This window comes from Mangrovibacter sp. MFB070 (assembly GCF_000705335.1).
In the GTDB taxonomy this organism is placed as follows: domain Bacteria; phylum Pseudomonadota; class Gammaproteobacteria; order Enterobacterales; family Enterobacteriaceae; genus Mangrovibacter; species Mangrovibacter plantisponsor.
The window spans coordinates 230,686-288,356 of the sequence record NZ_JJMI01000019.1; the positions used below are offsets into that span (position 1 = coordinate 230,686).

The window sequence follows — 57,671 nt, forward strand, 5'->3', positions numbered from 1 at the left end:
CAGGTTATGCTACTATCTGGTGGTATGTTCCCGGCCTTTTTCGCCTGAAAAGGCGCAGTCAAATTCAGCTTTGAGATGGTGTTATGTCTTCCAGAACGCTTACCCCGGATGTTATCGGTCTTGATCAATTTAATGATGACCCGCTTTCTGCTCTGAAGCAGGCGGAAAATGGCGCTATTGCTGTTTTCCATAACAACCGCCCGGCATTCTATGCACTGACACCGGAAAGGCTTGCTGCACTGCTGGCTATTGAAGCGGCGCAACAGCAACCCGTTCCCCAGGCAGATGTTGCCCTGGATGACTCACTTTTCAGTGATGCCCCTTTGCCCGCAGGCCCGGTTCCCCTGGGGAAATTTGCCATGTATTCAGGCTGGGCTCCGGATGCCGATTTTCTCCGCCAGGCTGCATTGTGGGGCATTATGTTAGCCACACCTGTGGCAGCAGAAGAGCTGGCAGCATTCACGTCATACTGGCAGGCAGAAGGCAAAGTTTTCCACCATATTCAGTGGCAACAAAAGCTGGCGCGTCATCTGCAAATCAGCCGCCAGGCAAACGGCGGCCCGGCAAGGCGGGATATTTCGCAAATATCACGTCCGGATGAAAGCATTCCTGACGGTTTTCGGGGGTAATAATGGTAAAAAAAGCAACCGACCTGCTCTCCCGTGTCAGGCGCCATATTCCTGATGGTATCAGACCGGCGTTTACAACGCCGGAAGAGTGGCACCAGTGGCAACTTGAACAAGGCCGCCAGCGCTCTCAGGCACTCGCCCGGGAAAACCAGGCGATGAAAATGCAACGCACATTCAAACGTTCAGGTATTCGCGAGCTGCATATTAATTGCTCGTTTGATAATTATCTTGTTGAGTGTGAAGGGCAGGCTCTGGCACTGGCGCGTGCACGTAAGTATGCCGATGAATTCGAAGGTAATATCGCCAGTTTTGTCTTTTCTGGCAAACCCGGCACCGGGAAAAACCACCTGGCCGCAGCAATTTGCAACGCCTTGTTATTGCACGGTAAATCTGTACTGATTATTACCGTGGCAGATATTATGTCGGCGATGAAAGGCACCTTCAGTGAAGGAGCTGAAACCACAGAAGAACGCCTGATTGAAGACCTGAGCAGAGTGGACTTACTGGTCATTGATGAAATTGGTGTCCAGACAGAATCCCGTTACGAGAAAGTGATTATTAACCAGATTGTTGACCGTCGTTCCTCTTCCAAGCGGCCAACCGGTATGTTGACCAATCTGAATATTAACGAGATGAACCAGCTATTGGGCGAACGCGTGATGGATCGTATGCGCCTGGGTAACAGCCTGTGGGTTATTTTCAATTGGGACAGCCACCGCAGCCGGGTTACCGGAAAAGAGTACTAAAATCCGAATTATTGGGCAGGCAGCAGCACTGCCCGAAATCAGGTTTATACTGAGGCCACAATTATTGGCTTCCCTGGTGGATTTTCTTATGAGCGTTAAGCAACCTGTACTTCTTTCTCTTGCACTGGCTTTCGGGCTGGTATCGGCCACAGCCAGCGCAGTAAACCTGCAACAACTCTCCAGTTCAGCAGAGCAATTAATGGGCAGCAGCTCTGGCAGTACGAGCGCTAACAGCACATCTTCACTAACCAGCCTGCTGGGCAGCAGCAATTCTCTGAGTGCGGGGAATATGAATAATGCGGCGGGGGTACTCCAGTATTGCATGAAACAAAAACTGGTGAATGCAACTTCTGCAGATAACGTAAAAAATCAGTTACTTAATAAACTGGGGCTGGAAAACCAGAGCAGCAGCACCTCACAGGATTACCAACAAGGGTTAGCAGGCCTGCTGAACAGCAAAGAAGGCCAACAAATCAACCTGGATTCATTGGGCAATTCAGAACTGGGCAAAAAGGTGAAAACCAAAGCCTGTGATTTGGTACTCAAACAGGGTGCCAGCTTCATATCTTAACTAACTGTAAAATAAAGAAAAAGCGCAGAATCTGCGCTTTTTTTGTTGCCAAAAGGCAACGTTTTGTTCAGCTGTCAGCGCCGTTTTACACGATGGCGCACACGATCCGTGTCCAGCGTACGTTTACTGATCTCACGATAATGTTTGAAAAAACAAAACATTACGAAAGCCAATAGCCCCGCAAGACTAATAATATATAACCACATAAAAGTATCCACGATTGCTGTGCGGAATGAAGGGCAAATATCCCCAAGAAATTTGCAGTAATGTAGCATGGACATCTTTCAGATTATCCTGAGGATAATCTGAAAATCATTATATTTTAACATGATATATTGCTAAAGAAGATCAGACAAAACCGCACAAATCCGGATTAATCACTAAAAAACCAGGCGTTTTAGCGGATAAAACCAGAATAAAGCGCCATGCCACAATAAACTTTCTTAGGTAAATCACTAAGGGAAGTCCGAAGTTTCGCAGTTTGATGACACCCCCACATACGCACTGAAAAAACCTCTTACAGCAGCACATTTTTGTTGCAGAAAAATTGCACGGAGTATTAACTCAGGCTAGATTAGTCTGCCCGGGAGTGTCGCTCGCCTGAGGAGTACCCGGGTATTCAGATGAGGATCACGTAGTGTCAGAAGTTATCTCGTTTTTTCTGTTTATCACATCTATCGCTATTTATGCGTGGAAGGCAGGCCGCCACACATGGTGGTTTATCTGCACGCTTGTGGTACTCATTGTCTTTGTTGTGCTGAATATCGTTCTTTATGCCAGTAATTATTTTACTGGCGAAGGGATCAACGATGCGGTGCTGTACACCCTCACCAGTAGCCTCACAGGCGCAGGCATTCACAAATATATCCTGCCGGGAATCGGGCTTGCTGGGCTCCTGGCGGGCATCTTTTTCGGGTTATCCTGGTTGTTACGCCGCCGTAAACACGCGCCGCACCACCGCGGTTACAGCCTGCTGGCGTTAATACTGGCACTGGCCTCCGTTGATGCCAGCCCGGCCTTTCACCAACTGTCTGAACTGGTGAAATCACAATCCCGCCAGGGGGATCCAGATTTTGACGTTTACTATAAAGAACCTAACAAAACGATTCCGTCCCCTCATCTGAATTTGGTGTACATCTATGGGGAAAGCCTTGAGCGCACTTACTTCGATAACGAGGCATTCCCCGGCCTGACGCCTGAACTCGGCGCACTCAAACAGGATGCCATTGATTTCAGTAAAACCGGCCAGCTACCGGGCATGGACTACACCATCGCAGGTATGGTGGCATCACAATGTGGGATTCCTCTTTTTGCGCCATTTGAAGGCAATTCATCGGCCTCGATGTCCACATTCTTCCCCCAGAACGTGTGCCTTGGCGATATTCTGAAAAATTCCGGCTATGAAAACTACTTCATGCAGGGTGCCAACCTGCGCTTTGCCGGGAAAGATGTATTCCTTAAATCTCACGGTTTCGATCACCTCTACGGCTCTGAAGAGCTCAAGCAGAGAGTCAGCGATCCGGCATATAAAAATGACTGGGGTTACTACGACGACACCGTACTGGATGAAGTGTGGAAGCAGTTTGTCACGCTCTCCAGCCAAAATAAACGCTTCTCCCTGTTTACTCTGACAGTGGATACTCACCATCCCGATGGGTTTATTTCCCGTTCCTGTACACGTCGCAGCTATAAAATGGACGGTAAAACCAACCAGTCGTTCAGCGCTGTCACCTGTAGCCAACAGCATGTCGCTGCGTTAATTGAAAAGATAAAGGCATCCCCCTGGTTTAAGAACACCATAATCGTGGTGTCTTCAGACCACCTGGCAATGAAAAATACCGCCTGGCCTTATCTCAATAAACAAGACAGGGAAGATCTGTTTTTCATTATTCGCGGTGACCAACCCACGCAACAACTGGTTTCCGTGAAACGCAACCCTATGGATAACGGTGCAACCGTGCTGGATATTCTCGGGGGTGATAACTATCTGGGTCTGGGGCGCAGTAGCCTGTCCGGGCAGTCGCTCTCGTCGCTCTTTTTGAATATGAAAGACAAAATTCTCGCCTGGAAACCAGACGTGATTCGCCTGTGGAATTTCCCAACGCATATCGACACCTTCAATATTGATAAAGGCAAGAACACGATCAGTTTCTCCGGCAGTACCTTCCGCCTGCCATTACTGTTACGTGTATCCGACAAAAAAATCGAACCGTTGCCAGAGAGTGAATATTCTGCGCCATTGCGCTACCAACTGGCCGATTTCGCTCCCCGGGATAACTTTATTTGGGTTGATACCTGCTACAAAATGGCGCGCCTGTGGTCGCCTGAACTCGCGCTTTCCAGCGACTTGTGCGTGGCGCAAGGGCAACTGGGGGGGAAACAACAGGTTCAGGCAGTCAGTACCCAGGCCTGGCAAGGCAAGGCTCATTTCCCTGACACTGTCATTGATATGGCCCGTTACCAGCAAAATATCGATAAGCTGAAAATTGTCGATAACGACATCCGCTACAAAGCCGACAGTTTCATTTTCAATGTGGCAGGTGCGCCAGATGAAGTGAAAAGCTTCACCGGAATTTCCCGCCCGGAATCATGGGGTCGCTGGTCTAATGCCAATATCTCCCCTGAAGTGAAAATTGAATATACCCGGCCCTTGCCAGCGCACTTTGACGTGGTGATTAAGGCCAAAGCGTATGGGCCAAATATCAACCAGCCAATTCCAGTACGGGTGGGTAACCAGGAACAAGTTCTGACTGTCGGTGATACACCGGTCACTACAACATTACGCTTTGATAACCCAGGCAACAGTAGCACGCTGACCATTACACCGCCTGCGCCACAAGAATCTAATATGGACAATATTCTGGGGCACTCGCCGCGTAAATTAGGGGTTGGGCTGATAAGCGTGGAAATTGTGCCGGTTTCCGCGCCACCGTTATCCTGAATACGCTGCTGAACAAGGACCCTGTGACCTTTTAAGCCTGGTGAAAAAGAAGGGAAAGCGCAATTTCCCTTCTTTTTAGTTAGCAGCCAGCATGTTACGGCCCACAAACCTGGTTACGCCCGGCAGATTTCGCCTGATACAGGTTAGTATCTGCCTGTTGTACCCAGTCATCCATGGAAGCGTACTCTGGCCGCCAGGGCGCCACACCGATACTCACGGTAAACGAGAGCGAAACCGCTTCCCAGTTAAAGGTGTAATCTGCAATTGCAGCACGTAGCCGCTCCATTGCCAGGCAGGCGTCCCGCGTTGTCACATCCCGCAGCAATACAATAAACTCTTCACCACCCAACCTGGCCACCAGGTCCGTACCCCGGGTGTGCGTCTCCAGTAAACGAGCTAATTCCTGCAATAAAGCATCGCCCGCCAGGTGGCCATACTTATCATTTATCCGCTTGAAGAAGTCCACATCGACCAGAGCAAGGCAATGCCTGGACATCCCTTGTGAAGGTAAGTTGAGATCAGGCAAAGCATGTAAGGATTCAAAAAAAGCGTTACGGTTCGGCAACCGGGTCAGCCCGTCGTGAGTGGCGTTGAAACGTAACCGGGCTTCCATTTCCGAACGCTTATCTTCAAGGCTGCGAGCCCGGATGAGCGTTCCCAGGGTGGTTACTATCGGTTCCAGTTGTGCAATCAGCTCATCATCCATCCCTTGCGGGCGGTTAGCCAGCGCGATCATGCCGACAGGTTTCTGATTAAATACAATGGGAATACCCAGGAAATTATGCAAAGGCGGGTGCCCGGCAGGAAAACGGCGTTTCCCCGGGAATGCAGGCACATCATTCACACACATAATTTTATTGTGCGTAATGACCTGCCCAAATATGTTATCCAGCCGGTGAAAAATCAGCGCGTTATTCGCCTGCATCTGCTCATCAAACCACCGGGTAACGGAATCATCCCACGAGATATTCGAAATGGCCGGAATATGCAAAGACAACACACCTTCGGTATCCTGCACAATTCCAATAAAACCAAATTCACACTGGGTCATATCCAGTAATGGCGTGAACACATGGTCACAGGCTGAACCCAGGTCATGATCATGCAAAAAGCGGTTCTGTGCATCCAGTAAAATATCCAGTAATGCACGTTGCTGAACCATTTTTCTCTCATTCGCAACATATTCAGTGATATCGTGTGCATACTTCACTATCCGGCACAGGCGCCCTTCGGAATCAAAAATAGGGTTATAGTTAGCCTGAATCCATAACGGCTGGCCGTTCTTACGAATCCTTTTAAACCGCCCTTTCCAGCACTCTCCGCGGCGTAACGCTTTCCAGAAACGCTGGTAGCCGTTAGCTGACACTTCATCTTTGGCACACAAAAAAGCATGATGACGGCCAACTAACTCGCGTTCGCTGTACCCGGTCATTGCCAGATAATTGTCATTGGCACACAAAATAAAACCGTTCTTATCAAACTCAATCACGCCCTGAGCACTGTCCAGCGCCTGCAGGCGGGCATGGTATTCCACATACATCAGTTTTTCCTGAGTGATGTCCATTGCCATCATCAGAATACTTTGCAACTCATTATCTTTATTGAGTACAGGTGAATAAGATGCATGCAGCCACACGACACAATCATCATGATGGCAACGTTTAAATTCTCCACAGGTAATATTTCCGGCCAGCACGTCCTGCCAGAAAACAGTACCACGGCCATGACTTAATACAAATTGCGAATGGTTAATATTCACCAGTTCATCGGCATGAGAAAACCCCATTAAAAGAGCAAACTGCTGATTCGCTGAAATAACATTACCAGACAAATCAAACTCAGCCATTGCCCAGCCGCCATCAAGTAATAGCTGTCTGGATTCCCCAAGGGAAACAATATGTTGTTCAGAATTAGTGTGCTGTGTTGTCATCATCGTTCTGCCTGAAAGCATCACTTAAGCCAAATAAAAGGGTATGAAAGCTCATTACCCATAACTGAGTTATTTTTTCTTACCGGCGCTTTTAATTGAGTATGGTTTAAAATTGTATTCGCGCCACTTCAACGGAGTCATAAAAAAAACAATCCCGCATCCCTGAAATAGCCGGGACTTTACGTTTTTTTTCTCCAAAGGCCAGATGAACTGTGCACACATATACACCAGCAATGTGAAAGAATAAGAGGATAACTGCTATGCTGTTTTTATCCTTGAGCCATGAGAACACTATCATGACAACAACGATTGCAATGCTACGTGAAACCCGTCCTTTACTGGATGACCTGGCTGCAATGAAAGAAACGGTTTGGTGCAACCCGGACATAACCTCTGCCGCAGAAGGCCTGCACTATAGCGGGCTTACCCGCAGGGATGTACAGGGTGCAGAGCAACGCCTGGCGCGTTTTGCCCCCTGCCTGAAACAGTTATTCCCGCAAACAGCTGCCGCCGACGGCATGATTGAATCTGAGCTGGTTGCCATTTCGGCTCTCAAGGCCACTCTGGACCAGAAATATGGTCATACCGTTCCTGGCAGGGTGATGCTAAAAAAGGACAGCCACCTGCCTATTGCCGGGTCGGTAAAAGCACGGGGAGGCATTTATGAAGTGCTCACGTGGGCTGAACATTTAGCGTTTCGTACCGGGTTACTCAACCCCCATGACGACTACAGCAAACTGGACAGCGATGTGGCTCGCCAGTGCTTTAGTGATTACGAAATTGCTGTCGGCTCCACAGGAAACCTCGGGTTATCTATTGGCCTGATGGGTAAAAAACTGGGGTTTCGCGTCACCGTGCATATGTCTGCTGATGCAAAAGCATGGAAAAAAAACCTGCTGCGGGAATGTGGTGCCAGTGTTATTGAATACCAGGATGATTACAGTGTGGCGGTCAGCCATGGCCGGGAAGCGGCCAAAAACCACGAACATACACTGTTTGTTGATGATGAACATTCACGCACCCTGTTCCTGGGTTACGCTGTAGCTGGCGAGCGCCTCAAAAAACAGTGTGATGAACAGGGTATAATTGTCGACCATGACCACCCGCTATTTGTCTACCTGCCGTGTGGTGTGGGTGGCGCACCGGGTGGAATCAGCTTTGGGCTGAAACTGGCGTTTGGTGATAACGTGCACTGTTTTTTTGCTGAACCAACGCACTCCCCCTGCATGTTCCTTGGTGTATATAGTGGCCTGCATGACCAGATTAGTGTTCAGGATATCGGCCTTGATAACCATACCGTTGCGGATGGCCTTGCTGTTGGCCGCGCATCTGGTTTTGTGGGCAAAACCATGGCACGCCTGATATCCGGTTATTACACCCAGTCTGACGAAACGTTGCTTGCCTTACTGGGTGATGTCTGGCGCGATGAAAATATTTTTCTCGAACCTTCAGCTGCAGCAAGCGTTTCTGGCCCATGGGTGACCGCGGCTGAAAGCGCAAAATCTTTCAGCGCGCAACAACTGGCTGGAGCCACCCATATTCTGTGGGCAACGGGTGGCGGTATGGTTCCGCAAACAGAGCGGGAAGCATTGTTGTCCTCTGCCTCCCAATAATTCTGCCCCCCCGAAAAAACAGAAAAGGCGCTGGTAAAAAGCGCCTTTAGCTGTTCAGTTAAACTCAGGAACCCGAGAAAAGTCAGCGCCGTTTACCCCTGTACGTTGAGCCAGCGTAGTGATCACCAGATTGTGGTCATCCAGTTGTGGTGCGCCTGAAACCGTCACGGTTCCTGTCATTCCGCATCCCGTTACAATCAGCGGATAGGCACCGCCAAATGCAGCATAATCACGCATATCCAAACCATAACGCTCTTCCAGGGTTGTTTGGCGGGCATTCAACATCAACCCGGCAGCCCATGAACTTATTGAAAGGAAAGCAACGGTATTACGCTTACGCCGCACCCAGTCGACATTCTCGGCAGTAGCACCAGGCATCAACGCACTAAAGATTACCGTCTGATTCAGGCAAATCTCAATAGCAAGATGGTAACCCAGATCTTGAGCATTTTGATATAATGCCTGCCCTAACTGCCAAGCATCAAGATAATCAAATTTGTTGAAACAGAGCTGTTTTCTATGCTGTTCACATAATGCGATATGTTCTTCCAGAGTCATATTTCACCTGCTATGCCTGAGACGTTTTTTTATTACCAGACAGAGCAGTATCTTCATGATTATCTAAATCACAGTGCCCTGGTAGTAAAAATGTAATCGACCCAGCAATTATTAATGATCCTGCCAGGGCATAAATCGCGATATTCTGTCCATACAAATAGATCATCACACCGACTAAATATGGCCCACAAAACCCACCCAGATTACCTAATCCATTAATAACACCACGTGCAGTCCCCGCAACCTCCGGCGTCGCAATTCTTCCAGGAATAGACCAAAATGGACTGGTTGCAGCTTTAAGGAAAAATCCACAAATGACCAGGGAAATATAGGCAGCGACAACATAATCACGCAAAACTACCGAGGCAATTAAAGCCGCAGCAAAGCAATATAGTGAATAACGAACCCACAAGCGACGTTTACCACTGCGATCACTGAAGAAAGAAACCAGATAAATACCCGCAAGAGTGGCAACAAAAGGAAGGATAGCCAGCACACCAACCCCCGCCATACTGGCACCCGTCAGATTTTTTAAAATAGTGGGTAACCAAAGTGTATATCCATAATCACCCGTCTGATAAAAAAAGTTCAGAATAACTAATTTCATCAAAGAGGGGTTGCGGAACACATCTCTCAGTGGAGCCTTACTGACTGGTGCCAGCAATGACCGGGCATCTCTCTCAGCAGACAGCGTTTTAATCAGATAGTCTCGTTCTTTTTCCGGTAACCAGCGAGCATCTTCTGGGCGGTCGCTAATGAAATAACACCAGATAAGTAATACAACTGCTGAGAGCATTCCTTCGATAAAGAATAACCAGCGCCAGTCAAGTGCAGAGATAATAGCCCCAGAAACAGGGGCGGTTAACATGCCGCCAAGAGGAGCAAACATCATGACAAATGCATTCGCCCGACCGGTCTCTTTTTCAGGGAACCAATTCGTTATCATCGTCAGAACGACAGGCAACATTCCACCTTCAGAAATACCAAGCAGGAATCGTAAAGCCAGCATCTGGTATTCATGGGTAACAAACCCCGTAGCAATGGAAATAACAGCCCATGCGAGTAGTGACCAAAAAATAAAACGCTTTCCACTGCCATTAACCGCTATATACCCACCTGGAATCTGTAGAAACAAATACCCTATAAAAAATATACCACTGGCCACACCAGCCATCTGACTTGTTATACCAAGGTCAGACTCCATCCCACCGGGTAGTGCAAAGCTAATATTCACCCGATCCATAAAAGAAATAATACAGGCAGTAAGAATGGGCACAACAATACGCAACCAGCGTGTACCTGGTATTTTATTATTCATGATTAATGACACCTATGCAGAATTGATTACAAGTAGATTATGCATTTATCTCAATCAATCTTATTTGGTAACGGAACCTGATTAAACCAGGCAGAAACATTATCAAAAACGATATCACTCATTTTTTTCCTGGTTTCAAAAGTTGCACTGGCAACATGTGGCTGTAAGATAACATTCTCTAGCGCTATTAGCTCATCAGGAACATGAGGCTCATCGGCATATACGTCTAATCCGGCACCGGCAATTTTTCCTTCCTGTAACGCGGCAATGAGATCATTTTCATTAACTAATATTCCTCTGGCAATATTAATAAGCCAGGCATGGTCAGGCATCACATTAAAAACACTGGCATCAATCATACCCTGATTTTCCTTGCTTCCAGAGGCTGCCAGCACCAGGAAATCACTCTCATGCGCCAGCGTATGCACATCCGGACACCACTGGTAATCAAGCTTATGGTTAGGTTGACGGTCCGTATACAATATCTCCATATCAAAACCACTTGCCCGCCGGGCAATAGCCTGGCCAATATTGCCCATACCAAGGATCCCAATACGTTTTCCGCTCACCTGAGTGGCAAGGCCTGGAGCATTACTGAGCCAGCGACCTTCACAAACAAAGGTATGCCCTTGCACCAGCTTTCTGGCCCCGGCTAATAGCAATCCCATTGCCAGATCAGCGACATCATTAGTCAGCACACCAGAAGTCACCGTTACAGCTATCTCGTGGGAACGTGTCATGGATAAATCAACCGCATCAGTTCCAACACCAAAAATTGCTATCAGACCAAGTTCAGGCAACATCTCAATGATGCTATTGCTGACACCGACGTCACCCCGCGTAACAACAGTCTGAATTTGTGAGCCAAACTCCTGCAAAAAGGCGGCCGGATTGGTTTGTTCATACAGACGATATACCTGGAATGATTCAGTAAGCCGGTTAAGCAACTCATCCATGACGGGTGCAACCAATAATACTGAGCGGGGAAGTGATGTATTCATATTTTCACCTGTTTGAAATGTATTTGATGACCAATACCTATTATCAAACGGGTTTATCAGAGTAATTTTTGCGATCTGTATCACGCTAAGTCATGTTAGAAAACGCTGTTACGGATGGCGTGATTACCTAAGCAAATAACCTTATTAACTCTTCATAAAACAAAACCTGGTAACCAAAAAAATAACAATTTCCTAACCAAACTATACTTCATTCAGATTGTCTCCCCCATCGACAAACGATAATGGAGGTCAACCTTCTCAATCGTTTTTATTCCGTTGATTTTTTTTATTAAAATCTCTGTTGCCACTTTTCCCATTTCAAAACGTGGGGTAAGCACACTCGCCAGTCTTGGGGATACTATCTGGCCTATCTCCAGGCCATGAAACCCTGCAATTGCCATATCCTGAGGAACCCTGATACCACAAGCTATGCACTCCTGTAACACACCAACAGCAAGGTCATCATTGGTACACAGAATACCGTCCATATCGAGATACATTTGACGTGCAAGTGTCATCATGCCAGTGCCAATCGAAACGGATGACATTTTATTCGGGGCAATACGGCCAACAGACAACCCAACATTTTCCATTGCTTTACAATATCCAGCATACCTTTGCTCATCACGAATGTCAGACATTGAACCAAAATAGATAATATGCTTTTTACCACTTGCTAACAGCATATTTGTCATATCGAAACCTGAGCGAAAATTGTCAAATCCCACATTAATACGATCAGTGTTATCAGATAGCCCCATCAGTTCTGCAACCGGGATTTTCGCTGCTTTCAGGTATTTCTCTGCACGTAATGTGTGTACCGTCTCAGTCAAAATCAGTCCTTTTACATTAAATGCCAGAACTGTAGCAATCTGCTCTTCTTCTCTTTTACTATCATAGTCGTAATTTACAACCAGCGTTTGGTAACCCTGAGCCGTAGTCACCGATTCAATTCCTGATAACACATCAGCAAAGATCTGATTATTAAAAGAGGGTATTAGTACACCAATGCGTGGGGCTATATTGCTATTCATTGCCGGATTATCCGGGTCTGTCTGATAACCTACTTCATCAATCACACTTGCTATACGTTCTGCCGTTTCAGGGCTGACTTTGTCTGGTGTACGCAGATAACGACTCACCGTCATTTTAGTTACACCGGACAGTGAAGCAATATCATCCAGAGTAATACGTTGTGCTTTCATGGTTTCGCCCATCATAACAACTTTCAATCAAGCCATTATGCCCTTCCGCTGACACTGGCACAACGCTGCACCACGAGTCTTCCCACGGTGGAATGCACTGAAATTTTGTGTTGCTTCACACAAGATGTAACGCCGGTTCGTAACACTACGCCGAGTGATGTAGATCACAGTTTCTGGCCCGATAAAACCGTGAGATAGAGCCAGTGACATTAGGTAATTTTCATCCTGGGCACGCTGCCAGAAATCTTAAGGGTACAGTGTGCAAAAGATGAAATCGACTCGCATACATCCACTATGCACAATATTGAACAGGAAATCGCAATGAGTGATCTTTTTGACTTACATAAAAAACGTATTTTAATTACCGGCTCAGGGCAAGGAATCGGATATGTAATGGCTCAAGGCCTTGCGCAATATGGTGCAGAAATCATTATTAATGACATTTCAGCCGAGCGTGCTGAGCAGGCTGTTATGAAACTGCGCGATGAAGGAGCTGTCGTTCATAGTGCCGTATTTAATGTGACTGATCCCAACGCTGTTACTCAGGCAATTGACAATATTGAAAATGATATTGGGCCTATTGATGTCTTATTTAATAATGCCGGAATTCAGCGTCGTCATCCTTTTACTGAGTTTCCGGTACAAGAATGGAATGATGTTATTTCTGTCAATCAAACCTCTGTATTCCTCGTATCGCAAGCCGTAGCACGGCACATGGTCGCCCGGGGAAAAGGGAAGATTGTGAATATATGCTCAATGCAAAGTGAACTGGGCCGTGACACTATTACACCTTATGCTGCGGCAAAAGGTGCGGTTAAAATGTTAACTCGCGGGATGTGTGTTGAACTGGCACGGCATAATATCCAGGTGAATGGTATTGCACCTGGATATTTCAAAACAGCAATGACTCAGGCTCTGGTCGATGACAAAGAGTTCACTGACTGGTTGTGTAAGCGAACCCCTGCAGCACGCTGGGGTAACCCAGAAGAACTCATTGGTGCAGCGGTATTCTTATCATCACAAGCATCCAACTTTGTGAATGGGCACTTGTTGTTCGTTGATGGCGGCATGCTGGTAGCAGTTTAATAATGGAGCCAATATAATGGATGGTCTTTGCATTATTCTGATGGGTGTATCTGGTACAGGGAAATCGACTATCGGGCAAACGCTGGCACAAGAGATGAAGGCTAAGTTTATTGATGGCGATGACCTTCACCCACGGGAAAATATTATTAAAATGGCATCAGGGAAACCACTTAATGATACTGACCGTACTCCCTGGCTTGCACGTATTTCAGATGTCATATTTAGCCTTGAACAAAAAAATGAAACGGCTGTCATGGTGTGTTCTGCGCTGAAAAAAAGCTATCGCGATATATTACGAACAGGAAATAATAACCTTAGATTTGTCTGGCTACATGGTGACTATGAATGTGTTCTCAACCGGATGCGGTCCAGGAAAGGGCATTTCATGCCTGAAGCTCTACTACAAAGCCAGTTTGCCACCCTGGAAAGTCCAGGAGTAAACGAACCAGATGTACAGCCGGTAGAGATATCACCACCTGTCGATATCATCGTCAAACAAATAATATCTTACTCTGGCCAGGCACATTCAGCGCATATGGGAGCAATGTAATCATGATCATTGATACGTTTACTGATGCAATAAGAAACCCTCTGTACCCAAAGGTAATTTGCCAAACATTACAGGAAATTAAAAATAAAAAGCCCCATGGATTAGCACCAGGAAAATATATAGTTCAGGGTGATGATATTTTCTTTTCTGTTATCGAGGGTGAAACACGCCCACTCAACGAGCAACAACCAGAATTTCATCGCCAGTACATTGATATTCACATTGTACTGAGTGGCAAGGAAATTATTGGCGCAGGTGTAAAAGGTTTACCTCTGGAGTTGAGTGATCCATTTAATGAAGAACATGACCTCGGCTTTTGCCAAAAAATTGCCAGTGAGACACTCATTCACTTACAAGAAGAAGAGTTAGCTATTATCTTTCCTTACGAGTTACATCGCCCTATGTGTACACATGAGCAAACATCCTCTTTACGAAAAATAGTAGTCAAAATTAATCAGGCTCTGCTTCAGCCATAAAAAATGGCGCCAGCGCGGCGCCATTTTAAGGATAAAACCGTTACTCTTTAACTGTATTTTCCAGGAAGAAACGGCCTAACGGGTTCTGGTAGAAACCCTTAATATTCTTACGGCTGACATTACGGTACGGGCTGTAATACAGATCGATCCAGTTCACGTCGGCTTTGGCCATTTTTTGCAGATCAATGTACATCTGCTCACGTTTTTTCGGGTCCATTTCCAGGCGAGCCGCAGCAACCAGCGCTTTCACTTTCTCATTGTGGTAGCGGGTCATGTAGTTCATGTTAGCGTCATGGCCTAACACAAATGTGGTTTTTTGGTCCGGGTCGAGAATATCGTTGGTCCAGTACATTACAGAAATATCGTAATCACCGGCCACCAGCATATCCCAGCTTTGGCTTGGATCCACTTTCTGTAAGTTAACTTTCACCCCGGCCTTCGCCAGTTGCTGTTGCAGCAGAATAGCAATTTGTTCATCCACTTCATCGCCCGCATTCACCACATAATTCAGTGACAAATCCGAAGCGCCGGCCGCTTTCAGCATCGCTTTGGCTTTTTCCGGATCATAAGGGCGGCGCAGGTTATCGCTGTAGTGGTACAGCGCACCGGCAGGAATATAGGAGTTTGCCACCTGCCCGTAACCAAAGGTCACTGTTTTAACAATCGCGTCTTTATCAATGGCAAAATCCAGTGCCTGGCGCACCGCCACTTTGCCAAGCGCACCATGTGAATGGTTGATCAACAAGTGGTCTTCACGGGTGGAAGGGTCCAGTTCAACAGTCAGATTATTATCTTTTTGCAAGGAAGCAATGCGCGAGAACGGTACGGTGAGCGCTGCATCCAGCTCGCCAGCCTGCACTTTCAGCATACGAGTATTATCATCCGGAATAGTCAGCCACTCGACCCCATCCAGGCTGACATCTTTCGCCTGCCAGAACAGTGGGTTTTTCTCCAGAACCACTTTCTCGCCACGCACCCACTCTTTCACACGAAACGCACCAGAGCCGACAGGTTTTTCAGCAAACTCATCTTCCCCTTCCGCTTTCAGTGCTTTTTCTGAAATAACAGAGGCATTCGGCAATGCCAGTTGAGACAAGAACGGTGCCGCAGGCGCTTTCAGGGTAATCACCAGCGTGCGGTCATCCGGGGTTTCCACTTTGGCGATATTACTGTAGGAATCGCGCCACAGTGACCCTTCGTTATCACGAATACGTAACAGGCTGAAAGCCGCATCGTGAGAGGTCAGTGGTGAACCATCAGAAAATTTGGTATCACGGATTTTGAACGTATACACCTTACCATCGGGTGAAATAGTCCAGCTTTCCGCCACACCGGGTTCCAGTTTGGTGCCAGTTTTATCTACCCGGATAAGTGGGTCGAACACATTGGAAAACACCCAGTTATCCGCGTTCTGCGCCGATTTAATCGGGTCGAACGTTGTACTGTCTTCACGGCGGCCAATGGTTAAGATACCGGCAGCCTGCGCCAGTTCACTCACGGCGCTCAACGCCAACAATAACCCTGCTGCTGCCAATTTAACGTGCTTGCGCTTCATTCAACACTCCCCCAGTCAACGGAAATACAGTCTCTTCGCCTGCGTGGGCTAACACGCAGGTCCAGCTATGGTCGGCAACATGCCGGGTCTGTGGTGGTGCGCCAGTGCAACATTGTGCCTGGGCATATGGACAACGCGGATGAAACGCACACCCGGCCGGAATAGCTATCGGGCTGGGAGGCTCGCCACCCAGAGGTTGGGCAGGGAGCGGTTTATCCGGGTCGATTTCGGGAATCGCGGCTACCAGAGCAGCGGTATACGGGTGGCGCGGGTGGGAGAACACCGTCTCAGACGGCCCCTGTTCAACAATGCGCCCCAAATACATCACCGCCACGCGGTCACATAAGTGGCGCACAATGGCCAGGTCATGGGCGATAAACAGAATCGCCAGCCCCATTTTCTCGCGTAAGCTCATCAGCAAATTAATGATTTGCCCCTGAATAGAAACATCCAGCGCCGCCACACATTCATCTGCCACAATTAAGCGTGGTTCAATCGCCAGCGCCCGGGCAATACCTGCCCGCTGGCATTGCCCGCCACTGAGCTGGCCGGGTTTGGATGCCGCCTGCATGGGGCTTAAGCCCACCAGCGTCAGCAGTTCATCCACCCGCCCGGCAATATTCTCCGTAGGGACTTTGCGATGCACCCGCAGCACTTCGGCAATACTTTCGCCAATAGTCTGGCGCGGGTTCAGGGATGAGAACGGGTCCTGAAAAATCATGGCGGTTTGCTGGCGCAGGCGAGCTACGTCGCTGCGCAACCCATGGGTAATACGCATACCATCAAACCGAACTTCACCGCTTGCCGGGCGTTCCAGTTGCAGCAGAGCACGGCCAAGGGTGCTTTTGCCACTACCAGACTCCCCCACCAACCCCAGCGTTTCTCCTGGTGAAATTGCCAGGCTTACCTGATTAACCGCGTGAACAACGCGCCGTGCACGGCCCCAGCCGCCTCCGGCCGGAAAAGTTACGCTCAGGTTTTCCGCTTCCAAAAGCGGCCAGCTTTCCTGTTTCGCCATTATCCCTCCCGCTCTGTTAATGGTTGAAAGGGGTGAAAACAGGCCGCGGCATGAGACAGGCTGTTCTGTGTATAGTGCAGTGCGGGTTGTTGCTGGCGACAGGCTTCACTGGCTGCATGGCAACGCGGGTGAAACCGGCACCCTTCAGGAAAATGGTTTGCCACTGGTGGCTGGCCGGGAATGGTTTTCAAATGCCCGGCACTGCCTTCACTTTGTGGCTGGCAATCAATCAGCCCCTGAGTGTATGGGTGAGCCGCGTGGTGGAGCACTTCGCGTTTTCCACCTGATTCACACAGCCGCCCGCCATACATTACCGCGATACGGTCACAGGTTTGCGCCACCACACCAAGGTCGTGGGTAATCATGATCACCGCCACACCCAGCTCACTGCGCAAGTCACTCAGCAAACGCAGGATCTGCATCTGCACAGTGACATCCAGCGCAGTCGTCGGCTCATCGGCAATTAACAGGCGTGGTTCTGCCGCCAGTGCAACAGCTATCATTGCCCGTTGCCGCATCCCCCCAGAGAATTCATGTGGGTAATTTTTTGCCCGGCTTTGTGGGTCAGGGATCCCCACCTGGCGCAAGAAATCCAGAGCATCGGCCCGCGCCTGCCTGCGGCTGGCGCCAAAGTGCAGGCGGCGGCTTTCGGCAATTTGCTCACCTACCGTCATCACCGGGTTAAGGTGGCTGGACGGGTTTTGGAAAATCATACCGATTTCCCGCCCGCGAACACCGGCCATCTGCGCCTCACTCAGGGGAACAAGATCACGCCCGGCAAGATTGATACTTCCCCCACTAATGCGCAGCCCCTGCCCTGGTAATAAGCGCATCAGCGCACGGCAGGTCACCGTTTTACCCGACCCACTTTCCCCAACCAGGCCTAACATTTCCCCTTCGGCCAGGCGAAAACTGATGCCATCCACCAGCGTCACCTGGTTTGCGGTTGTCACGGTCAGTTGTGAGACATCCAGTAATGTCATACGCGTTCTCCTAACCGGTCACCCAGCCCATCAGCCAGCAGGCTGAACCCCATTGCCAGCAGTACAATTGCCAGCCCGGGGAATGTGGTTATCCACCAGGCGGTGGTAATAAAGCTCTGCCCTTCTGCCACCATCACGCCCCATTCAGCAGTTGGTGGCTGAACACCTAAGCCGAGGTAGCTCACCGCCGCGCCATTCAGCAGAACCAGGACACAGTCAGACATGGAGAACACCAGTGCGCCCGTCAGCGCGTTGGGCAATAAGTGGCGAAACAGAATACGGGTGTGGCTGTACCCCAGGCTGCGCGCGGCGAGAATAAAATCACGCTGTTTCAGGGTTAACACCTGCGCCCTCACCAGGCGGGCATAAGACACCCAGCCCACCATTGCCATCGCGATATAAAAACTGCCAAGCCCTGGCCCCAGAATGGCGATGATTGCCAGCATCAGAACCAGGAAAGGAAAAGCCAGGACAATATCAATGACACGCATAACGACTGCATCCACAACGCCGCCCAGGTAACCAGAAAGCGCTCCCAGCACCGTTCCCAGCGAGAACGGGAAAATCACCCCCAGCAGGCAGATTTGCAGATCCACGCGCGCGCCCCACACTACGCGGGAAAAAATATCGCGCCCGAAGTTATCAGTACCAAACAAATGAGCGCCACCAGGAGGGAGCAGGCTCACCGACGGGTCCTGATTGATGGGGTCGAAAGGTGCCAGCCATGGTGCAAGAATTGCGGCCAGCAACCACAAGCCGATAATGCAGCCACCAGCCACCAGCGCGTGCTGGCGCGGAATAAAACGCCGCCGCCACTGCGCCACACTTGCAGGCAAAGTCAGGTTCATAGTTTCACCCTCGGATCCAGTGCGACTGTGAGCACATCGGCCAACAAATTGACGGTGACAGTTGCCAGTGCAAAAACAATCACCACGCCCTGAACCACCATGTAGTCCCGGCTGAAAATCGCTTTGATAAGTAACTGCCCCATTCCGGGTATGGCAAACACACTTTCTATCACTACCGTGCTGCCAATCAGCCAGCCAATGTTAACGGCCAGCAGGTTGATGGTTGGCACCAGTGAGTTCGGTAACACATGCCGCCAGAAGATACGCGATTCCTGCTGGCCCCGCGCCCGGGCAGCCACCACATAATCACTGCTCATCTCCATCAGCAGGCTGGCGCGCAGATTGCGAATCAACACCGCTGATAACGCCAGCGCAACCGTAAAACACGGCAAAGCCATGTGGTGCAGGCGTTCGGTCAGTTCATCGCCATAACCAGAAACCGGGAACCAGCCCAGCGTCACGCTGAACACAATGATCATCATGATCCCCAGCCAGAAAGCGGGAAAGCCCAGCCCGGCGGTGGTAAACAGGCGAATGCACTGATCCCACACACCTCCCCGATGGCGTGCAGCCATAGCGGCCAGAGGAACGGTAATAACAATTGCCAGCAGGACACTTCCTGCCACCAGCCAGACGGTTGGCTCCAGCCGGGAACCTATCAACTTCAGGGTATCCACCCGGTAAACGATGGATTTGCCCAGCTCGCCATGAAGCAGGTTGCGCAAGAAATAGAGATACTGCACCCACAAGGGTTCATCGAGGCCAAACTGAGCGCGAATACGGGCCAGTGCTGCGGGAGTACTGCGCACACCAAGTAAAATGCGTGCCGGGTCACCCGGGATGGCGCGTACCATGGCAAACGTAATAATGCTTATTCCCAGCAAAACTGGCAGCAGTTGCAGGGGGCGAAACAGCAGAAACCGGTAACGGTGCATCAGTCACCTCCGCTGCTACGCTGGCGCTCAAGAAAATCCAGCAGGACCGGGTAATAGGCCTGGGGCTCTTCATAAAACGGCATATGGCTACTATTGGGGAATACATGAAGTTCCGCCTGGGGCAGACCCTGCTTCATTTTCATCGCACAGGCAGGTGTCAGTTCATCATGCTGTCCGGTGGTAATCAGGCAGGGAACCTTAATCATGTGCAAATCAGCACTGCGGTCCCAGTCTTTTAAATTACCGGTATAGAGAAACTCATTCGGCCCCTGCATTGTCTCGTAAGGCCCCATATTCCAGTCGTCCAGCGAGCGTTTTACTGGTGCAGGCCAGACATCAAGCCGGCAAACATGGCGGTAGTTCAGCAAGGTGACGGCAGCCTGGTATTGCGGGTGACTCAGCCAGCCCAGGGCTTCATAGCGTTGCATCATCGCAACCGTTTCTGGCCCCAGAGCCTCGCGCAGACGGTTGAGCTCTTGCACCAAATGGGGCATATCCGCCACTGTATTTTCGAGGATCAGGCTACGAATTGCACCAGGGTGGTGCAATGCCACTTCAATCGCCAGCCAGCCGCCCCATGAATGCCCCAACAAATGCACTTTTCCAAGATTCAGCGCACGGCGTACTGTTTCAACTTCCTGAACATAGCGCTCCATTGTCCAGAAGCGCGGGTCCTGCGGGCGGTCGGATTTACCTGTCCCCAACTGGTCAAAAGCCACCACCCGGTAGCCCTGCTGTTTCAGGCAGGAGTGCGCTTCACGCAAGTAATCACAGGGCAACCCAGGGCCGCCATTCAGGCAAAGTACTACGTCGTCACCCTCGCCAAACTCCCAGGCAACCACGTTGTAGCCATTAACCGTAATATCATGGCGTTTATCTGGCTGAATTTCGCTCCACATTTTTCCCTCCGGTGCCCGTCATTCAATTCGCGGGTGTTTTTCTTACGCTAACGGCTTCGCCCGCCACTGAACAGTTAGCAAAAATACTAGTTTTGCCTGCAATGCCAGTACAAAAAACATGCAACTCATGGCACTGTATTTGCATATAAAGCGTTACAGACTGAAAAGGTTTTGCACAAACCATGCCGCTCACGGCACAGACAGGAAATGGAGGGGAACATGCAACCAGCTATTCAGCACCCTGGCACATCATTTCCCAATGGACTGGATGATGCGTTCACTACACTTTTTGACCAGACACAAACGCTGGGCTTTGATGCTGTTATTTACGACTACACCCCCGTCCCCCGTTCACTGGAAGGGGAATTGATCACGCCATCATTGTTGCGGATGCACAACGTACCGGACGATATGCGCCAGCGCTGGTGCGACCAGGGCTATTACCAGGTTGACCCGGTACAACACTGCGCACTGGAAAGCTGCGCGCCTTTTGTGTGGTCTTATCAACGCCCGGATTACACCTCTCTGCGTGGGCGGTTGAGCGACCAGCATAAACCGGTGACCCATTACATGCGTGACCACGATATGCCTTGCGGCGCCACCGTACCGCTGCACTTGCCTCATGGTGGTTTTGTCACCCTGACCGGGATCCTGACCGCCCCCCATCAGGAACGGGATGTCATGGACAGCCTGGCGCAACTGACCTTTATCGCCCACCGTTTCCAGGAAAGCGCATTCCCGTTATTCGATGCATCCATGCTGACCTGCCGCCATGTCAAACTCAGTAACCGTGAGCGCGAATGCCTGGCCTGGTCCGCAGAAGGGCTGACAGCCAAAGAAATTGCCCGCAAGTTACACCGCTCAGTCGCCACCGTAACATTGCACCTGAACACCGCGGCGAAGAAGTTGGGAGCCAGTAACCGGGTTCAGGCAGTGGTGCGCGCACTGCACTACCGTTTACTGGACAGTTAAGAACTAGCATTTTTACTAGTATTCACTGCATACAACTGCGTTCTACCCTGAGCAAACATTCACATCACAGGGTAAACAGCAGCCATGTATACCATCCAAGAGGGCTATGCTCCGTTTCGGGAATACCAGACCTGGTTTCGTATTTGCGGCAGTCTCCACACGGGGCGAACGCCTCTGGTGGTCGCCCATGGTGGCCCGGGTTGTACCCACGACTATGTTGATGCTTTTCGTGATATCGCCCGCACCGGGCGGCCTGTTATTCACTACGATCAACTCGGCAATGGCAACTCCACACACCTGCCCGATATGCCCACAGATTTCTGGACCCCGGCACTCTTCCTGGAAGAACTGGATAACCTGCTAGAGCATTTAGGTATTGAACAGGACTACGCGCTTCTTGGGCAATCCTGGGGAGGAATGCTGGCAGCCGAGCATGCAGTACGCCGGCCTGCCGGGCTGAAAGCACTGGTCATCGCCAATTCACCGGCATCCATGGCACTCTGGTTGTCGGCGGCGGCCAAACTGCGTTCTGAATTACCACCAGAGGTTCAGGCCACCCTGCTGGAACACGAAACCGCAGGTACACTGAACAGCGAAGCCTATAAAGCCGCCAGCCAGGTATTTTACCAGCGCCATGTTTGCCGCCTTGATCCCTGGCCGGTGGAAGTACGCCGTACTTTTGACGCAATGGATGAAGACCCAACGGTTTATCATGCCATGAACGGACCAACAGAATTTCACGTTATCGGCACCATGAAAGACTGGACGATTATCGACCGGCTAAGCGCCATTACCGTCCCCACTTTATTGATCTCTGGCCGTTACGACGAAGCCGCTCCCGAAGTGGTGCAGCCCTTTGCCGACAATATTGCTGGTGCTCAGTGGGTTATTTTTGAAGATTCAAGCCACATGCCTCATGTCGAAGAGCGTGAGCAGTGTATGAAAACCGTCAGTAACTTTTTAACCGCCAATTTGTAATTTTTAGCGCCAACACCACTCCCCTGCGGTTTCATTGAACAGGATGAAACCGCTACCTGCCAAAATCTGCCTGGCTTTCCCTGCGTTCAGGTTGATATAGCGCAGTTTTTTTCGAGCAGTTCTCCTGCAAAATTAAAATGCGACTCATAATTAATACACTAATCATTTGGCATACTTACCAGGTCACTGGAGGAGAGCATCATGCTCAGGCAATTCAATGCATTACTGGACAAACCCGATACTGGCAAGCTCCTGTTACGCCTGGCTATCGGTTGTATGATGTTGTTTCATGGTATTCACAAAGTGATGGACGGTATTGGGCCAATTATCAGCATTGTGGAAAGCCACGGTATGCCGGGCTTTGTCGCCTGGGGTGTTTACCTGGGGGAAGTTGTTGCGCCAGTGCTGTTGATAATCGGCCTGCTGGTTCGCCCGGCAGCGCTGGTGATGTGTTTTACCATGTTATTCGCCTGGCTGACTACCAACCCCGGGCTGATTTTCACCACCACCAAAGTGGGCGCATGGGGGCTTGAAGAGATTGCGTTATTCTTTTTTGGCGGTATCACCATTGCGTTATTGGGGTGTGGCCGGTTCAGCCTGGTGAGCAACCCGGCATTACGTTAATCTGTTGTGCCACCGCCGGGTAAACCAGCGGTGGCAGGCAACCAGACCAGGTTATTCGTTAATACGCGGGTGCTGCTGAACCAGTTTGCTCCGTTTTGCCTGGAGTTCAGCAATTTCCGCATCAATGTCCTCAATTTTCTGCTCAATGTTATCGTGGTGCTCTTTGAGGATCTCTTTTGCTTCCTGAATATCCGATGCCGCAGGCGTTGCGCCTTTTAGCGGTAAATTCGCGGTTTCTTTCATCGCCAACCCGGTAATCAGCCCAATCACAGCTATCACCATCAGATACCATGCTGGCATCATCAGGTTACCAGAGGTTTCCACCAGCCAGGCGGCAAGTGTGGGAGTCAGCCCGGCGATTAACACCGAGATATTAAAAGCGCTGGCAAGCGCGCTGTAACGAATATGCGTGGGAAACATTGCGGGGAGAGAAGAAGCCATCACGCCAGTAAACGCATTGAGTATCACGGCCAGAATCAGCAACCCGGCAAAAATTAACCCAATCACATCACTGTTAATTAATTTAAACGCAGGGATCGCCAGAACTAATAAAGCAACACTGCCGCAAATCACAAATGGACGGCGCCCAAAACGGTCGCTGAGTAGCCCCATTACTGGTTGCACAAACAACATCCCAATCATGATGGCGATAATAATCAGCACACCGTGGTCTTCCGAATAATGCAGGTTGTGGGACAAATAGCTCGGCATATAGGTGAGCAACATGTAATAGGTGACATTAGTTGCAATAACTAACCCAACACACGCCAGCAGGCTGCGCCAGTGCTGTGTGGCGATTTCTTTAAACGAAATCTTCGGCCCTTCCTGCAAACCCTGGCGGTCGCCCTGCTCCAGTTTATCAACATGTTGCTGAAAGGCCGGGGTTTCCTCCAGGGCATTTCTCAGGTACAACCCAATAATGCCAAGCGGTAACGCCAGGAAAAATGGCAGGCGCCATCCCCAGACCATAAAATTATCCTGGCCAACAATTGCGGAAATCAGCACCACCAACCCGGCACCCAGCACAAACCCGGCAATTGACCCAAAATCCAGCCAGCTCCCCATAAAACCGCGCCGCCGGTCAGGTGAATATTCGGCAACAAATATGGAAGCCCCGGTGTATTCCCCGCCAACTGAAAAGCCCTGAGCCATTTTGCACACTAACAGCAGCACAGGAGCCCAAATACCAATCGTTTCATAACCCGGAATTAAGCCAATCCCGAAAGTACTGAGCGACATAATCACAATCGTAATTGAGAGAATTCTCTGGCGACCATATTTATCGCCCAGCATCCCGAAGAACAGCCCACCTAAAGGGCGAATTAAGAATGGAACAGAGAACGTCGCTAACGCCGCTATCATCTGTACACCGGGGCTGGCATCCGGGAAAAAGACTTTCCCCAACGCATAAGCAACAAAGCCATAAACACCAAAATCAAACCATTCCATAGCATTTCCTAAAGAGGCTGCGGTAATGGCTTTACGTAATTTAGCATCATCAATAATAGTGACATCGCTCAGGGCGATTGGCTTAATTTTTTTCCTTGCTCGAATCATTTGTATCCTCTTTTTTTTATTAACTATTTTCCTTTTACAGGCAGGCTTACAGAACCCTGTATTCGGGAGTGATTTCACACAACTCCCTTACATCACACGTTCAGGTGAATGATTACAGAATAGCAGATTCAGGGCATTACATTTGTCTACATAGTAAGCATACAAAATAACCACCCTGAGAAATAAACATATAACTAATTGAATTAATAATAAAAAATAAGAATAACCCTGAACATGTCTGATTTTTCAAACATACACCAGAAACCGTCTTAAACCCCTTGTTAAAATAAGGTATTTATTCCAGTAAAAAACACATATACCAGACGAAACGAAACATACTATTTTGGAGAGCAAAAAGTTGGCAGGTATTTAACCGGGCTTATCAGGAATACAATAAATACCAGACAAGCCACATATTGATGGCTACTATTGCGCAGACTGTTACCCATTCAGCCTGGTGGCCCGGGGCTACAATCTTCTGTTGTGGCATTCGCCTTCCCCTGCGCCCGGAGTGAATACATTAAGGATAGTGCTATGTTCCCCGTTTTGCCTCCCCGTATTGCCCGGCACACAACCGCTATTTGCGGGTTATTTTTTATTGTGTTAGCCGGACTGACCCCAGGCCTGGCACATGCCGCCTCGTTTGACTGCAGTAAAGCGCAAAGCGCTGTTGAACAGGCTATTTGCGCCAATACCGACCTTAGCGCACTGGATACCCAGATTGCCGGGGCGTACAGCGACAGTCTTCAGTACCTGCCAGAAAACCAGATACCCGCACTACGCCAGGAACAACGCAACTGGCTCGCCCAGCGTAACCATTGCGCTTCCCCAGACCTGACAGCCTGCCTGACACAGCAGATGAATACCCGCAGCCGGGCTTTACTTAAGCTGGCATTACAAGGGCAAAGTGAACTGGGTGAAGTTATTCAGCAAATACCCGCCAACCCTGAACTGGCGGCTCAACGCCTGCGCACCTGGCATAACCCACTGGCTGCCGCATGGCTGGTCTGGTTGCATCAGTTTGCGCCAGAGAGCGGGGTAAGCGAAAAAGAGGCGCAGCGCGCTCATGACATCGCCGCTAACAGCCTGAAAGATGACAGTTTTTCCTGGTCTGTTTTGACTGATGTAGAAAAAGACCCCAAACAGAGCAACAGCAGTAAAACATTGTTGCTGTTGCGCATGGTTATTGAGCGCCTGGACAGAAGCAGCCCGGTATTAATGAACTCACACTGCTTTATTTTTGCCCGTTTGGGTGGCCCGGCCTGGGATGCCTTTGGGCCGCTTTATGGATCCAGCCGTGATGCAGGCGCACCGGTGTGCAGCCCGCGCGGGGATTTGTTCACCCACCCGGCATGGCAGGCGCTCGAAAAAGCCTTCAGCCCGGCACTTGAAAAAGCCTCAAGTGACGCAGGTACGATTCAGTTCGCCACCTATGCGGCATGGCGTGTTCAGGCACTGAAAGCCACTGTTTCACCCAGTGATTTTTTAACGCCAGCCACACTCGCAAAAGGGCAAAAAGAGCCTGAAGTCGCGCTGAAACAATGGTCGCAACCCCAACTGTTTTCCGCAACGGAGCGCCAGGCAGCACTACAGGCAATGAAGCCAGCCCAGCAACAGACAGCCGCCTGGCTGGTCTCCGCCAGAGGTATGTTGCCGGAGCAGGCGCAACGTGCAGCTCACGAAATCGTGCGCCAGTGGGTACTGGACAGAATCAGCTTTATTGATGGCAGTGATTTTTCGCCAGAAAACTAAGCGTTTTTGGGAATAAACAGAGCAAAACCCGCTACCGGCATACCGGTGGCGGGTTACGTTATCAGGGCTGGTAACTCAGGTTAATTGGCGCATCAGGCAGATGCGTAAAGTGAGTCACGATATAGTGGTAATCGGCTGTTGGGTCGATATCTTTCATCGCTTCCGGGTAGAAAATTTTACCCAGGATCTCCAGGCCAATAATATTCCACGGGTGGTTATAGAAGTGGTGGTAAATCCCTGCCACATGCCCGGCCTGCACTGCCGGAATACCGGCAACGGCATTACGTGCCAGTAAAGCATCAAACTTGGTTTTAATGGCCGCCGGGTCCGTATTGTAACCAAACGGGATCAACGGATTCTGCGCATTACCACGTTTGGAACCGGTCATCAGGTAAAAATCCGGTTTCATGGCAATAATTTTTTCCGGGTTGATGTACCCACTGGCGCCCGTTAACAACGAAGAGCCAATATTATTCCCACCTGCGGCTTCCACCAGACCACCCCAGCCATTGTGCCCATGGGTAAAGCAACAGGCTCCGGATGTGCCGCCAATACCGGCAATAGGTTCAATAAAGACTTCGGGTTTCTTCTTTTGTACAGCAACAATCTGCTGGAGTTTAGCCAGGCGCTGTTGGTAGAAATCGGTATAGGCTTTTGCCTGCGATTCCCGGTTAAGTACTTTGCCTAACAACGTAATACTGGGCATTGTGTTTTGCACCGGGTGCAGTTCGTAATCAACAAACAGTACCGGAATATGCAGCTCTTTGAGGCGCCCAAGCACACCGGTTTGCTCCAGCGCAGGTTTTGCCCGCAACTGAGCAATCATCAGGTCTGGTTCACTGGCAATGACCGTTTCATTATTAACTTCACCCTGGTCGGAGAAGCCCATGTCCGGTATTTTTTCTGCTGCCGGCCAGGCCTTACGCAGAATATCCCAGGTTTGTTCATCCTGTTTTTTTAACAAGTTATTCCAGGCAATGACCCGGTGAAACGGGTTGTCCCGGTCCAGCAAAGCCAGCGCCATAAGATCGCGCCCGTCCTGCAAAATAATATGTTGCGGCTCATGGTCCAGAACCACTGTACGGCCATCGATATCTTTTACGGTTAGCGGGTATTGCGTGGCAATCGCCGCAGCAGGAACCAGCACCAGAGCCATAAAGCAACTGTGCAGTAACCGGCCAGCCCATTGTTTAATCATATTTAGTCACTCATCCCTTAACAGGTGCACTCACACCCATAACCCCATTAGTTGGGAAATATAAATCAGAATGAGAAGTGTTATCACAATGAGTGCGTAACTACAAAGAAACTTAAGGAAAGTCTTATCGACTGTTGAATGATTGTTGAATGATTGATGAAGTTGTATCCAGTTTGGATAACCTGCCTTTCAGCATACCGGCATAAAGAATACTCAATGCCCCCCCGGCAAAATACGAATGTATTTTTTGTGGAGATCAATCTGTTGTTCATCGCTAAGTAACTGAAACGCGCGGTTAAGCGTAGACAGTGACATCCCCAATAATGCAGCAAGCTCTTTTTTACTCAGCGGCAGGCGAACATAGTCGTTGCCTGCTGGCAGAGTACTACAGGTCTGCCACCACATAGTCAAAAAAGCGGCCAGGCGCAATTTTGCATCAGGTAGCATCAGGCATTCTTCCCAATGTTGCTTACTGGCAATGGTACGAGAAAACACATTCAGTATTTGTAGTGTGAAATCTGGAATAATCTGACTTAAGTCATATACCCGGCCAAGTGCTAACTGGCAATATTCTACTTCTGTTGCACAAACCCCAGAGTAAGAATAATACCCTTCAGAATAATCCCCACCAGACAATAATTGACCAGGGAAAACCACACTCCGAATATTTCTATTCTCATCATACAGTTTAACCAGCCCTTTTCTCAAAACAGAAAGTGATGTAACCTTCTGTTTAAATTCAAAAATACAAGAATTTTTAGGTGCTAAAACCGCTGCTTTAAGGCTATTCACAAACAGCGGTTCACAGTGAGCATTATTCACTGAACAGATATTACCAAGCGAGCAATGTGGTGAGTATTCACAGAAAGGATGAGTAATAGACATGACCAGTAACCTGAATTAACAGATTACTATCATAATAAAGCTTTATTATTTTTTCATTTTAAAATAGCCAGGATTAATCCACCCCAATAATTAATTAAACACTATTTATTATGATTCAGCTATTAGTACAGTTACAGATTCAGCTTTGCGGCACTCAGCCGTTTATTGCACCAGGAAAACTACATACCCCCGAAACCATGCCGAATCCCGTACCTCACCAGGCATATCCCCCCAGTTCCCGTTTTCAACCAGGCCAATGCGGAAAGGAATATGCAACCCCTGCAAGGCGGGTAAATAGCGTTGATAGCCAGGCACTGTGCGCTTCCCCTGATAAGTCTGCACCACAATTTCATCAATGGGTAACAGGTTCAGTTGTGCCACACTTCCGGTTTGCGCCCAGTCAAGCAACCCGGTCACCCCTAATGCGAAATCAGCAGGCATTTTTGCACGAACACGTTGCAAAAATACGCCATATTCAGCCAAACGCCCGGTTGCTGCATCAAAATCCAACTGCAAGCCCACTACATGATTCCCGGCCTTTTTCCAGCGCAGCAATAAGTTAACCATGCGGCCAATTTGGTCGTCGGGTAACGCCAGCGTCTCCAGCCGGACAGTCAGCCAAATGTGGGTAGCTTTCACCGAAGCAACAGGTTGCCCCTGGCGCATAAATACAGCTTTTCCGTGCAGGTTTAACACTTCGCCCTGATGGAGATACAAGGTACGAATAGCCGGTAACCCGCCGGGTAAACGCCTGCCTGACCACAGCCAGAAAGCATCATAGTGGCTGGGGGTAACCGTTACTGTTTTCGTTTCCGTAGCAGGCATAGTGCCAGCCAAAATGGCAGGCACTATGCCCAAAAGCCCGGTTACCAGTAATAGCGCAGCTGTTTTGCCCATATATTCCCGGGGTAATCACGGTGTAGTTGGTTAAACCACTGCCTGCGCTGCGCTTTACTCAAATCCTGGCCACCACAATCGTTATACCCGGAAGGGGCATAGCACATCACAGCACGGTAAAGCGCAAAGCTTTTATCTTCCGGCTCACTATTTGGGTTGTTAATAACCAGGCGGTAAAGCGCCATACGGTCTGGCTGGGTGACCGGTTTTTGGTGCTCCACGGCGGTGTCCAGCCCGGCATTACCGCCACTTTCTGGCCAGGTATTAATTTGCGCACCCGCAGTACGGATAAACTCCCCAAGGCAGTTCAGGTTGTGGCTGCCCGCCGGGGATTTAGCCAGTGCCTGAACCGTAGCCTGCAGGGGCTGGCAGTAATAACCCGTTTCAGCCCCTTTTCCATCCCAGCTAAATTGTGCAAGGGAAACATCACTGAAGTCTTCCCCACCGGCCGGGTGGGCAATGTGGTTTTGCAAAGAAATATCTGCCAGCCAGGCGGAATAATCCTGCGCCATCAAATCACGCATCAGTAATGTATGTAATGCAATGGTGCGTTCGTCATCGTTCATTCCCGAGCTCACTTGCTGGTGCAGTAACTCACGCGAGGCAAGCGTTTTTAGCACCAGTGAACGGTAGCGCAGGTTAGTTACCGGGCTGCCTGCAGCAAAAATGTCACCCACTTTTTGCTGTTCCACTTCAGCAGCGGCCACCTGAGCTTCCAGAAATGCCTTGCGCTCGCCATTTTGGGTATGCTCCAACAGGCCTTTCCAGTGCGCGAGAGCTTGCGGCCACTGCTTTAACGCCACTTGCGCATAGCCATACAGAACCTGCTGGCTGAACCCGGGCAGGTCATCATCGCTCACTTGCGCCTGTGGCGTGACAGCCGCCAGCACTGCCGGGTAATCCTGCCGCTGCCAGTACAACCAGGCCGTGTGCAGGTAATCACCCCAGGGTTGTTCCCCCGCCTGGTTAAACAATAGTTGCAGTGTTTTAAGGGAATCAGCTGTAATTTTGGGGCCTGAACTGTCGGTCCGTTCGAACTCGCGTAATAACCGCAGAAACTGAATGAAAGTGAGCAATGGCATTCTGGCATCGGATACAAAATCGTTGTTATACCCATAGCCATAGAGATCGCGGCTCAAAAACTTACTGTCTGTTTCCGCGACAAGCGTCTTCAGCGAAGCGGCATCGGTGGCATGAGTGAGCGCGCTTTCATACTGTGGGCCAAGTACCGACCAGTCCTGCAAATACCACGCAATACGCCGCAACAGGCCTACAGCGGAATCCCGGTATTCACCATCTGGCCAGGTGGCAAGGTAACTTTGAGCAAGTTCTCGCGCCTCGCGAACCATGCCCTGATTCACATTGCGCGCATCAAACATGTCGTATTCATCTTCCGCATACTGCGCACTCATATTTAATTTTGTGCGAATCAGCATGTAACTTGCTGCCTGCGCAACCCATTTCTGCGGGTTTTCCGCCAACTGGCTGAAGGTATTCAGGGCAACAGAATAATTACCGTAGTAAAACGCGCGGGCTGCAGATAAATAACGGTAAAAAGCGCCGGCGGCAGAATCTGGCGGCCAGGCTGCGCTATCTACATGGTCGTCACCATCAACCGCGCCCCCCTCGGCCAGCAAGGCCAGGCGAATTTGAGCCAGTGCTTTGCGCTGCTCTGGCGACAGTGAGCTTTCAGCCTGTAAAGCCGTGATAAATGAGACGGTAGAAGAAATTGAGTTAGACACAAAGCGCGTATCCAGTTCGCCCGGCCCAGGCACATTGAGTGTTTGGCCAGGTATACCCAGCGCGGCCAACTGGTTTTTTAATGCTGCCAGCGCCGCATCTTGTGGCGCAACCGGGTCACCCACCGGTGACTCAGGCTCATCATAGTGGTAACCGAAATGTACGTTACGTACTGTGCTGGCATCCAGCGGGAAGGCATACACTGGCAAGGTAAAATGTTTACCGGCACTTACCAGGCGCAGCAAGTTATCATTGGTATCGTTATCTACATCCAGAAACGGCACCCCTTGTAGTGGGCAGCGCAACACTCCCCAGGGGCAGGATCCTGCATCTGAAGATGCCCATGCTGTTGGCTGGCTGCCAACCAGTGCCAGTAAAACCACACCCAGTTGTAATCCCCTGAAACGCATAATTTTCCCTGTTTTGTTATACCGCCAGCACGCTGTATTTACACAGTGGTGGCTTTACGCCCGTGGTTGCCAGCCACCATAAACAGCAGCCACCAGAGCGGGTTATCATTACCGCGCCCTATAGTGCCAGAGTAACCCACTGAGAACTATAAGAAATGTTTTATGAACACCAAAAACCACTTAAGTGGTAAGGAGTTAACTTTTTAACGTGGGGTAATAACCTGCCTGGCTGCAGGAATCATACCCGGTGAGAGCAGCCAACATTGCGCGGGCTTTCCCAGTTTCCCATGCCAGTTACCGGTATCTGTCTGCCCTGGTGCGTTCCAGGTTACTCGCCATGCGGGTAAAAAACCATGCCTTCCCAGGGTGCTTCCCGGCAGGCTGCAAGCCGGCTGGAAAGCCCACAACAATGGGCTTCCAGTTTGTGCCCGTCAGGGTCAAGAAAATAGACTGAATCACCTTCACTACGGTTTTGCTTCCACTCCACTATGCCAAAGGCAGCCAGCCTGGCGCGGAACTCCGCCATTTTTCCGGGTTCCAGAGTAAAAGCATAGTGTGTGTAATCACTTGATATATCTGGCTTATCAAGCGACAAGCATAGCCAGAGATCACCTAAAGATAAATATGCACCACGGGCCCACTGTGCCCTGGGTGCAAACCCGAGCACCAGGGCGTAAAAATCCATACTGCGTTGAACCTGGCTTACCGCCAGTGTCAGGTGATTCATTCCGGTTAACATATGCCTGCACCTTTAGCGCCCTGAATAACGCCTGATTATAATACTGCCCTGTTACGCCTCTGCAGCCAAAATGCGGCAAATAACACCAACACCCAGACAGGCAACAGAATGGCCGACAGCCGCATGGAGTCCATGGTGCACATCAGGCCAAGGATCAGTAACATAAAGGCGATGCACAAATAATTCCCGGCCGGGTAACACAGCGCAGGAAAGCGGCTGTCACGGCCTTTACGCCGCATGGCGGCACGGAATTTCAAGTGTGCCAGGCTAATCATCAGCCAGTTGAGCAGCAGTGTTGCCACCACCAGCGCCATCAGCAAACCAAAGGCTTTTTCTGGCAAAAGGTAGTTAATCACTATCACCAGTGAAGTAATAATCCCTGACAGCAATAAAGCGTATACCGGCACTCCCCGTTTATTCACCCGGGCCAGGAAAGCCGGGGCATTTTGCTGTACAGATAAGCCAAACAGCATACGGCTATTGGAATAAACTCCGCTGTTATAGACCGAAAGCGAGGCAACAAGAATGATAACATTCAGTACAGAAGCCACCAGGTTACTGTCCAGTTCATGGAAAATCATCACAAATGGGCTACTGTCTGCCTTGACATTCAACCAGGGGTAAAGCGACAACAACACCACCAGTGATCCGATATAAAACAGCAGAATACGGTAGACAACCTGGTTAATCGCTTTGGGAATAGTGGTTTCCGGGCTGTGAGCTTCCGCTGCGGTAATGCCTATCAACTCCAGGCCACCAAAGGAGAACATAATCACCGCCAGAGACATCACCAGCCCGTGAGTTCCAGTGGCAAAAAAGCCGTCATAACGCCATAAGTTGCTGAAACTGGCATGCTGACCGCCGTGGCCGGAAAACAGCAACCACAAGCCGAAGGCAATCATGCCAATAATTGCCAGCACTTTGATAATGGAAAACCAAAATTCCATTTCACCATACAGGCGAACATTCGCCAGATTTACGGCATTAATAGCAATGAAGAAAACGGCCGCCCAAATCCAGGTAGGCACATGGGGGAACCAGTACTGCATATAGATGCCTGCAGCAGTCAGTTCAGCCATTCCTACCAGCACAAACATGACCCAGTAGTTCCAGCCAGATAAAAAACCGGCGAAAGGCCCCCAGTATTTATTGGCAAAGTGAGCGAAAGAACCGGATACCGGCTCTGCCACCACCATTTCACCCAACTGGCGCATAATCAGAAAAGCAATAATCCCGGCCAGTGCATAACCCAATATCACTGCAGGCCCCGCCATTTGAATAGCAGGACCAATGCCTAAAAACAGCCCGGTACCAATTGCCCCACCCAGCGCTATCAATTGAATATGGCGGTTTTTCAGCCCACGGTGCAGTTCCTGGTGGTGCCCGGATGTCTCCTCCGTTAGCAACTCACCGGTGTGTTGTGACGTATTTGCCACGTCTTTCCCCTGTCCTGTTTCGTAAAGGCGCATCTTTTAACACTTCAGGAGCGTGGCGGCAAGGAATGCGCCCGGCAGGTGATTATGCGTTTTTACCGGTATTGTTTATCAAGAGAAGATAATGAAACCGGCCAGGAACTCGCCCGACCAGCTTCATTTGTGGCTTGCCAAAGTGCAAACCTGCTGCTGCGTCAGAAATTAAGGCTGGCACCCAGCCCTGCCACTACGGCATTTTTCACAGCACTGTTCGCGCCAGGCGCGGCGACATATTGAATATTCGGGCGAATAGTCAGCCAGTTTGTCGCATTAACTGAATAGTAGAGTTCGTAATCATATTCCGCGCCATGAATCACTGGCAGGTAAGTGGCGTCGTTATAGTCGCTCACTCCGTGATATTCATTTTCACGTTCCAGCATCCGGCTATAGGCTGAATTAACATGCAACCGGGCTGCACCCAGACCAATTTCATCTTTAGGACGGGACTCAAACATCCCTTTCCAGGCCAGTGCCACCGTCTGAGTGTTATCCAGTTTTGACGTGCGTCTGTCGTTCATAATATTACTCAGCGTAAGCGTCAGACCACGGTGGTTATCATGCCCCTGAGCAAACAGTTGTTGCTGGATGATAAGGTAACCGCCATATCCATGGGCTTCAGATGAATAACTGCCATCTTGCCAGGTATGGTATACCGACCCATGAGCAGAAGTATAATAACCGCCCAGCCGGTAATTACCTTTCAGATGGTCCGGCCCCAGTTCAGGTTGCCAGCCCAGTTCAAACGGAACCAGATTGCCATCGGAATCAGTAAATTCAAAACGGAAGCCATCCCCTTTGTCGTAGTTATACGGGTTTTCATTATATAACCCGACCTGGAAATAGACTTCTGGCGTGAAATTGATTTTCGCCCTGGCCATCCACTGCGAAACTGGCCAGTTCATCCAATAATTACTGCGTGATTTTCCTGGTATGCCAGGACCAAGTGCTAAATTCTGGAAGTGAGTTTCGATAGACCCAAAGTCTTCACCCACAGTGGCCCGGCCAACTTTAATATCCAGGCGGTCATCCCAGAACCCTTTTTTCAACCATAACTGGGTTAAACGCCAGGTCTGCCCACGGCCATAAACTTCCTGAACAGAAGACAGCATTGGACTACGTGAATCACTCAAATTATCAGAAAGATTCTGCCCGTTGCGATCTGTGATGGTTGCCTGAAACTCCGTGTCCTGCCAGCCTAACAGTTTTTCCAGATCCAGATGGGTATTAAACATCCACTGATCGGTATAACGTGCCGTAGTGTGTTTCTGGTAACCACCAAGGTTCGTCGCCGCTTCCATGACATAATTTACATTGAAATCTATGCCCTTATCGTGAAGTTCACTACGCGTACCGCCCCAGTCTCCCAGCATCCACGGTGAATCAACTGCAAAAGGATCAGCAGCCCATGCACCAGAACAGACCAGAGACAGCATTATGCCTGCCGCTAACTTATTTTTTGTCGGTGATAATTTCATACATCTATTTCCAGGTAAAAGAGACAGTGTCCTTGCAAAATTTATAAAAAATAAACAACCAATATACGCAATCACTGCAACAGAAAGCGGCAGTGAATAACGAAAATACCTGAACAGATTTTTAATCAGAGAGTGCTATTTTACCCGGACAAAATAATAACAACATTAAATCAATGACTGTAATATATCCGCTTTACTTACCTGCACTAACAAGAATCACCCCAACCATATGAAAAATATAGAAATACAAGAGGGTAAAATCGCAAAATAACAGCATGTTATGCAAAAAAATTAGGTTAAAACAATCAGTTAATTATATTTCATGGAAATATAATTACATACTAATGACTATATTTTAGTCATAATTAGCATATGTTAAAAACAATAAACACCTCAATAAAAAAGCGCATAAAATATTAACCAGAACATTACAAATACCCCATCACCTATTTAAATATGCGCGACAGGGTATTATTTTTAACCCAGCATCGCCTGGTGAAAATCGATTTCCCACGCCAGGACATTAGTGAGGCATTCACAGCAGATGTTGTGCTTAATAGCATTATTATTTTGTGGTTATTCGTGCGCTGTTATAATGCCGGCTTGAATGGATAACTGGCGGTAATCATGGAACTTTTTAACAGGCTTGAGCAGGTGGACGGGGCAGTAACCCGGTTTTATGCCCGGCGTAAAGTGTGGATCTGGGGTGTGCTGTCGCTGCCGGTGGTGTTTCTGCTTGGGTGGGTTGTGTGGGTAATGTTCTGGGCACCGCCAATGGGCGGCGTGACGCTTGTCGCTCATAGCAAAATTGACCGGCCCATTCTGGGATTCAGTGTTAATGGGATGGCCGGGCCAAATACGGGGGTATACAACTCCAACAATCCACATTCCGGGGTTGGCCGAAATACAACCTGCTGCGGCAGTATCCGCGGGAAGACCGCCGAGGTGATATGGACCGTTACTTATACCAGAGCACAGTACAATGCCGGGTTACGCAAAGAGGTTCACAAGGTCATTATGCCACTGCCAGAGCGTAAACGGGGCGAGAACGACCTGCATGTTCATTTTTTACCGGGCGACCGGGTTCTGCTGGGGTGGAGTGATAACGCCTTCTCACCCTACGACCCACGCAGCCCAAACTATACCCCCTCTGAGCTTCTTCAAGGAGAATAACCATGAAAATGGATTTTGACGCGATTGTCGCCGCCGCACACCAGGCGGCACAGGCCTGTGAATACCTTAACTGCATGTACATAACAGGGGGTAATCATGGGGTTGTTTAACAGGCTTGAGCAGGTAGACGGAGCTGTAACCCGGTTTTATGCCCGGCGTAAAGTGTGGATCTGGGGTGTGCTGTCGCTGCCGGTGGTGTTTATGCTCGGGTGGGTTGTGTGGGTGATGTTCTGGGCACCGCCAATGGGCGGCGTGAGGCTGATTATTCACAGCAAGATTGACCGGCCCATTCTGGGCTTCAGTGTGAACGGCGTGGCTGGTGGCAATGCCGGGGCTTTTGATCCCAATAATAAATATTCGGGTGAGAATGGTAAAACCACTTGCTGCGGCAGTATCCGCGGGAAGACCGCCGAGGTTATCTGGACCGTTACCTATACCAGAGCGCAGTACAACGCCGGGTTACGCACAGAGGTTCATAAGGTTGTTATACCAATGCCTGAGCGTAAGCGGGGTGAAAACGACCTGCATGTTCATTTTTTACCGGGCGACCGGGTCCTGCTGGGGTGGAGTGATAACGCCTTCTCACCCTATGACCCGCGCAACCCGAATCACACCCCCCCTCCCGTAAACACAGAGGGCCAGTGACCATGGCAATAGATTTGGATGCACTAATGGCGGCCGCACACCAGGCGGCACAGGCCTGTGAATACCGGCTGGGAAACTGTTCAAGGATACTGCATATCGGTTTTTTCTTTGACGGGGTGGGGCGCAATATTGAGCAGGATGCACCAGCAAACCGGCTGAGCAATATTGCGCGACTGTACCGGGCATATCCATTGCCAGAAAAAAACACTTTTACAGACTCATATCAGGCGCACTACATATCCGGCCTGGGCACGCCGTTTATAGAGACAACAGCAGAGCGGCTGCAGGTGATGATGGATAAATCCCTGGGCTCGCTGCTGGATGACCTGAAGGGCAAGCCCGTGGATATGGCCAAAGAGGCCTTTCAGTCGTCGGTGGGTGGCGCCAGCGGCAAAGATGTTCTGAAAGAGATGAAGAACACGCTGCTGACCCCGAAGGGGCGGCGGGGAATGCTCAAGGATTCGGCGGTAAATGCCCTGAAGCGGGTGAGCATTGAGGCGACCCCGTGGCTGCGTGACTCAGAATTTATGGCCTGGCACTTTGCGACTGGTGTTGATACGCGCCTTAACAGCGCGAAAGCAAGTTTTAAACTGTCATTTGAGGAGGCGGTAAAATCCGGAGAGGTTCCTGTACGGCTGATTTCGGTGTCCGTCTTTGGCTTTGACATGGGGGGTACGCTGGCCCGGCAGTTTCTCGATGTGCTGCTGGGTGAAATATGCGACAAAAAGACGAGTGGAAAACCAGCCTTTCGCGGCATCCCGGTCGATATCGTGTTTGCCGGGCTGTTTGACTGCTCGCGGGATACGCCGGAGAGCAGCGACAATGGCCTGGACTACGCGGCGGCGGCAGTCAGTTGGCTGCCCGGCCCGGTTACTAAAACGGCAGGAACGGTGGGGTCGCTGTTCGGGCGAAAATATCTTGAGCATATGTCTCCGCTGCCGGAAGCGGTCAAAAAATCGCTGCATCTGGTGGCGGCCCATGAACGGCGGCGCTGGCGGTGTGTATACCGCACCGGCCGGGAAGGTTTTGAGCATCAGGAGGTGCTGATGCCCGGGTGCAGCGAGGATATAGGCGGGGGGTTGAAGCCAGATGAACAGAAACCGAGCGCCGAGCTGTGCCGGGTGGCGCTAAGGAAAATGTATGTGGAGGCCATGAAGGCCGCCGTGCCCTTTCCTGCCCTGAAAAATTTAGATGAGTTTGATCCTGTGGTTGCTGCCTATTTTAGCATGCAGGACGGCGTAGAAAACCAGTCTGCCGGGCAGTGGGTGAGCCGGTATCAGGAAGCCATGCCTGATACCTCGCTCAAATACAGGGCGATGAACCAGCACCTGGACAGCTATTTTGAATGGCTGGGTATACAGCACTATGAGTACAAACGCGAGCTACGGCGGCTGGAGAGCATTCAAACTGGCATTCTGGCATCTGCCGGTGCGTCGATGGGGCTGCTGGGTATCACTCCGCGGGCCAGACAGGCGGCGGATGAGGTGGCAGATGATCTTCGTATCCTGAAAAAACACTGGGGCTGGCTGTCGGATGTGGCCAATGCGGGAAACCTTCTGCTAACCCGGCAACTGCATAACCCGCCACAGATGTTTATGGAGAATATTCACAAACCAGCCTGTGCCCGGGCGAGTCACTTTATAGAATGCGGTACCGCAGGCTTTGATGGCAAGCCGTTACCAATGATGTGGTACAGCGCGCCAGCTGCACTTTATGCGTGGTTCGTGCATGATGTGCAGCGTGCTGAAGGCATCAATGACGGGTATTTTTCCGTGCGATGGATGGAACCCCGGAAATAACGGCACTGACGGCCATGTAACGATCTTCCTGAGATCCCTTTTTACCTCAGGCTTTAACCGACCAGTTACAAACACCCTGCCACTGAGTCAATTTCCCATGGCAGGGTATTATTTTTAACCCAGCATCGCCTGGTGAAAATCGATTTCCCACGCCAGGACATCACCATATAACTGGCTGAGCCGCTGCTTTTCCTGCCCGGAAAGCGTTAAACCGCACTGGTCCACTTCCTGTTTCAACCAGCACGCCTGCTGGTAAAAAGCATCATCCGCATGCATAGATAACCAGTCGCGCAGGTCTTCATCGTGCTGTGGCCGGGCAGCAGCACGCGCGCACCAGTGGTAATACATCCACTCAGCGCCAAACATCAGAACCATGATGTCGGCGTAGCCGCCAGTACGGGCGGCTTGTAGCATGCCATCGCGAAACCGAATAAACCCGGCAGGCGCGGGTTGCCAGTGTTCAGCAACCACACCGCGCTTTGCCATTACGCGTTCAAACCAGCCAAGTTGGGTATCTACCAGGCCATTCAGCCCCTGGATTAACCAGCGCTGGCGTGATACATCCGGCGCATGGCTCAACCCCTGAGCCAAAATTTCCACTGCACTGAACACAAACTCCCCTTCGAAAACCAGGTAACGATGAAAAGCGGTTTCTGGCAAGGTTCCCTGTTCAATAGCCTGCACAAAGGGATGCTGTTGCATCGCATTCCATACATCAATATGGTCGGCCAGCAGTTGGTCACTGAATGCGGTCATCAGGCCTCCAGTGCCGGGCGGGCAGCAGCCATAAACTTCACCACCCGTTCACGTTCTACCGGGTTCCACCAGACCCCGCCTTCTTTCAGCGCACTGGCAACAATCACGCCCTGGGTACGGCCTAAAATGGTCGCCACGTTGTCCGGCGTCACACCCGAGCCCACCAACAAAGGCAGCGACGTGGCACTGCGAATATCGTCAATTTCACTCAATGTGGCGCTGTCACCAGTACGTTGCCCGGTGGCAATCACCGCGTCGGCTTCAAAAAACTCGACATCGCGGGTTAGCTCAGCAACGGAGCGGTCTGCCACAATGGCATGGCTGCCATGTTTTACGTGGCTGTCGGCAAAAACACGAATGTGGCTCGCCTGAAGTTGGTTACGGTAGCGCAGAGCTTTTGCCGCGGCCCCTTCCACAAAACCTTCATTGGCGATATAGGCATTGGCCCACTGGTTAACCCGCACAAAATCCGCCCCACCCGCCAGCGCCGTCGCCAGCGCGGGAATAGCGGCATTTGCCAGAACATTAATCCCCAAAGGAACGGAAAAACGCTGGCGGATATTATCAGTAATCACCGCCATAAATGCCGCTGTTTCCGGGCCAATGTCTTCGGGTTTAGAAAAAGGAATATCGCCATGGTTTTCCACAATCAAACCATGAACACCACCTGCAATATAATTTTCCGCATCACGCAGCGCGCGCTCAACAATACTACTAAAATCTTTGCCATTATATTTTGGCGCGCCAGGAAAGGCTTCACAATGAATAACACCAATCACTACTTTATCTCGTGAAAAAATATCTTGAATTGCGCTCGTTTTTGTTGCTGATATAGAACCCATGTTAAACCTCTAAAAAAGGAAACGGCTATGCATATCTATGTTGCCGGGAATATTACTGTCGATGAAACCTGGCAATGCTCTGCCTTACCGCATAAAGGTGAATCGTTGCACGGAAAAAAAATAATGGCCGATACTGGTGGCAAAGGTGCAAACCAGGCCATTGTTTTATCCCGCTGTGGATTACCTGTAACGTTAATTGCCGGAAGGGGAAATGACCACTACGGAGAATGGATTTACCAACAACTTCAGGCCGAAACATTACAGTTATTTCCAGAAACACCATTACCTGTTCACACCGACACCTCAATTATTTTCACTACCAATGACGACGACAACGCAATTATTACCAGTTGCGATGCCGCCAGTGCACTGGAAACAGCAACCATTACTGCATTACTGGAAACAGCCCGCCCGGGTGATGTGCTGGTGCAACAGGGTAATTTCACACCGGAAAAAACCCGGGAATTATTTACCTGCGCCAGGCGCAAACAACTGCTGACTGTTTTTAACCCTTCTCCTGTCCAGGAGGATTTTCGCCAGTTGTGGCCCCTGGTGGACATCGCCGTCGTCAACGAACATGAATCCCGCTTACTGCAGCCCGACACCACCCGCACCCTGGTGGTGGAAACGCTGGGTAGCCAGGGCGCACGGTTACACGCCCACGGCCACACAGAGCATGTCCCTGCGGTGCCTGCCACCGTGGCCGATACCACTGGTGCTGGCGATACATTTTTGGCGGTGATGCTGGCCTCTGCACTGCTGCGCAACACCCGGCCAGATGCCCTTGCCCTGCATCATGCAAGCCAGGCGGCGGCTATCACCATCAGCCGCCCAGGAACACGTCTGGCTTTCCCGAGCAGAGCAACACTGGCGGCGCTACTGGCACAAGCCGGGTAGCGCCTGCAAGTGGGTTATTTAAACAGTGGGCGGAACGTATCAACGTTCGCTTTTGTCACCACAGTTGCCGGAACAAGGATGTTCTTGCTAACAGTTTTACCGCTGTTAATCGCATTCAGCGCTTTCACCGCTTCCTGCCCCATTTTTTCCGGGTCCTGTTGCAATACAGCAGTCACGTAACCGGCATCAATACCACTAATGGCACGGGCGGTGAGATCCCAGCCAAACACCTTGATTTGGCTCTGTTTACCCTGGTTTTCTACTGCGGCAATCGCCCCCAGCAATGCAGGTTCACCAGTGGCATAAATAGCCGTCAAATCCGGGTTACCGGTTATCAGGTTTTCAGCTGCGGTCATGGCATCATCCTGGATATTTCGGCCATCCACCACATCCGCAACACTGATGCCTTTATGGCCCTTCAGGGTTTCTTCAAACCCTTTCTGGCGCTGGTTCTGAATCGCGGAGTTAAGTGCCCCAACAATGCCAAGGCGGGCTTTGCCTGCGGCATTTTTATTAATGTAGTCAACAAAGAATTTGCCTAAAATTTTGCCGCCTTCTTCGTTATCCACCCCAACCTGAGCAGCCTGAGGCCCGGCAGGCAATACCGCATCAATAGCAATGACAGGAATATTTTTCGCTGCGGCTTCTTTAATAGCGGGCATAATGCCATTCACATCAATGGCATCAACCATAATGCCTTTAACACCCTGTTCAATATAGTTTTCAATGGCATCATTTTGCGATACAGGGTTATCGTTAGCATTAAAGATAACTAAATTTTTCCCTGTAGATTTTGCTTCTTCTTGTGCGCCTTTATTCATCAGGTTGAAAAACAGTGCCTGCTGGTTAATTTGCACCAATGCATAGCCTGGCGTTGCCGCCATTGCTTTACCGAACAAGAGTGCAGAAAGTATCAGCGCGCCAGAAATAACATTTTTTTTGCTGGTGTTGAATAACATTGGTCATGCCCTCGTCAGAAAAATTATGAACTTGTTACAAAGCAACAAGGTGTATTTTGGCGGGACAAATAAAGAACACAGACGCCAAAAATGGGGCCTGCGAGAGAAACGAAACATATTTTCTCAGGTATTCCATAACCAGAGAAAATGCAGCAAAGGCAACGTCGGGAACAGGTTATTAAAATTCGCGCTTTGGCATCTCTTGTCAAGTGCTAATTTTCATCCCCCGGAAAAGGTGACAAAACGCTATATTCCTGAGCGCTATCTGTGTTACTGATATGAACAGTCAATACGATAACGGCGATCATGACCAAAAAACGGGTTGTTCTTTCAGACGTTGCAAACCTGGCGGGGCTGTCGAAAGCCACTGTCTCACGCTACCTCAACCATAATCTGGTGTTGCCTCAGGAAACGGCAGCACGGATTGAGGCAGCCATTCGTAAGCTGGATTACCAGCGCAACAGTCTGGCACGCCGCCTGAGCAAAGGCGGCAGTGAAACACTTGGTCTGGTGCTGCCGGATATCACCAACCCCTTCTTTGCTGAACTGGCCGATGCCGCCGAAGAAGCCGCTTCTGCACAAGGTTACAGCCTGGTGCTGTGCGTCACGCGGAATAACCCTGAAAAAGAACGGCAGTTTATTCGCTGGCTGGATACCTGCCAGGTCGATGGCCTGTTGTTTACCACCAACCGCCCGGATGACGGCCTGTTGCGCCGCGAGGTACAGCACCACCAGCGGATAATTTTGCTCGATGAAGACATCCCTGGCAGCCATGTTCCCAAAGTGTTTGCCGACAACCTTCAGGGTGGCCGCCTTGCGACAGAGCAGTTAATCCGCGCCGGGCACCGCCACATTGCGTTTGTCGGTGGGCCGGATGCCCTGATGAGTGTACGCGAACGCTACCAGGGTTTTTGTGAAGCGCTGGCAGCCGCGGGCCTGTCATGCCCTCCGGAATGGGTGCTATATGGCGAATACCAGCGTGAATATGGCGGCAAAGCACTGGATCAGTTATTCAGTGGTTCACAATGCCCCACGGCGATTTTCGCGGCCAGTGATTACCTGGTATTGGGCATTCTTGACGGCTTGCGGGCTCGCCAGCTCCAGGCTCCTGAAGCCCTGTCACTGGTCGGGTTCGATGATGCCAGTTACGCTAATTTCACCCAACCACGCATTTCCACTATCCGCCAGCCAGCCCACCAAATGGGGACCACGGCGGTGCAACTGATGCTGCGTTTACTTAACGGCGAAACCGTGCCGGAACAGACTCGTTTTCCTGTTGAATGGGTTGCCCGTGATTCCATCATGCCGCCCCCCAGGCTGCGCTAATTGTGTGCAATGGCTGCGCAGTTTTAGCGCAATACGCCCTGTTAAGGCATCACTCATACTAACTACTTAGTAAACCGGTTTACTAAAAAACTTCCATTTTAATCATTTAAATTCAATAGATTACAATAATATCCAGTGAGTGTTTTTTAACCTGGCATGGTTACTGCTTGGGTAAATGCGGCGAACAAGTAACGAACACAGCAAACCTGAAGGGTGGTCGTCACCATTAAGTAAACCGGTTTACAAGAAGTGGACCGGTGTGGCGACCATCCGAATACGCAACGTCATCTACCGTCACACGACATTGGGAGTAATGGCATGCAACAACAGGCAGTCCCGGCCAGAGTCGAGATGGTGAATATCACCAAAACTTACGGCTCTATACGTTCATTACGTGGCGTAAACCTGCGCCTGGCCCCCGGAGAAGTTCTCGGGTTGGTCGGCGACAATGGTGCGGGCAAATCCACACTCACCAAAATCCTGTCGGGGGCTGTAGTCCCCACCAGCGGGGCAATTCGCATTGATGGTGAAGAACACCGTTTCCAGACCCCGGCGGATGCCCGGCGTTGCCAAATAGAAATGGTTTACCAGGACTTATCACTGTGCGACACCGTTGATGTGGCCGGCAACCTGTTTATGGGCCGCGAGCCAATGAAACAGGTGCTGGGTATTCCTTTCCTGGATGAACAGCGCATGCACAAAGAAGCCCAGGAGATGCTCAAGGGCCTGGGAATTTCTATTCCGGACACCCGGCTGATGGTGCGTAACCTGTCTGGAGGGCAACGCCAGGCCATCGCCATTGCCCGTGCAGCGGCGTTCAACCCTAAAGTGCTCATCATGGATGAACCCACTGCCGCCCTGGCGGTTGCAGAGGTAGAAGCCGTACTGGAGTTGATCAAACGTGTCAGCGCCCGTGGTGTCAGCGTGATCCTGATAACTCACCGCTTACAGGATCTGTTCCTGGTCTGTGATCGCATCATGGTGATGTACGAAGGCACCAACGTTGCCGACCGTCGCGTTGCCGAAACCAGCCTGAGCGATATCGTCAACTTGATCGTTGGCGAGAAATTCACCGCCCACTCCGCTCAGGCTCATTGAGGGGATAACCATGAGTACCATTAATATGTCCAGCCCCCGCGTACTGCAGCACAGCCTGCCCAAACGCATTTTGCACAACCACTCCGGCGTGGTGAGTATCGCGCTATTTTTCGTGTTCTGCTGCCTGGTGTTCTCACTTATCACCAGCTACTTTCTGACTGGCAATAACTGGCTGAATATTATTCGCCAGACTGCACCGCTACTGATTGTCGCCAGTGCAATGACCTTTGTGATTACCACTGGCGGCATTGATCTTTCCGTAGGATCCACACTGGCCCTGGTGGGCGCGCTGTCGGCTATTGCGCTGAATCACTGGGGCCTGCCCTGGCCTGTCGTGTTTATTGGCGGCCTGGCGGTTGGCGCACTGATCGGCCTCATCAATGGCTTTTTCATCGCCCGTGAAGGGATCCCCGCGTTTATTGTCACACTGGCAACACTGGCGGTAGTTCGTGGTGTGGCACTGTTGATAACCCAGGGCTATTCCATACCGGTTCCGGCCGGGAGCGGTTTTACCTTTATGGGGCGGGCGTGGGTGGTGGGCATCCCAATGCCGGCACTGATCGGTATCGCGGTATTGATCATTGCCCATTTTGCGCTGAACCATATGCGTTTTGGCCGCTATGTCACCGCGATTGGTGCAAATAACGAAGGTGCACGCCGCAGCGGGATCAAAACCCAGTCAGTGACGATGCGTGTGTACATGCTCAGTGGCATGGCCGCGGCACTGGCTGGCATGATAATCACCGCCCGCCTCGGTAGTGGGTCATCCAACCAGGGCGAAGGGTTTGAACTCCAGGTCATTGCCGCTGTGGTGTTGGGCAGTACCAGCCTGTTTGGCGGGTTTGGCACTATCATTGGCACCTTGTTGGGCGCGCTCTCCATTGCAGTTATCCAGAACGGCCTGATCCTGTCCCATATTTCACCGTTCTATACCCAGATTGCCACGGGCTGCATCATCCTGCTCGCCATCTGGCTGAACACCCGCATTCTTAACCCCACCCGTTCTGCCGCAAAAGGATAGCTCATGAAGGGTTCAATTTTTCGCCACCCCACGCCGCTGCCTGTTGGGGTGAACAGTGGCAGTGTGATGACTGTGCTCGGGCCAATGCCTGTTGGGGAAATGGGCGTCACGCTGATGCATGAACATATATTGCTGGATGCTGCTGGAAAATGGGTTCCACCGTGCTGTTGCAGCGACCGCCATATCGCCGAAGCGCCGGTCAGGATCGAGAATCTTGGGGAGTTATCACTCAACCCATTAATGAGCCGCGATAACTGCCAGTTGTTCGATGTAGATGTTGCTATTGAAGAACTCATGAAATACCGCGCGCTGGGTGGAGAAACTGTGGTTGACCCAACTAACCTCGGCATTGGCCGGGATCCCCATGCATTGCAGCGTATCTCGCGGCTCACCGGCCTGAATATTGTGATGGGCACCGGGTTATACCTCGAGCCATCACATCCGGACTGGGCCAAAACTCTGGATATCCAGACGCTGGCCGACAAACTGATTTACGACCTAGGCGGCATGGATGAAAAGCCAGAAGTGGTCGCCGGGTTAATTGGCGAAATCGGCATCTCCAGCCGCTTCACACCAGAAGAAGAGAAATCGCTCCGGGCTGCCGGGCGCGCCAATGCCGCAACCCAGGTTCCCATTGAAGTCCACCTGCCGGGTTGGGAGCGGCTGGGCCACAAAGTGCTGGATATTCTGGAAGAAGAAGGGGCAGACCTGCGCCATACCGTGCTGTGCCACATGAACCCCAGTTTTGCCGACAAAGCCTATCAACATAGCCTGGCGAAACGGGGCGCGTTTCTGGAGTACGACATGATAGGCATGAGTTACTACTATGCCGACGAATCTGCCCAGTCGCCTTCCGATGAAGAAAATGCCCGTGCTATTCGCGAACTGATTGACGCCGGTTTTATTCACCAGGTGCTGCTTTCCCAGGATGTGTTTTTGAAAACCATGCTCACCCGTTATGGCGGCCATGGTTACGGCTACATCCTCAAACATTTCGTGCCCCGCTTACGCCGCCACGGCGTTACCGGCGAACAACTGGAAACACTAATGATAACCAACCCGCAACGCGTATTTGGCGGGTAACAGGAGTTTATCCATGCAAAAGTCTGTTTTACTGGTCGGCGAATCCTGGACCAGTAGTGCCACACACGTAAAAGGGTTTGACCAGTTCTACACGGCCACTTACCACACCGGGGCTGATGCCTTTCTCGCGGCACTGAAAGAGAGTGATTACCAGGTCACCCACATGCCCGCTCACGAGGCCCAGGCCCACTTTCCCACCACCCTTGAAGCATTACAGGCGTGGGATGTAGTTATTTTGTCCGATATTGGTGCGAACACCTTGTTACTGCACCCGGACACCTGGCTGAAAAGCCGCCGTACCCCTAATCGCTTAACGTTACTGCATGATTATGTTGCCGGGGGCGGGAACCTGATGATGATTGGCGGTTACTTCAGCTTTCAGGGTATCAACGGTGGTGCTCGCTACCGCAATACCGCAGTCGAGAAAGTGTTGCCGGTGCGCTGCCTGCCCTGGGATGACCGGGTAGAAGTGCCGGAAGGCGCCAGCGCAGAGTGCATTACCCAGCACCCGGTGCTCGACGGGCTGGCAGGGGAATGGCCGTGGTTGCTGGGCTATAACGAAGTAGAAATGCACCCCGAAGGCCAGTTGCTTGCTACGGTATCTGGCACCGGGCATCCACTGTTGGCGGTGCGGGAGTATCAAAAAGGCCGTACTCTGGCCTGGACCAGTGATATGTCTGCTCACTGGCTGCCCGATGAGTTTTGCCAGTGGGATGGTTACCGCCGCCTGTGGGTCAATGCGCTGGACTGGCTCACCCGGGCCCGCTCATGACGACACCACTTATCACCCTTGCCCGGCAGTTACTGGGGTTCAACACCATTAACCCGCCGGGCAATGAACACGCCTGTATGGCGTTTCTTGCCAACCACCTGGTAGAACGCGGGTTTGAGGTAAGCCTGTTACCCTTTGGCGACAATCGTACTAACCTGGTTGCCCGGTTACCGGGCAATACTCCGGGTGCGCCACTTGGGTTTACCGGGCATCTGGATACCGTGCCGCTGGGCCAGCAACAATGGCAGTATGACCCGTTCGGCAAAGATATCGTGGGCGGCCGCCTGTATGGGCGTGGCAGCAGCGATATGAAAGCCGCTATTGCCGCATTTATTGGTGCCTGCGATGCACAACGGGCCGCCATTCGTGCTGGTACCGGAGTCACCCTGTGGCTGACCGGTGGCGAAGAAACCGGGTGTGATGGTGCGCGGGCATTGCTGGAATCCGGCCTGGCTGGTGCCGCGCCAGGCGCACTGATTGTGGGCGAACCAACAGCCAATTACCCGGTGATTGGGCATAAAGGCGCGCTCTGGCTGCGGGCAGAAGCAACCGGCAAGACAGCCCATGGAGCCATGCCTGAACTGGGTATCAATGCCATTTACCTGGCGGCAGCCGCACTGCAAAAAATCCAGCATTTTTCCCCCGGCCCGGATCACCCATTAATGCGCCACCCAACGCTGAATGTTGGCCGCATTCACGGTGGCCTGAATGTTAATTCAGTTCCGGACCACGCGGTGTTTGATGTGGATATCCGCACGGCCCCGAATCTTAACCACAGTGATATTTGCCAGCGGCTGCATCACCACATTGGCGAGCATATTCACCTGGCAGCGCAGGTTGACCTGCCTGCGGTTCTGACAGACCCACAAGACCCGTGGATTCAGGCGGTCTTCGCACTCTGCCAGCCACTGCATGGCACGCCACTTACGCCACGGATCGTGCCTTACTTTACCGATGCCTCGCTGTTGTTACCTGCGCTGGGAAATCCACCCTGTATTATCCTCGGTCCAGGCGAACCCGCCATGGCGCACCAGACAGATGAATATTGTGAAGTGAACAAACTGGAACAGGCACAAAGCCTGTATGGCGATATTATTGCGGGCTGGATGGCGTCTGCTTAATTTTTATGTCGCTGGGTCACTACTTTGGCTGGTGGCCCGCACACAATTTTCCGCACTGCCGGGTTAATAACACAACCAGGCTCACCACATGGCCTGCCCGGGTTTGCCAAAAATTACCGGTTTCCCCGCACAACTCAGCGCATTTTCCCCACAGTTTTCTTTCACAGATCCCTATTTTTTGCCCGGCATAATAAGAACAATCTTAAATACCCTGTTCCGGCAGCCCTTTAACCTGTTGCGATAAATAACAATGAATTACCACATCATTCACAATTTATGAGTCTGATGACAAACCTCATGTCCGCACAGAACGAGAGGATGTCACCCAATAAAAAACCAGGAAAATCAATTTATTGATTTTCGGCTGCTAACTAAAAAGAAGGAAAAACCACGCTTTTTCCTTCTTTTTCATCAATCTGAATTTTTTTGCTTTGTTTTCTTGTTACTCAATACAACGCATGGTTCTGGAGAGAGGAGTTTCAACATGCAATACCCTGGCAATAACATAGAAGCAGGCATGCCTGACTATGCCGGTGCGCGGTTGTTTGGCGCAAGCGGTGCAGCAGATATCGATTTTCAAAAACTGGCCGATACGCTGGATTGTTCCCGCAATTTCTACCAGGTCGGGATTATTTATGATGACGGGAAACAGCGCTGGCTGGTGCGCCCTTCGCGGCGGGCGAAATCCATGGTCAAAAGTGAAGTCAGCCATGTCATTGTGACCAAAGTCCGTGCTGTTTCTGCAGAACAGGCAACCAAAGCTGTGGTCAACACCCTTCAGGCCCCTTCACTGACCAATGAAATCACGTCAACTGCTATTGCCTGTGGCGCAACCGTTGCCACCGTGGTGCTGGCCGTTGGCGCGTCTGCTGCCGTGCCATTTACTGCAGGTGGTTCCGGTGTTATCGCCGCAATGATTGTGGCTGGTGGTTTGGCAACAGCAGCCCAGTGCGCAATTGGCGTTGGCCGCCTGGCGTTTATCGGCACGGGCCACAGTGATGACGTAGCATGGCTGGACAGCCAGGGTTGGTACAACACCACCAGCACCGTGCTGGATGTCATTTCTCTGGCGGGTGCCGGTGCAGGCCTGAAAAGCACTCTCGAAACCTGGAAACTAATGAAAGGCGTTTCCTCTGCCAAAGCCGTTGAGTGGCTCAAAGGCCTGAGCCGGGCTGAACGCAAACGCCTCACAGAAGAAATTATCCGTGCCCAGAACCCGGGGATATCCGGTGCCGGAATCAAAGCCGCCATGAAAGCTGGTGTGTACCCGAAACGCTTCCCGGCAGAAGCGCTGCAACACAGCCTGCAACGCGAATTAGCCAATGCAATGGTGAATACCTCGGCATTTGCAGGCAGTGCGATGACCGGCACCATTCGCCACCCGGGAAATGCGGTACAATCTGGCCAGTATGTTATCGGCCTTCTTCAGTCTTTCTCTCTTTAATGTGTACTGCGTGAAATGAAGCAAATTACAGCGAGCCTTGCCCGGATGAAATTGTTGGATGCCCGCATACGCCAGGCCAGTGAAACAGAACTGGAAGCCGTAATGCAGGAACTGGTTTTCCCGGGTGTGCTTAACCCATTTAAATTTGGCCTGCCTCTGGCGCTGAGTATGCTGTGCGCGCTATGCAGCTTTGCCATGCCGCAACCGGCGCTGTGGATGGGGATATTTTATCTGGCAGGCTGGCCGGGCAATGCAGTGTTCGCCGGTATAGTTCCTGGTGTACTGCTCTTTTGCCTGGTGCTGTTCACTCTGGGCTCGTTGGCTGCCAGAGGTTACTACCTGGCACTCAGGGGCTACCTGGTTTTGTTACGGTGCGTGGCGGCCATCTCAACCGGGTATCTCCTCTTTACGCTGGCCCAATTGTTTCTGGGCCATGCACCACACCCGTTGTTTGTGGCGATGTCTGTTGCAGGGGTTGCTTTCAGCGCGCTCAGTTTCACCAGCCTCAATACACCTGTTTTTAGCCAGGCGGTAAATGGCTTCCTGCACAACCGCGCATGGCGTAAGGCCTGGGTATTACGCCGCCAGAAAACACAAAAATCACGCAGTTAAGCGTTTTCTTCACGCCCCATCAGCCGCCGCTGCTGGCTTAATTTGCGGTACTGCTGGGGTGACATTCCCACATAGCGGTCAAAAGCGCTGTAAAAACGGCTACTCGAACGGAAACCGGCAGTCAGTGCCACATCCAGTACCGTTTTATCCGTATCGCTTAATAATGCCCGCACATGGTTGATGCGCATCGCGGTAATGTATTGCTTCATCGTCAGTTGCATCACACGCTGGAAAATCCCCATGGCATAATTCGGGTTGAGTTTAACATGCTCCGCCACGTCATTAATGGTGAGCGACTGGTCGTAATGGCGGGCAATAAATTCCAGCATCTGGCTGACATAAAATTGAGCGTGGCGTGATACCCGGTTTTTATGTGTTGGCCGGGTTTTATTCACCACCAGTGGCTGCCAGCCAGATAAACTAAAGCGCTTGAGCATCAGGCCTATTTCATCAATGGCGACCTGGCGAATTTGTTCGTCTTTACTACTTAACTCCTGTTGCCAGCGCCGGACTTCAAACTCACTCAATTGCTGGCTGGCGAGCGAGTTGATAACCATGCCATGAGTCACGTAGTTAATCAGTTCTTTATCCAGCGGCCACCCTAAGAACAGGTGCATTGGCAGGTTGAAAATAGCCATACTTTGGCAGTGGCCGGGGTTCGTAAGTTGGTGCGGAGTACAGGCCCAGAACAGGGTAATGTGGCCTTGTTTAATGCGCACAATATCGTTATTGATGACATATTCCACATCCCCATCGAACGGGACATTAATTTCTACCTGCCCGTGCCAGTGGCTGGTTGCCATGGCATGAGGGGCGCGCAGCTCAATTTCCATTTTTTGGTATTCAGAATACAGCGACAACGGGCTGCGTGTTTCCCGTTCATCGCTGCTACACATAAAAGGGTCGGCTGGCAGTGCTGAAAAAGCAGAGTGTCCCATCGTCGCTCCTTGTTCTGGAAAGTAAGAATGATGGCGTAACCCTGGGCAAAAAAACGCGATATCACCCTCAATCCGGGTTATAGCAGAGTAATAATGGAACAGGATTTCTGCCAAAAACTCTGTAAAACCGGTTTTTTCCTCCCATTTAGTCATTTTTATTGCTCTGGCGCGCAAGTTCTGAGTTTCCGGGACAGCTCAACAGGTTACAGGGACGATAACCACTGCCCCTCAGTGCCATGCTGGCATCATTAACAGCCGGAAGGAGAAACCATGATGATGTCCGCCCCTAAAATTGCCTTTATTGGCGCAGGCTCCACTATTTTCGTAAAAAATATACTGGGCGATGTGTTTCAGCGCCCGGCATTAAAAACCGCGCATATCGCACTGATGGATATCGACCCGGTTCGCCTGGAAGAATCACATATTGTCGTGCGCAAACTGATGGAATCTACGGGTGCGACAGGCGATATCACCTGCCATACAGAACAACGTGAAGCGCTGAGCGGCGCTGATTTTGTGGTGGTGGCATTTCAGATTGGTGGCTACCAGCCTTGTACGGTCACTGATTTTGAAATCTGCAAACGCCATGGGCTGGAGCAGACCATTGCCGACACACTCGGGCCTGGCGGTATCATGCGCGCATTACGCACTATTCCGCACTTGTGGCGTATTTGTGAGGATATGACTGCGTTGTGCCCCGAAGCCACCTTGCTGAATTACGTCAACCCCATGGCGATGAACACCTGGGCAATCTATGCCCGTTACCCGCACATCAAACAGATAGGGTTGTGCCACTCAGTTCAGGGAACGGCCGAAGAACTGGCCCGGGACCTGGATATCGACCCGGCAGACCTGCGTTACCGCTGCGCTGGCATTAACCATATGGCGTTTTACCTGGCGCTGGAAAAGAAAACTGCGCGGGGTGATTACACATCTGTCTACCCGGATTTGCTGGAGGCGTATGCCCAGGGCCGCGCTCCCAAAGCCAACATTCATGGCAACACGCGCTGCCCAAATATTGTGCGCTATGAAATGTTCAAAAAATTGGGCCACTTCGTTACTGAGTCCTCAGAGCACTTTGCCGAATATACCCCCTGGTTTATTAAACCCGGGCGGCAGGATCTTATCGACCGGTATCAAATTCCGTTAGATGAGTACCCCAAACGCTGCGTTGAGCAACTGGATACCTGGCATAAAGACCTGGCGGCTTACCAGCAGGCGGAACGTATTGATGTGTCACCATCACGCGAATACGCCAGCGCCATCATGAATGCCATCTGGACTGGCACACCCGAAGTGGTTTACGGCAACGTGCGTAATGACGGGCTTATCGACAACCTGCCAGAAGGCTGCTGCGTGGAAGTACCCTGCCTGGTCGATGCCAACGGCATTCAGCCAACCCATATTGGCAGGCTGCCAGCCCACCTGGCCGCGTTGATGCAAACCAACATTAACGTTCAGACGTTAGTCACTCAGGCTGTGCTGAATGAAAACAAAAACGATGTGTACTATGCCGCCCTGCTCGACCCGCACACCGCTGCCGTGTTAAGCATTGACGAAATTTATGCACTGACGGATGACCTGATTGCCGCTCACGGAGACTGGTTACCTAGCTGGCTCCACAACTAAGTACGTAAACAAGCAGTACGCAAATAAACACGCGGGAGCAACTGCCTCCCGCACTGGCAGGTAACCGTATCACTCTACATGAGGCAGCCCTGGGAACACAGGCTGGTACCCTATGAGTATTTCAATGACAACAAAGCTCAGCTACGGTTTCGGTGCATTCGGTAAAGATTTCGCTATCGGCATTGTTTACATGTACCTGATGTATTACTACACCGATGTAGTTGGCCTGTCCGTTGGCGCGGTCGGGACACTGTTTTTAGTCGCCCGTATCTGGGATGCCATTAACGACCCCATTATGGGCTGGATAGTCAACGCCACACGCACCCGCTGGGGCAAATTTAAGCCGTGGATACTGGTCGGTACACTGGCAAACTCCGTAGTGCTCTTTTTACTCTTCAGTGCGCACAAGCTGGATGGCAATGCACAGCTCATCTATGCCGCCGTCACGTATATTCTGTGGGGAATGACCTACACCATCATGGATATTCCATTCTGGTCACTGGTGCCAACCATAACGCTGGATAAACGTGAACGTGAGCAACTGGTGCCTTACCCACGCTTTTTTGCAAGCCTTGCCGGGTTTGTAACAGCCGGTGTCACCCTGCCGTTTGTAGAAGCGGTTGGCGGCGCAAACCGCGGTGATGGGTTCCAGTTGTTTACTCTGGTGTTGATTGCTTTTTTTATTGCTTCTACGCTTGTCACGCTGCGTAACGTGCACGAAGTGTATTCATCCGACAGCCCGGGCACGTCTTCCTCCTCCTCCGCAACCAGCCTGAAAGCGATTTTTGGGCTGCTGTATAACAACGACCAGTTACGTTGCCTGTTGGGCATGGCGCTGGCTTACAACATTGCCGCCAATATCGTGAATGGCTTTGCCATCTATTACTTCACTTATGTGATTGGCGACGCCAGTTTATTTCCCTGGTATATGTCTTATGCTGGCGCGGCTAACCTTGTTACGCTCATTCTGTTCCCCCGGCTGGTCAGGCGGCTTTCCCGGCGCATACTGTGGGCTGGCGCTTCGTTAATGCCCCTGCTGGGCAGTGGCGTATTGCTGGTTGCCGCCCTGAGCCAGTTCCACCCGGTGATGGTCATTTTACTGGCAGGCGTTTTGTTTAATATTGGCACCGCGTTGTTCTGGGTTTTGCAGGTGATTATGGTGGCCGACACCGTGGATTACGGCGAATATAAACTCAATGTGCGCTGCGAAAGCATCGCTTACTCAGTACAAACCCTGGTGGTGAAAGGCGGTTCAGCATTTGCCGCGTTCTTTATCGCTCTGGTGCTGGGAGTCATTGGTTATGTTCCCAATGTCGCCCAGTCTGCCAGCACCCTGGCAGGCATGCAGGTCATCATGATTGTATTACCGGCATTTTTCTTCCTTGCCACGTTATGGCTCTATTTCCGCTACTACAAACTCAATGGCGACATGTTGCGGCATATTCAGATTCACTTGCTGGATAAATACCGCAAACCCGGCACGGTAAAACCGGCAACGCCCCTTACCCGCCCAGTAACCGGGCAGCCGGAAACCGGGGTATAACATGGAGTGGCACACATTTGTGGGTTACCTGGCAGCCAGCCTGACCACGCTGTCGTTTTTACCCCAGGCAGTTAAAGTTATTACCACCCGCAACACACAAGGGATCTCTTTACTGATGTACCTGATGTTTGTGTGTGGGCTGGTGATGTGGCTGGCCTATGGGCTATTGATTGGCGACGCAGCGGTAAGCCTGGCAAACTTGCTGACACTGCTGTTTGCCCTGCCCATTCTGGTGATTAAATACCGCCAGGGATAACACCTGGCGGGTTACCCGCCACAGGAACAGGCCAGGTATACTTACTGGCCTGTTTACACTCAAAATAGTGAATTACTCCTGGCTTGCGTCATTCAATTGCGCGAGGTCATCCGGGTTTAATTCCAGGCTCATGGCACGGACAAAGGCATCAACTTGTGGCACCGACGTGGCGCTGGCAATAGGGGCGGTGACCCCGTCCCTGGTGCTCAGCCAGGCAAGAGCCACTTCGGCTGGTTGCGCATCATGGCGGCTTGCCACATTGTCCAGAGCCTCCAGAATAGCCATACCACGCGGCGTCAGGTACCTGGCAACCCGGTCGCCACGCTTGCCTTTGCTCAGGTCTTGCTGGCTACGGTACTTTCCGGACAAGAAACCCGATGCCAGGCTGTAATACGTCACTACGCCAATATTTTCCTGAATACACAGTGCCTGGCGGGCTCCTTCAAACGAATGCCGGTCAAACAGATTATATTCAGGTTGTAACACCTGATAGCGTGGAACCCCGGCGTTGTCTGCCGCGGTCAGTGATGCTTTAAGCTGGTCAGCATCGAGATTTGATGCCCCAATAGCACGAATTTTCCCCGCTTTAAGCAACGTCTCGTAAGCGCCCAATGTCTCTTCATAAGGCGTAGAATTATCTGCCCAGTGGGAAAAATAGAGATCGATGTAATCTGTCTTCAACCGGCGTAATGAGTCTTCAACCGCCTGGGTTATCCAGCGCGCAGACAACCCTTTTTTATCCGGCCCGCCCATATCGGAACCCACTTTGGTAAACAGCACAATCTTATCGCGAACTCCAGGATGAGCCGCCAGCCAGTTGCCAATAATGGTTTCCGATTCGCCCCCTTTATTACCTGGTACCCAGGCCGAATAGACATCTGCGGTATCAATCGTATTGAACCCACGTTCAAGCAGCGCATCGAGCAAAGAGAAACTGGTTTTTTCGTCTGCTGTCCAGCCAAAAACATTGCCGCCAAACACCAACGGCGGAATGTGTAACCCTGTTGTACCTAGTGTGCGTAACTTCATGTCTGGCTCCTGTACCTGTTTTTCCATCCCGTTGTGTGGCCGTTTTTCCTCCACAACCAGTGGCTCACCGCCCTGTTGTGATTGCGCCCCCCAAGAGATGAACCTTATGGCAGCGTAGTAACCAGACCCGGGTTCAACATTCACACTCTGTGCGCTTAACCACTTTTTATGTGTCAGTTTGTTCTGAGTGTTTCAATATTTAACCAGCCGGTGTCCCCACAACAAGACAACATGAGGCAGTTACCCGGGGTTTAAAAAGTGAGCCTGGTGCGGAAGAAAAGAAAAGCGCCATTAAGTTGAGAGAGGTAATAAAAAACAAATCCTGATTTAAATACTTGCACGAGTCATGACACAGATCACCTTTATTAATTATATATTTCTCATACCATTATTCCAACAACACCAGATAACCCTGAGAAACAAGAAAATGAATAACCTCGAACTACAGGCATTACGCTACCTTTTTTTTCTTTCCGTTAAAGAATCTGCAACCTGGATTGCCGGAGACAGTGACACAGAAACATGGTCTCAATGGGAATCTGGGGAAAAAGAAATCCCTGAAGATATTATCGTAAAAATGGAAGCGCTAAGATTAATCCGCAAAGAACGTATCGCTGCAATTGTTCACAAAATTAATGACCGCATAGGTAACAATACGATGCGTTACTTCACTTCTTTTGAGGACTTTCTGCAGGTATACCCTGGCGGGGATTTTTTACAATGGAAACTCTACCAGTCGGCTGCGGCTGAACTGTTTTCCCGCAACTTAGAGCGGTTATGTTAAAGGCCTGGATATTATGAGAAAAGCGATAATACTCATTGGCCCCCGGGCGAGCGGCAAAACCACCATTGGTAAAATGCTGGCGGCAGACCTGGCTTTAACTTTCGTTGATACCGATGAAGCGCTACAACAACGTACAGGTAAAACCATTGCACAAATTGTTGACGAAGAAGGCTGGCCTGCGTTTCGCAAAATTGAAAGCCAGATACTGAAGGACTTTACGTCGCCGGAGCATGTTGTGGCGACCGGTGGTGGTATGGTACTGAGTGAAGAAAACCGTAACCATATGAAAAACAATGGTATGGTTTTTTACCTTAGTGCCTCTATTCAGGCTCTGGTGGAACGGCTTTCCGCTAACCCGGCAATCAGCCAGCGCCCTTCCTTAA

Annotated in this window: 53 protein-coding genes (1 of these 53 running past the window's edge); 29 read left to right on the forward strand and 24 right to left on the reverse strand. The window is 50.7% G+C overall.

Annotated elements, in window-relative coordinates; translation table 11 throughout:
* Positions 1–83: 83 nt before the first annotated feature.
* From dnaT to opgB, 4 genes are all read left to right on the forward strand, one after another.
* On the forward strand, positions 84–629 hold the full coding sequence (gene dnaT, locus DT73_RS07630) for a primosomal protein DnaT (RefSeq protein WP_036106474.1): 546 nt from the start codon (positions 84–86) through the stop codon (positions 627–629).
* A gap of 2 nt (positions 630–631) precedes the next feature.
* A complete protein-coding gene (gene dnaC, locus DT73_RS07635) occupies positions 632–1,375 on the forward strand; it encodes a DNA replication protein DnaC (protein WP_036106477.1) in 744 nt (247 codons plus the stop codon).
* Positions 1,376–1,463: 88 nt separating this feature from the next.
* Positions 1,464–1,946, forward strand: a complete 483-nt coding sequence (locus DT73_RS07640; RefSeq protein ID WP_036106481.1) for a DUF2501 domain-containing protein — start codon at positions 1,464–1,466, stop codon at positions 1,944–1,946.
* 637 nt (positions 1,947–2,583) lie between these two features.
* Positions 2,584–4,887, forward strand: a complete 2,304-nt coding sequence (gene opgB, locus DT73_RS07645) for a phosphatidylglycerol--membrane-oligosaccharide glycerophosphotransferase (RefSeq protein ID WP_036106485.1) — start codon at positions 2,584–2,586, stop codon at positions 4,885–4,887.
* 94 nt (positions 4,888–4,981) lie between these two features.
* On the opposite strand, the gene DT73_RS07650 is transcribed toward opgB, so the two are convergent.
* Positions 4,982–6,820: a diguanylate cyclase gene (locus DT73_RS07650; protein ID WP_051691296.1), complete on the reverse strand. Its 1,839-nt coding sequence runs from the start codon at positions 6,818–6,820 to the stop codon at positions 4,982–4,984.
* A 257-nt stretch (positions 6,821–7,077) separates the two neighbouring features.
* Here DT73_RS07650 and DT73_RS07655 point away from each other — a divergent pair, with 257 nt between their 5' ends.
* Positions 7,078–8,430 carry a D-serine ammonia-lyase gene (locus tag DT73_RS07655; protein WP_369792581.1) on the forward strand — a complete coding sequence of 451 codons (1,353 nt, stop codon included), beginning with the start codon at positions 7,078–7,080 and terminating at the stop codon, positions 8,428–8,430.
* 54 nt (positions 8,431–8,484) lie between these two features.
* Here DT73_RS07655 and DT73_RS07660 read toward each other — a convergent pair whose 3' ends face one another.
* The 4 genes from DT73_RS07660 to DT73_RS07675 all read right to left on the reverse strand — a co-directional run bounded on the left by DT73_RS07660 (position 8,485) and on the right by DT73_RS07675 (position 12,512).
* Positions 8,485–8,988: a heme-degrading domain-containing protein gene (locus tag DT73_RS07660; protein WP_036106488.1), complete on the reverse strand. Its 504-nt coding sequence runs from the start codon at positions 8,986–8,988 to the stop codon at positions 8,485–8,487.
* A 10-nt stretch (positions 8,989–8,998) separates the two neighbouring features.
* Complete coding sequence (locus tag DT73_RS07665) at positions 8,999–10,306, reverse strand: MFS transporter (protein ID WP_036106493.1); 1,308 nt, start codon at positions 10,304–10,306, stop codon at positions 8,999–9,001.
* 50 nt (positions 10,307–10,356) lie between these two features.
* Complete coding sequence (locus DT73_RS07670) at positions 10,357–11,307, reverse strand: 2-hydroxyacid dehydrogenase (protein WP_036106496.1); 951 nt, start codon at positions 11,305–11,307, stop codon at positions 10,357–10,359.
* 212 nt (positions 11,308–11,519) lie between these two features.
* Positions 11,520–12,512 carry a LacI family DNA-binding transcriptional regulator gene (locus DT73_RS07675; RefSeq protein WP_036106901.1) on the reverse strand — a complete coding sequence of 331 codons (993 nt, stop codon included), beginning with the start codon at positions 12,510–12,512 and terminating at the stop codon, positions 11,520–11,522.
* 321 nt (positions 12,513–12,833) lie between these two features.
* On the opposite strand from DT73_RS07675, the gene idnO reads away from it, so the two are divergent.
* Genes idnO through DT73_RS07690 form a run of 3 tightly spaced genes read left to right on the forward strand, consistent with a single transcriptional unit; the run spans position 12,834 to position 14,624 of the window.
* On the forward strand, positions 12,834–13,598 hold the full coding sequence (gene idnO, locus DT73_RS07680) for a gluconate 5-dehydrogenase (protein ID WP_036106500.1): 765 nt from the start codon (positions 12,834–12,836) through the stop codon (positions 13,596–13,598).
* Between the two features lie 16 nt (positions 13,599–13,614).
* Positions 13,615–14,148, forward strand: coding sequence for a gluconokinase (locus DT73_RS07685; RefSeq protein WP_036106502.1), 534 nt, complete (start codon positions 13,615–13,617; stop codon positions 14,146–14,148).
* 2 nt (positions 14,149–14,150) lie between these two features.
* Entirely contained in the window at positions 14,151–14,624 is a 474-nt protein-coding gene (locus DT73_RS07690) for a YhcH/YjgK/YiaL family protein (protein WP_036106505.1), read from the forward strand.
* 40 nt (positions 14,625–14,664) lie between these two features.
* On the opposite strand, the gene DT73_RS07695 is transcribed toward DT73_RS07690, so the two are convergent.
* The 6 genes from DT73_RS07695 to DT73_RS07720 are packed head-to-tail and all read right to left on the reverse strand — an operon-like array spanning position 14,665 to position 20,862.
* Positions 14,665–16,179 (reverse strand): ABC transporter substrate-binding protein, encoded by a 1,515-nt coding sequence (locus DT73_RS07695; protein ID WP_036106509.1) that lies wholly within the window; start codon positions 16,177–16,179, stop codon positions 14,665–14,667.
* Positions 16,160–17,197 carry an ABC transporter ATP-binding protein gene (locus DT73_RS07700; protein ID WP_036106511.1) on the reverse strand — a complete coding sequence of 346 codons (1,038 nt, stop codon included), beginning with the start codon at positions 17,195–17,197 and terminating at the stop codon, positions 16,160–16,162. Before DT73_RS07700 ends, DT73_RS07695 begins: the two co-directional genes overlap by 20 nt.
* Entirely contained in the window at positions 17,197–18,180 is a 984-nt protein-coding gene (locus DT73_RS07705) for an ABC transporter ATP-binding protein (RefSeq protein ID WP_036106513.1), read from the reverse strand. Before DT73_RS07705 ends, DT73_RS07700 begins: the two co-directional genes overlap by 1 nt.
* Positions 18,177–19,028, reverse strand: a complete 852-nt coding sequence (locus tag DT73_RS07710) for an ABC transporter permease (RefSeq protein ID WP_036106516.1) — start codon at positions 19,026–19,028, stop codon at positions 18,177–18,179. The genes DT73_RS07705 and DT73_RS07710 overlap by 4 nt, the downstream gene beginning before the upstream one ends.
* Positions 19,025–19,963, reverse strand: coding sequence for an ABC transporter permease (locus DT73_RS07715; RefSeq protein WP_036106518.1), 939 nt, complete (start codon positions 19,961–19,963; stop codon positions 19,025–19,027). The genes DT73_RS07710 and DT73_RS07715 overlap by 4 nt, the downstream gene beginning before the upstream one ends.
* Entirely contained in the window at positions 19,963–20,862 is a 900-nt protein-coding gene (locus tag DT73_RS07720) for a proline iminopeptidase-family hydrolase (protein WP_036106521.1), read from the reverse strand. The genes DT73_RS07715 and DT73_RS07720 overlap by 1 nt, the downstream gene beginning before the upstream one ends.
* Before the next feature lie 219 nt (positions 20,863–21,081).
* Here DT73_RS07720 and DT73_RS07725 point away from each other — a divergent pair, with 219 nt between their 5' ends.
* From DT73_RS07725 to DT73_RS07735, 3 genes are all read left to right on the forward strand, one after another.
* Positions 21,082–21,834, forward strand: a complete 753-nt coding sequence (locus tag DT73_RS07725; protein WP_036106522.1) for a LuxR family transcriptional regulator — start codon at positions 21,082–21,084, stop codon at positions 21,832–21,834.
* Positions 21,835–21,918: 84 nt separating this feature from the next.
* Complete coding sequence (locus DT73_RS07730) at positions 21,919–22,812, forward strand: proline iminopeptidase-family hydrolase (RefSeq protein WP_036106525.1); 894 nt, start codon at positions 21,919–21,921, stop codon at positions 22,810–22,812.
* Positions 22,813–23,013: 201 nt separating this feature from the next.
* Positions 23,014–23,436, forward strand: a complete 423-nt coding sequence (locus tag DT73_RS07735; protein ID WP_036106527.1) for a DoxX family protein — start codon at positions 23,014–23,016, stop codon at positions 23,434–23,436.
* 51 nt (positions 23,437–23,487) lie between these two features.
* Here DT73_RS07735 and proP read toward each other — a convergent pair whose 3' ends face one another.
* The gene (gene proP / locus DT73_RS07740; RefSeq protein WP_152552502.1) at positions 23,488–24,990 is read right to left on the reverse strand and encodes a glycine betaine/L-proline transporter ProP; all 1,503 of its coding nucleotides are present in this window, start codon (positions 24,988–24,990) and stop codon (positions 23,488–23,490) included.
* A 537-nt stretch (positions 24,991–25,527) separates the two neighbouring features.
* Here proP and DT73_RS07745 point away from each other — a divergent pair.
* Positions 25,528–26,745, forward strand: a complete 1,218-nt coding sequence (locus tag DT73_RS07745) for a lysozyme inhibitor LprI family protein (RefSeq protein WP_051691297.1) — start codon at positions 25,528–25,530, stop codon at positions 26,743–26,745.
* 61 nt (positions 26,746–26,806) lie between these two features.
* Here the strand turns inward: DT73_RS07745 and DT73_RS07750 are convergent, their stop codons facing one another.
* The 7 genes from DT73_RS07750 to DT73_RS07780 form a co-directional block, all read right to left on the reverse strand.
* Complete coding sequence (locus DT73_RS07750; RefSeq protein ID WP_036106531.1) at positions 26,807–27,943, reverse strand: ABC transporter substrate-binding protein; 1,137 nt, start codon at positions 27,941–27,943, stop codon at positions 26,807–26,809.
* Between the two features lie 213 nt (positions 27,944–28,156).
* A complete protein-coding gene (locus DT73_RS07755) occupies positions 28,157–28,828 on the reverse strand; it encodes a Crp/Fnr family transcriptional regulator (RefSeq protein WP_036106534.1) in 672 nt (223 codons plus the stop codon).
* A 162-nt stretch (positions 28,829–28,990) separates the two neighbouring features.
* Positions 28,991–29,725 carry a DUF3142 domain-containing protein gene (locus DT73_RS07760; protein ID WP_036106537.1) on the reverse strand — a complete coding sequence of 245 codons (735 nt, stop codon included), beginning with the start codon at positions 29,723–29,725 and terminating at the stop codon, positions 28,991–28,993.
* Positions 29,695–31,875 (reverse strand): hypothetical protein, encoded by a 2,181-nt coding sequence (locus DT73_RS07765; protein ID WP_036106540.1) that lies wholly within the window; start codon positions 31,873–31,875, stop codon positions 29,695–29,697. The genes DT73_RS07760 and DT73_RS07765 overlap by 31 nt, the downstream gene beginning before the upstream one ends.
* A 328-nt stretch (positions 31,876–32,203) precedes the next feature.
* On the reverse strand, positions 32,204–32,614 hold the full coding sequence (locus DT73_RS07770) for a VOC family protein (protein ID WP_036106542.1): 411 nt from the start codon (positions 32,612–32,614) through the stop codon (positions 32,204–32,206).
* Positions 32,615–32,649: 35 nt separating this feature from the next.
* Positions 32,650–34,020 carry a phenylalanine transporter gene (gene pheP, locus DT73_RS07775; protein ID WP_170123766.1) on the reverse strand — a complete coding sequence of 457 codons (1,371 nt, stop codon included), beginning with the start codon at positions 34,018–34,020 and terminating at the stop codon, positions 32,650–32,652.
* A gap of 221 nt (positions 34,021–34,241) precedes the next feature.
* Complete coding sequence (locus tag DT73_RS07780) at positions 34,242–35,561, reverse strand: carbohydrate porin (RefSeq protein ID WP_036106545.1); 1,320 nt, start codon at positions 35,559–35,561, stop codon at positions 34,242–34,244.
* Positions 35,562–36,188: 627 nt separating this feature from the next.
* Here DT73_RS07780 and DT73_RS07785 point away from each other — a divergent pair.
* From DT73_RS07785 to DT73_RS07795, 3 genes are all read left to right on the forward strand, one after another.
* The gene (locus tag DT73_RS07785; protein ID WP_036106547.1) at positions 36,189–36,734 is read left to right on the forward strand and encodes a DUF3304 domain-containing protein; all 546 of its coding nucleotides are present in this window, start codon (positions 36,189–36,191) and stop codon (positions 36,732–36,734) included.
* A gap of 96 nt (positions 36,735–36,830) precedes the next feature.
* Positions 36,831–37,379 (forward strand): DUF3304 domain-containing protein, encoded by a 549-nt coding sequence (locus DT73_RS07790; protein WP_036106549.1) that lies wholly within the window; start codon positions 36,831–36,833, stop codon positions 37,377–37,379.
* Positions 37,380–37,570: 191 nt separating this feature from the next.
* Entirely contained in the window at positions 37,571–39,178 is a 1,608-nt protein-coding gene (locus DT73_RS07795) for a phospholipase effector Tle1 domain-containing protein (RefSeq protein ID WP_369792583.1), read from the forward strand.
* 114 nt (positions 39,179–39,292) lie between these two features.
* Here the strand turns inward: DT73_RS07795 and DT73_RS07800 are convergent, their stop codons facing one another.
* Both DT73_RS07800 and DT73_RS07805 read right to left on the reverse strand, forming a co-directional pair.
* Positions 39,293–39,934 carry a TenA family protein gene (locus DT73_RS07800; RefSeq protein ID WP_036106562.1) on the reverse strand — a complete coding sequence of 214 codons (642 nt, stop codon included), beginning with the start codon at positions 39,932–39,934 and terminating at the stop codon, positions 39,293–39,295.
* Positions 39,934–40,776 carry a BtpA/SgcQ family protein gene (locus tag DT73_RS07805; RefSeq protein ID WP_036106565.1) on the reverse strand — a complete coding sequence of 281 codons (843 nt, stop codon included), beginning with the start codon at positions 40,774–40,776 and terminating at the stop codon, positions 39,934–39,936. The genes DT73_RS07800 and DT73_RS07805 overlap by 1 nt, the downstream gene beginning before the upstream one ends.
* A gap of 27 nt (positions 40,777–40,803) precedes the next feature.
* Here DT73_RS07805 and DT73_RS07810 point away from each other — a divergent pair, with 27 nt between their 5' ends.
* Complete coding sequence (locus DT73_RS07810; RefSeq protein WP_036106567.1) at positions 40,804–41,673, forward strand: PfkB family carbohydrate kinase; 870 nt, start codon at positions 40,804–40,806, stop codon at positions 41,671–41,673.
* Positions 41,674–41,687: 14 nt separating this feature from the next.
* On the opposite strand, the gene DT73_RS07815 is transcribed toward DT73_RS07810, so the two are convergent.
* Positions 41,688–42,632 carry a substrate-binding domain-containing protein gene (locus DT73_RS07815; protein ID WP_036106569.1) on the reverse strand — a complete coding sequence of 315 codons (945 nt, stop codon included), beginning with the start codon at positions 42,630–42,632 and terminating at the stop codon, positions 41,688–41,690.
* Positions 42,633–42,938: 306 nt separating this feature from the next.
* On the opposite strand from DT73_RS07815, the gene DT73_RS07820 reads away from it, so the two are divergent.
* From DT73_RS07820 to DT73_RS25100, 8 genes are all read left to right on the forward strand, one after another.
* Complete coding sequence (locus DT73_RS07820) at positions 42,939–43,958, forward strand: LacI family DNA-binding transcriptional regulator (protein WP_036106571.1); 1,020 nt, start codon at positions 42,939–42,941, stop codon at positions 43,956–43,958.
* A gap of 351 nt (positions 43,959–44,309) precedes the next feature.
* Positions 44,310–45,056, forward strand: coding sequence for an ATP-binding cassette domain-containing protein (locus DT73_RS07825; RefSeq protein WP_170123767.1), 747 nt, complete (start codon positions 44,310–44,312; stop codon positions 45,054–45,056).
* A gap of 19 nt (positions 45,057–45,075) precedes the next feature.
* A complete protein-coding gene (locus DT73_RS07830; RefSeq protein WP_170123768.1) occupies positions 45,076–46,077 on the forward strand; it encodes an ABC transporter permease in 1,002 nt (333 codons plus the stop codon).
* Positions 46,078–46,080: 3 nt separating this feature from the next.
* Positions 46,081–47,160, forward strand: a complete 1,080-nt coding sequence (locus DT73_RS07835; protein WP_036106581.1) for a phosphotriesterase — start codon at positions 46,081–46,083, stop codon at positions 47,158–47,160.
* Positions 47,161–47,173: 13 nt separating this feature from the next.
* Positions 47,174–47,932 carry a glutamine amidotransferase gene (locus DT73_RS07840; RefSeq protein WP_036106584.1) on the forward strand — a complete coding sequence of 253 codons (759 nt, stop codon included), beginning with the start codon at positions 47,174–47,176 and terminating at the stop codon, positions 47,930–47,932.
* On the forward strand, positions 47,929–49,053 hold the full coding sequence (locus DT73_RS07845; protein WP_036106598.1) for a M20 family metallopeptidase: 1,125 nt from the start codon (positions 47,929–47,931) through the stop codon (positions 49,051–49,053). Before DT73_RS07840 ends, DT73_RS07845 begins: the two co-directional genes overlap by 4 nt.
* Before the next feature lie 484 nt (positions 49,054–49,537).
* Positions 49,538–50,497 carry a hypothetical protein gene (locus DT73_RS07850; RefSeq protein WP_036106601.1) on the forward strand — a complete coding sequence of 320 codons (960 nt, stop codon included), beginning with the start codon at positions 49,538–49,540 and terminating at the stop codon, positions 50,495–50,497.
* A 15-nt stretch (positions 50,498–50,512) separates the two neighbouring features.
* On the forward strand, positions 50,513–51,109 hold the full coding sequence (locus DT73_RS25100; RefSeq protein ID WP_152552498.1) for a hypothetical protein: 597 nt from the start codon (positions 50,513–50,515) through the stop codon (positions 51,107–51,109).
* Here DT73_RS25100 and melR read toward each other — a convergent pair.
* Complete coding sequence (gene melR, locus DT73_RS07860) at positions 51,106–52,047, reverse strand: transcriptional regulator MelR (RefSeq protein WP_036106918.1); 942 nt, start codon at positions 52,045–52,047, stop codon at positions 51,106–51,108. The genes DT73_RS25100 and melR overlap by 4 nt on opposite strands.
* A gap of 273 nt (positions 52,048–52,320) precedes the next feature.
* Here melR and DT73_RS07865 point away from each other — a divergent pair, with 273 nt between their 5' ends.
* From DT73_RS07865 to DT73_RS07875, 3 genes are all read left to right on the forward strand, one after another.
* Complete coding sequence (locus tag DT73_RS07865) at positions 52,321–53,676, forward strand: alpha-glucosidase/alpha-galactosidase (protein ID WP_152552503.1); 1,356 nt, start codon at positions 52,321–52,323, stop codon at positions 53,674–53,676.
* A gap of 112 nt (positions 53,677–53,788) precedes the next feature.
* On the forward strand, positions 53,789–55,219 hold the full coding sequence (melB, locus tag DT73_RS07870; RefSeq protein WP_036106604.1) for a melibiose:sodium transporter MelB: 1,431 nt from the start codon (positions 53,789–53,791) through the stop codon (positions 55,217–55,219).
* Between the two features lies 1 nt (position 55,220).
* Entirely contained in the window at positions 55,221–55,475 is a 255-nt protein-coding gene (locus DT73_RS07875; RefSeq protein ID WP_036106607.1) for a SemiSWEET transporter, read from the forward strand.
* A 72-nt stretch (positions 55,476–55,547) separates the two neighbouring features.
* On the opposite strand, the gene DT73_RS07880 is transcribed toward DT73_RS07875, so the two are convergent.
* Positions 55,548–56,504, reverse strand: coding sequence for an aldo/keto reductase (locus DT73_RS07880; protein ID WP_036106610.1), 957 nt, complete (start codon positions 56,502–56,504; stop codon positions 55,548–55,550).
* 427 nt (positions 56,505–56,931) lie between these two features.
* Between DT73_RS07880 and DT73_RS07885 the strand changes: the two genes are divergently transcribed.
* Both DT73_RS07885 and aroL read left to right on the forward strand, forming a co-directional pair.
* The gene (locus DT73_RS07885) at positions 56,932–57,288 is read left to right on the forward strand and encodes a DUF1870 family protein (protein ID WP_036106613.1); all 357 of its coding nucleotides are present in this window, start codon (positions 56,932–56,934) and stop codon (positions 57,286–57,288) included.
* 13 nt (positions 57,289–57,301) lie between these two features.
* Positions 57,302–57,671 carry the 5' portion of a shikimate kinase AroL gene (gene aroL / locus DT73_RS07890; protein WP_036106617.1) on the forward strand. It continues 173 nt past the right edge of the window, so only the first 370 of its 543 coding nucleotides appear in the window; it begins with the start codon at positions 57,302–57,304; its stop codon lies beyond the right edge, outside the window.

Bases quoted from the DNA above. Each gene is read 5' to 3' on its own strand.
- DT73_RS07765 (WP_036106540.1), bottom strand. From the start codon at position 31,875: ATGCGTTTCAGGGGATTACAACTGGGTGTGGTTTTACTGGCACTGGTT.
- DT73_RS07710 (WP_036106516.1), bottom strand. From the start codon at position 19,028: ATGAACCTGACTTTGCCTGCAAGTGTGGCGCAGTGGCGGCGGCGTTTT.
- DT73_RS07880 (WP_036106610.1), bottom strand. From the start codon at position 56,504: ATGAAGTTACGCACACTAGGTACAACAGGGTTACACATTCCGCCGTTG.
- DT73_RS07650 (WP_051691296.1), bottom strand. From the start codon at position 6,820: ATGATGACAACACAGCACACTAATTCTGAACAACATATTGTTTCCCTT.
- DT73_RS07845 (WP_036106598.1), top strand. From the start codon at position 47,929: ATGACGACACCACTTATCACCCTTGCCCGGCAGTTACTGGGGTTCAAC.
- DT73_RS07780 (WP_036106545.1), bottom strand. From the start codon at position 35,561: ATGAAATTATCACCGACAAAAAATAAGTTAGCGGCAGGCATAATGCTG.
- DT73_RS07805 (WP_036106565.1), bottom strand. From the start codon at position 40,776: ATGGGTTCTATATCAGCAACAAAAACGAGCGCAATTCAAGATATTTTT.
- DT73_RS07670 (WP_036106496.1), bottom strand. From the start codon at position 11,307: ATGAATACATCACTTCCCCGCTCAGTATTATTGGTTGCACCCGTCATG.
- DT73_RS07785 (WP_036106547.1), top strand. From the start codon at position 36,189: ATGGAACTTTTTAACAGGCTTGAGCAGGTGGACGGGGCAGTAACCCGG.
- DT73_RS07840 (WP_036106584.1), top strand. From the start codon at position 47,174: ATGCAAAAGTCTGTTTTACTGGTCGGCGAATCCTGGACCAGTAGTGCC.
- DT73_RS07720 (WP_036106521.1), bottom strand. From the start codon at position 20,862: ATGTGGAGCGAAATTCAGCCAGATAAACGCCATGATATTACGGTTAAT.
- DT73_RS07640 (WP_036106481.1), top strand. From the start codon at position 1,464: ATGAGCGTTAAGCAACCTGTACTTCTTTCTCTTGCACTGGCTTTCGGG.
- DT73_RS07820 (WP_036106571.1), top strand. From the start codon at position 42,939: ATGACCAAAAAACGGGTTGTTCTTTCAGACGTTGCAAACCTGGCGGGG.
- DT73_RS07815 (WP_036106569.1), bottom strand. From the start codon at position 42,632: ATGTTATTCAACACCAGCAAAAAAAATGTTATTTCTGGCGCGCTGATA.
- DT73_RS07755 (WP_036106534.1), bottom strand. From the start codon at position 28,828: ATGTCTATTACTCATCCTTTCTGTGAATACTCACCACATTGCTCGCTT.
- DT73_RS07850 (WP_036106601.1), top strand. From the start codon at position 49,538: ATGCAATACCCTGGCAATAACATAGAAGCAGGCATGCCTGACTATGCC.
- DT73_RS07790 (WP_036106549.1), top strand. From the start codon at position 36,831: ATGGGGTTGTTTAACAGGCTTGAGCAGGTAGACGGAGCTGTAACCCGG.
- melR (WP_036106918.1), bottom strand. From the start codon at position 52,047: ATGGGACACTCTGCTTTTTCAGCACTGCCAGCCGACCCTTTTATGTGT.
- DT73_RS25100 (WP_152552498.1), top strand. From the start codon at position 50,513: ATGAAGCAAATTACAGCGAGCCTTGCCCGGATGAAATTGTTGGATGCC.
- DT73_RS07695 (WP_036106509.1), bottom strand. From the start codon at position 16,179: ATGAAGCGCAAGCACGTTAAATTGGCAGCAGCAGGGTTATTGTTGGCG.
- DT73_RS07660 (WP_036106488.1), bottom strand. From the start codon at position 8,988: ATGACTCTGGAAGAACATATCGCATTATGTGAACAGCATAGAAAACAG.
- DT73_RS07835 (WP_036106581.1), top strand. From the start codon at position 46,081: ATGAAGGGTTCAATTTTTCGCCACCCCACGCCGCTGCCTGTTGGGGTG.
- DT73_RS07825 (WP_170123767.1), top strand. From the start codon at position 44,310: ATGGTGAATATCACCAAAACTTACGGCTCTATACGTTCATTACGTGGC.
- DT73_RS07685 (WP_036106502.1), top strand. From the start codon at position 13,615: ATGGATGGTCTTTGCATTATTCTGATGGGTGTATCTGGTACAGGGAAA.
- DT73_RS07705 (WP_036106513.1), bottom strand. From the start codon at position 18,180: ATGACATTACTGGATGTCTCACAACTGACCGTGACAACCGCAAACCAG.
- DT73_RS07715 (WP_036106518.1), bottom strand. From the start codon at position 19,963: ATGCACCGTTACCGGTTTCTGCTGTTTCGCCCCCTGCAACTGCTGCCA.
- DT73_RS07745 (WP_051691297.1), top strand. From the start codon at position 25,528: ATGTTCCCCGTTTTGCCTCCCCGTATTGCCCGGCACACAACCGCTATT.
- melB (WP_036106604.1), top strand. From the start codon at position 53,789: ATGAGTATTTCAATGACAACAAAGCTCAGCTACGGTTTCGGTGCATTC.
- DT73_RS07800 (WP_036106562.1), bottom strand. From the start codon at position 39,934: ATGACCGCATTCAGTGACCAACTGCTGGCCGACCATATTGATGTATGG.
- DT73_RS07675 (WP_036106901.1), bottom strand. From the start codon at position 12,512: ATGAAAGCACAACGTATTACTCTGGATGATATTGCTTCACTGTCCGGT.
- DT73_RS07810 (WP_036106567.1), top strand. From the start codon at position 40,804: ATGCATATCTATGTTGCCGGGAATATTACTGTCGATGAAACCTGGCAA.
- DT73_RS07725 (WP_036106522.1), top strand. From the start codon at position 21,082: ATGCAACCAGCTATTCAGCACCCTGGCACATCATTTCCCAATGGACTG.
- DT73_RS07750 (WP_036106531.1), bottom strand. From the start codon at position 27,943: ATGATTAAACAATGGGCTGGCCGGTTACTGCACAGTTGCTTTATGGCT.
- dnaC (WP_036106477.1), top strand. From the start codon at position 632: ATGGTAAAAAAAGCAACCGACCTGCTCTCCCGTGTCAGGCGCCATATT.
- DT73_RS07875 (WP_036106607.1), top strand. From the start codon at position 55,221: ATGGAGTGGCACACATTTGTGGGTTACCTGGCAGCCAGCCTGACCACG.
- DT73_RS07655 (WP_369792581.1), top strand. From the start codon at position 7,078: ATGCTGTTTTTATCCTTGAGCCATGAGAACACTATCATGACAACAACG.
- DT73_RS07700 (WP_036106511.1), bottom strand. From the start codon at position 17,197: ATGGCGAAACAGGAAAGCTGGCCGCTTTTGGAAGCGGAAAACCTGAGC.
- DT73_RS07865 (WP_152552503.1), top strand. From the start codon at position 52,321: ATGATGTCCGCCCCTAAAATTGCCTTTATTGGCGCAGGCTCCACTATT.
- DT73_RS07665 (WP_036106493.1), bottom strand. From the start codon at position 10,306: ATGAATAATAAAATACCAGGTACACGCTGGTTGCGTATTGTTGTGCCC.
- DT73_RS07760 (WP_036106537.1), bottom strand. From the start codon at position 29,725: ATGGGCAAAACAGCTGCGCTATTACTGGTAACCGGGCTTTTGGGCATA.
- DT73_RS07735 (WP_036106527.1), top strand. From the start codon at position 23,014: ATGCTCAGGCAATTCAATGCATTACTGGACAAACCCGATACTGGCAAG.
- idnO (WP_036106500.1), top strand. From the start codon at position 12,834: ATGAGTGATCTTTTTGACTTACATAAAAAACGTATTTTAATTACCGGC.
- dnaT (WP_036106474.1), top strand. From the start codon at position 84: ATGTCTTCCAGAACGCTTACCCCGGATGTTATCGGTCTTGATCAATTT.
- DT73_RS07690 (WP_036106505.1), top strand. From the start codon at position 14,151: ATGATCATTGATACGTTTACTGATGCAATAAGAAACCCTCTGTACCCA.
- DT73_RS07770 (WP_036106542.1), bottom strand. From the start codon at position 32,614: ATGTTAACCGGAATGAATCACCTGACACTGGCGGTAAGCCAGGTTCAA.
- DT73_RS07885 (WP_036106613.1), top strand. From the start codon at position 56,932: ATGAATAACCTCGAACTACAGGCATTACGCTACCTTTTTTTTCTTTCC.
- DT73_RS07730 (WP_036106525.1), top strand. From the start codon at position 21,919: ATGTATACCATCCAAGAGGGCTATGCTCCGTTTCGGGAATACCAGACC.